A 57,671-nucleotide genomic window follows, 5' to 3' on the forward strand; every position below is an offset into this window, starting at 1 on the left:
ATTAAATAAAAAAGAACATTCTTGGTTTTTATATAACTTTTTATCAATAAAATTATCTGTTTTATCCGTGATCTTTATCATCAACCGACATTAAAAATATGCATTATTTGCATGAAATATTTAATTTTTGCATTGTCGTTTTTTTTCAAAAAAAGTAACACTTGCCACTGCTGATTGTGGCGTCAAAGATTTTGTTTCTTATCGTGCTAAATCAATGAAGCCCATATGGCATGGAATTTATAGGTGAATAACCTAAATGCAAAGTGCAATAGGGAAGGAATAATTATTATGAATCAAAAGAGGCTGCTCAAATATATTCTAGTTGCCATGATCACTGGGATATTAGTCGGGTGGGCATGTCATAGCACTTTAAGCACGGCACAAACTACAGACATTGCTGGTTATTTTAAGATCGCCACAGATGTTTTCCTTAGATTAATTAAAATGATTATTGCACCATTGGTGTTTGCAACAATTGTTTCAGGCTTAATCTCAATGGGTAAATCCTCTTCACTTGGATCAATTACCTTAAAAGCCATGGGCTGGTTCATTGGTGCATCTTTTATCTCACTATTGCTCGGTATGGGTCTCGCGAACTATTTTCAGCCTGGCGCTGGGATGAATTTGAGCGTTCCAAAAGAAGTGGTTGATGTTGGGGTAAGTGCATCTAGTTTAAGTTTACAGACATTTATTACCCATATTTTTCCAAGAAGCTTTGCTGAAGCGATGGCAAATAATGAAATTTTGCAAATCCTAGTATTTTCAATTTTCTTTGGTTCAGCCTTGGCTTATGTTCAACACCAAACTGGCGCGACAGTGATTGGAAAAATTATTGATGAGTTATGTCGCGTCATGTTTCGTATCACTGACTATGTCATGGCGGCCGCACCCATTGCAGTATTTGCAGCGATTGCATCGGCCATCGCAGTGCAGGGTCCTAAATTAATTTTGGATTACAGTATTTTTATTGGGCAGTTCTATATTGGTTTACTGATCCTGTGGGCAATTTTAATGTCTTTTGGCTATATCTTCTTAAGAAAAGACATCTTTCGATTGGTACGAGCAGTACGTGAACCAACCATGTTGGCATTTGCAACAGCCAGTAGTGAGTCGGCATATCCAAAAACGATGGAAGCTTTAAATAAATTTGGTGTGCCAAAACGCGTTACGAGCTTTGTTTTACCTTTGGGCTATTCATTCAATCTTGATGGTTCAATGATGTATATGGCTTTCGCGGTATTGTTTATTGCACAAGCTTATAATATTGATCTCAGTTTTACTCAACAAGTACTGATTCTTTTAACCTTGATGATAACCAGTAAAGGAATCGCTGGCGTTTCACGTGCCTCGATTGTAGTGATTGCTTCAACACTTGCTATGTTTCAGCTTCCAGAAGCGGGTATTCTTCTGATCTTGGCGATTGACCAGTTCTTGGATATGGGGCGTACGGCGACCAATGTGATTGGAAATAGTATTGCGACCGCTGTGATTGCGCGTACAGAAGGGGATAAATATGACGTTGAAGAGACAGAAACAGATCAAGTGGCTGTTGATTCGATTGTTCCTGTAAGTCGATTAGCTGACAATACTTAAATAAAATAATGGCTTCTTTGTTAATCAGTCTATTTAAATAGAGTATTGAAGAAAATGGTTTGTAATTTAGCTTGGTGTTTAATCCAAAATAAATTATAAGCCATTATCTTGTTTTTAATATGATACTGCTAAAATTATAAATTAAATAAATAGTGAGTTGTCTTTTATTGCGACATACGATTTGTTAAGAGATTCCAAATATATTTTATTCGTTCGGAAAGGATCATTTTTCTTCTAATGATATATATATCTTGAGAAGTATGAAAATTAGGTTGGTCAATAACTTTTAATTTATTTTCTGATAGTTCTTTTTCCACAAGTAATTTCGGGAGCCATGCAATACCTAAACCCTGTAAAACCAATTCTTTTAAATCGCTGGCATTATCAGTTTCATATAATGTTCTATAATTTAAATTATTTTCTATAACCTCATCTACGCATTTTCTTAAATAAGCTTGTTTACTATAGGATAATAAAGGAAAAAGCTGATTAAATGAATATTTAGGCTCATCATGATATACAGCCGTCACAGGTAAGATCTCCATTTTCACAATTTTATGGAAAATGAAAAGTGAAGTATCTAATTGTTGTAGGGTTTTTTGATCGCAATAGCAAATCAAAAAGTCACATGATCCATCGGTAAGTAAACGCATACCTTGTTTAAGATTTGCGGCGATAATTTCTAATTTTAAATCTTCAAGGCTTAGCGATAGGTCATGAATAAAACGCGGAAAGAATTGTGTTATAAGAGAATGTGAAACTGCAAACTTAACGTTTAATTCATTGTTTTTAATATTTTTTTCAAGATAGCTTATGGTTGAATTGAGCTGGTGTTGTATGCTTTTTGCAGAAGCCAATAAAACTTGTCCAGCTTCAGTGAAATCAATAGTTTTGCTATCTCTTTTTAGAATTTGGAAGCCTAAAGCGGTCTCAATATTCTGAATTCGACGTGAAAATGCGGATTGGGTGACGTGACGTAGTTCTGCTGCTTGGGAAATCGAATTTTCCTGTTCGAGTGCAATTAAATCTTCAATCCATCGAATTTCCAAGGTCATAACCAATCCTTCATATGTGCGTATACACTATTATAATCTATTATGCAAAAAATGCATGTAGTAATATTTTTTTACATTAGAAAAAAATGAAGCGGTCTTCTAATATAAATTTATTGAGATCTAGAGTCTATTTAAATGAACATTAAGATTAACACACGTACTGAAAAAGATTTATTGGGTTTTAAGGAAATTCAAGATAATTGCTATTATGGTGTACAAACTTTAAGAGCAATCGAGAATTTTAATTTAAGTTCAAATAAGTTAAATCAGTTTCCTCACTTTATTAAAGCACTTGCAATCGTAAAATCAGCTTGTGCACATTCTAACTATAAATTAAATAAAATTGATGAAAATAAAAACAATGCAATTCAATATGCATGCCAACAAATAATGAATAATCAATACCATGATCAGTTTATGGTTGATATGATTCAAGGTGGTGCTGGTACTTCTACAAATATGAATATAAATGAAGTCGTTGCCAATGTCGGTTTAGAATATTTGGGACGAACTAAGGGCGAGTATCAATATTTACATCCTAATAATGATGTGAATATGTCTCAATCAACCAATGATGTCTATCCAACAGCAATCAAAATTGGGTTAATTTCTGCGATTGAACAGTTGAATACACCATTCAATAATCTAATCGAAAGCTTTAAGGCGAAATCTGTCGAATTTGCCGATATTTTAAAAATGGGGCGCACGCAGCTACAAGATGCTGTACCTATGACTTTAGGCCAAGAATTTGGTGCATTTGCTGCAACCCTACAAAGTGATTTGGATAAACTAAACCGTATCATGCCAGATGCTTTGAGCGTGGTAAATTTAGGTGGTACCGCGATTGGTACAGGGATCAATACAGAAGTTCAATATCGTGAGTATGCTATTCAAGCATTATCAGAAATTACGCAGCGTAAGATTAGCAGCGCACCTGATTTGATCGAAGCAACATCAGACATGGGTGATTTTGTTTTACTTTCAAGCTTCTTAAAGCGTACTGCGACGAAACTATCCAAAATCGCCAACGATTTACGTTTGTTATCAAGCGGTCCGCGTGCAGGATTGAGTGAAATCTATTTAGAACCACGTCAGCCTGGCAGCTCGATTATGCCTGGTAAGGTGAATCCAGTTATTCCTGAAGCGATGAATCTAGTTTGTTATCAGGTGATTGCTAATGATTTGGCGGTTACTTTGGCAGCTGAAGCAGGCCAGTTACAGTTAAATGCGATGGAACCTTTGATTGCGTTCAAGCTGTTTGAGTCGATTGAGTTGCTAGGTAAAGCCATGCAAATGTTCCAACAGAAGTGTATTGAAACGATTCGTGCCAATGCTGAGCTTTGTCAATCACAGGTAGAAAACTCAATTGGGATTGTTACCGCACTTAATCCTTATCTAGGTTATGAAACAACAACACGTATTGCAAAACAGGCCAATGAAACAGGGCAAAGTGTATTGGCTTTAATTAGAGCTGAGAACTTAATTTCTGATCAAATTTTGGCAGAAATCCTGGCTGTCAAAAACATGGTACATCCGAAGCAATCAGCATAATTGAGCTGATTCGGTTTCAGCAGAACTCCATAGAACAATGGCGTTAAAGATTAAGTTCTTTAACGCCATTTTAAATTTTTATGGTTGGAGGAGAAAACTAAAAAGGTTTGCGCAATGTGCGGCTGATTAAGAAATAGTGTTATTGAGTTGACCCTCTGAGGTAAGCAATTCAGCCATTTCTTGGGTTTTCCTTAAACCTGGCATACGATATTCAGTATGTCCATAGTCTTTGATTGATTTCCAACGTCCACCCCATGTTAAGCCAACAGATTCAGCAACTTGACCGTACAGCTCATAGCCACGCATCGCCCACGGATCTCGCTCACTGATCACCACTTTACCATTGCGTTTGAATGCAACATCCGCAGCTAGACCAAATTGGTGATAACTCTGATAACCTTTAGCGCGTGTGGTGTTTGGATTTCCTGCAAGCATATTTTGTCGGGCAGGGCTACGATAACCTTCGAGTAAGACAAGCTCATATCCGTGTTGTTCTTTCATAATCTTAAAGACCATGAGTAAACGTTGTTTATAACGTGGATTCATCTTGTCCCATTTACGATCAACCAGACTACTGTCGAGCGCACCATGTGCATGCGCAACTGGGCTCTCGATTTGTGAGGCATCAACTGAACCACTATGTTGAGCGTGATATTCCTGCTCGATTCGGGTTGCTTCAATTAATGCATCTTGAATAAGCGTTTCATCAACTTCTGGAGGAGGGCTGAGGATTTCACCATTCAACAAAGCATAAACTTGTGGATCTGTTTGTTTCAAATACTCTGCTTCGATACGGGTCGAATTAATAGGGCGCGTAAAAGCAAAAATTAAAATGCTGGAAAATAAAAAGAATCCTGCAATTAAAATCCACCATTGCTGTATATGCCAATGCGATTGCAGCTTTTCAGGTGCAGCCGCTTGATGCATGTTTTCAGCAAACTGCATGGCATGGGCAATTTTCTTTTTGCTCTGTGGCAGTACTGAACGTAATAAATGAATGCATTTAGAACGTAATTCATAAGACATCATTAACGTCAGTACAATGATGACAAGCAAAAAGCTAATCGAAATAAACCAAATCATTCGCTATTTGAGTTCATTGACAGTAAATGGTCGTTGCGTCACATTAATTTGTACAGAGGCTTGAGGAGCTTCTGTTTCTGATTCAGCCGCTTTGGGTATAGTTGTCTTTGATGGCTCAGTTTCTACTACTTTTTTAGTTTTCTCAGGCGCAGTTGTTGCTGCATTTTTTTGTTGAATTGGTTTTGGTGTTGCTGGTGGTACAGGTTTATTTCCATTTAGCTCATTTGCAAAAGGAGAACTACGATGTGCAGGGTCTGGGGTAGCTGTAGTTGAGTGTTGGAAAAATTTATTTAAATCGGTGCCTTGAGGTTGAGCGAAATTACTATCTTCTTCGGATTCAGTATTTTCGTGTTGAACCTGTTCTATCACACTACTGACGCTTTCTACGGTGTTTTGTGAACTTGCACTTGGTGTTGAATATTGTTCTGTTTGTTCAGTGGCTTGTACAGAATCATTAGATTGAGCTTGGAATAACACGAAAAAAACAATTAAGCTGAAAATAATGCCTAAAATGAATCCCACAAATACATAAATTACAGGAGATAAACTCTTTTTTTTATTCGTCTGTAATATGCGCAAAGAAGTTGGTCTTTCCTGAGTCATGTGTTATCAACTACGGTAAATGAATTGTGATATGTGCTTCTTCGGCGGGTGCTGAAATCACATTTTGATAAGGAGAAAGTGCACTTTGATTTTGTTGCGAAAGCATAAATTTCAATCCAGCAAAGCTCAATGCAGCAAACAATAACAAGAAAATTAAAATCCAAAAGAACGGCAATTCGTGATGGATAATATGTTTAATTTGATCAGGAATAGCTGCAAAGGGTGAAAATGCAGCTTTTTTACCTTTGAGATAGTCAATTTCATCGCCAATACGTGCCACCAAGTGATTAAGACTTTCGATGGACTCGAGTCGATATTTCCCTTGAAAGCCCAGCAACAGACAGTAATGAAAAACTTCCAACGCTGCTAAGCGATCTTTGCCTCGACTACGCAGTTGCTCTAAGATCTCAAAAAAACGATAACCCGCTAATTGCGAGCCAAATAAACTCAACTGTAATGGGCTAATCAACCAAGTATTTTGTAAGTTGAAATAGGCAGGATCTTGTTGTGTCGCGATTGTTTCATCGATCAATGCACAGAAGGCATATTTTGCATCGTGAATGTCATCTGCTGAGAATTGCAAACGTTTTGCTTGTTGCTCAAAACGATTTAATAGTTCCAAAATTTTGTTACGAAAATCACTCGGGTTTGAAGGAATATAGCGATTACGAATCAAAAAGACCAAATAGAATCCATCGTGTAATAGATCGATGAGATTAGTAGTCTGGGATTTATTCTGCGGTAGATTGGTTGCGGGTAAGCCAGAACCAATTTTACCATCATCAAATAAAGAGGGGATGCCTGTTGGATGTTGAGTCATCATTCTTCTCTTAGCTATTCATTACAGCAATAAGTTCGATACTGATATCTTGGAAACCAGCGGGAATGTATACGCAGATAGACTCTGATTCCAGCATTTGTTGATAGAGCTCATGATGTGGCTCAATTTCAAAATAACTTACCCCAGAGCGCACAGGAATTGCGGTTGGAACTTGCATCAAATGATGGATAGGCACAGCGGGTAATGCCGCAACGACACGTTGTTCAACATCAATGGTACTTCCCACTTTAAATCGTAGTGGCACGATTTGAATAAGTTCGTGGGTTTGCATCATACTGCTTGAAACTGCGATATATAAGCGAGTGTCACGCGTGATCTTGTCCGATTCAAGGCTTCCCACCCAATAAGATGGACGGGTTTCTTTTAAGGCGATGCTGAAATAGCGACTTGAAATAATGGTATCTAATAAGTCCCGCAAAATCACATCGAGTTGCTGAAAGCTGTCTTGCAATTGATGATGTTTGTAATGGGGTAAATGATCAACATCATAATTGCTTGAGAAGGTGAGCAGGGATCCAGCTAAACGCAATAATTCTGAAAACAAACGTTCTGGATGGATTTGAGGATATTGGAATAAATGATTTAAACCAGCATAAGCCGTATTTAATGCATTAATTAACCAGAAAGAAACAATATCTCCCGAACGGAACTCAATGAGCTTCTGTTCATTTTCTCGGTTATTACTCTGAATAGTTTTGATTTTTGCCTTAATCACATTCAGTGTGCGCTTGAGATTACTGGTCAAAGCATCTGAAGCCGCAACATGCAAAATGGGAGGAATAAACTTTGGATCTAGCTCAAAATTGCCTGAGCTTTGACGTTTTATTTTAGCAATTGGTAAATACAAGAAACCATCTAAAGTTTGACTTGGCTGTATGTGCTGCTCGAGTAGCTTGAACTCAGCACGACGACGCAACAAGCTCAGATCCGCAGGACTGGCATCGGTAAATAAATCGTGTGTTTCCGAGAGATAATTATGATAACGACTAGAAAGCGAGCCTTTCTCATCCGCAATATTTTTCTTATTTGCCTGGAGAATTGGAAGTGCCAAATAAACAACCATCTCACCTTTTAGGTTGAGATCATCCAATAATAAGGGTTCAGGGAGTAAATCTTGTGCAGGAGCATGGTAAATTTCACCATCTTGCCAAATGATTTCAACCTCTTCTAAAGCTAAGATATGGGTCGAAAGTTGAACCTGATCAAATTTAAGTTTTTGTACACCATAGGCATAAGGAACAAGTGCACGAATAGTGTGATTTAAGCGTTGTTCATGATAGGTATCTTGGATTTGGAAGTGCTGCGGACGTAAAAATAGACCTTCACCCCAAAGAACTTTTTCTGCTTTAAACATATTAATTTACCAGTAATTATTCATATTCATTCTTGGGTTGAACACCGAGCATATCTTGTACCATTTGTAATGGATGTTCATCTTTGATGACTTGACCAAGCCATTCATGTAATGGCATTTGGCTCCATTTAATCGTTTTTTGCAGCATATAGCTGACAGGGCTATGTGGTTCATTTTTTTGAAAATAAGTGGCGATTTCTTGCAATACGCGCATCGCTTGTTCACGGTTTTCAATATGAGACTGAACTTGAGGTTGAAAAGACATAGCATTTTGTACCGTTGTCGTTGGAGACATCACTGGTTTTTCAATTGCAAGAGCTTGAGATTCAACTTCGACGTTATGTTGTTGTGTAGACTGTCCAAAATATTCAGTTTTGTATATCTTTTTAAGCGTTTGGTGAATGCTTTCCAAGCTTGAATCAATAGCTGCAAAACTTGGTGAATCCAAACCTAACAAACCATCTAGCACATTTTTAAGTACAGACCATTGCTGCAAAATATCATTAAAATGTTGATAGTTTTGAAATTGAAAGGATACATCGGTATTCGATAAAGCTTGTTCGAACTTTTCAAGTTCATTGTTACTATTTGAACTGTCGTAATCATCACTTTGTTTACGGCGTACATTTTCATGATAAAGAAAATTGTCGTAATCCAATAAATGATAAAAAGGTGTGGTATTGATTAATGGTACTTTCTTAATCAACAGTGGGAGTTGATTGATCAAACCTTGCAATAAACCAATACGTTGATCTAAGTCATCATCTTCCACTTCAGGATGTATGGCTAACCAATATTGTTCAAGTAAACGATGACTTAATTCAAGACTTTTTGCGACGCCTTCAAAACCATAAAGATTTGCCCAAGCTTCAGAAAGCCATGTCAGCAATCGTATATCTTTGCTTTTATACTGCAGCAATTCAATTGATGTTGAAGCAACATAATCCCAATCTGCTTGTTTCGGCTCAGTGACCCAATCACCTTGGTCGAGTAAGACATCATCTTGAGTTCTCGCTTTTTTGATCGTATGGAACTCATTGGAAAATGAATAATCTTCACCACAAGGTGACTGCTCATCAATTGGGGTCAGTAATGGGAATATGTCCATTTTCATAACAATTTGGGCTCAATCTTGAAAATTTTAAACATCAGCTTTGGTTTTTTTACTTGAACGCTTACGAGTTCCTTTAGCAACTGGGTCTAATTGATAGCTAATTTCATCATCTTTGGTATCAATAACGATTAATTTCGGTAATTTATGATCAGCTAGAGCAACTAAAATTTCGGTTGCAAGAGACGGTAAAACAGTTGAGTTCAAAATATTGTCTACGTTTCGGGCGCCACTATCAACTTCTGTACAGCGATTTAATAACAACTCTACAAGATCATCAGAATACTCAACTTTGGTGGCATATTGTTTCTCGATTCGAGCAACAATTTTCCCTAATTTATGTTTAATAATTCTGACTAAAAGTTCGTCATGCAATGGAAAGTATGGAACAACTCGCATACGGCCTATAAAAGCAGGCTTGAACTGTTTGTAGAGACTAGGTTTTAAATGATCAAGTAATGCTTCTGCAGTTGGCCATTCTTCTACGGGTTGGTTTAAACAAGCCTGCATGATTGCACTAGAGCCTGTATTAGAAGTCAGTAAAATGGTTGTGTTTTTAAAATCAATTACACGACCTTCACCATCTTCAAGCGTGCCTTTATCAAAGACTTGATAGAACAATTCTTGCACATCACTATGCGCTTTCTCGATTTCATCCAGCAAGACAACACTATATGGATTACGACGAACAGCTTCGGTTAAAACCCCACCTTGACCATAGCCTACATAGCCAGGAGGCGCACCTTTCAACGAAGAAACCGTATGTGCTTCTTGGTATTCAGACATATTGATCGTAATTAGATGTTGTTCACCACCATAAAGCTCATTTGCTAATGCCAGAGCAGTCTCGGTTTTTCCAACACCACTTGGTCCAACCAGCATAAATACGCCTTGTGGTTTATTTGGGTCTTCCAATTTTGCTTTGGAGGTTTTAATGCCCTGAACTAACTGATGAAGGGCATAATCTTGCCCCATTACACGTTCCGCAAGCTTATCCTCAAGTGTTAAAATCTGTTTGATCTCATCATTGACCATATTACCAACAGGAATACCAGTCCAGTCAGAAATGATTTCATTCACAATTTGAGGTGTAACACGCTCAAAAACTAAAGGACTTTGTCCTTGTAATTGTGCTAACTCTGCTCTGAGATCAGAAATTTTTTGTTTCAGTTCAGGCTGCTCTTCTTCGCGATTGAGCTGTTGGATTTGCTTAACGAATTCGAGTTCTTGTTTCCAACGGGTTTCCACATCTAGAATTTCAGCCTCTAATGTTGAAAGTTGTTGGTTGAGTGCCTCTAAACGTTCGTGATGTATAGGAAACTGTTGATGCTCTTGGGTTATGATTTGCTGTTCAAGCTTTAAGTTGTGATGTTGAGCTTTGAGCTGGTCTAAAATAACCGGTTGTGCATTTTGAGTGAGTGCTACCCGTGCTGAGGCTGTGTCTAATACACTAACTGCTTTGTCTGGCAGTTGACGACCACTGATGTAACGATGAGAAGCCTGAACCGCAGTGATAATCGCTTGATCATCAATGTTTAAATTAAAATGTTTTTGCATGACGGGAATCATGGCACGTAACATATCAATCGCAACTTCTTCAGTTGGCTCTTCCACCTTAACCACTTGGAAGCGACGACTTAGAGCAGCATCTTTTTCAAAATATTGTTTATATTCAGCCCATGTGGTTGCTGCAATAGTTCTTAACTCACCACGTGCCAATGCTGGCTTGAGCAGATTGGCTGCATCATTTTGTCCAGCTTGACCGCCCGCACCAATCAATGTATGTGCTTCATCAATAAATAAAATAATAGGATGGGTTGATGCTTGTACTTCTTGGATAACTTGTTTTAAACGATTTTCAAATTCACCTTTGACACTCGCACCCGCTTGTAATAGCCCCATGTCTAGCACATGAATTTGTACATTTTGTAATGCTTCAGGAACCAAACCTTGTGCAATTTTTAAAGCTAAACCTTCTACAACTGCGGTCTTACCTACACCTGGCTCACCCGTCAAAATCGGATTGTTTTGGCGGCGACGCATTAAAATATCGAGCATTAAACGTATTTCAAACTCACGACCGATAACAGGATCTATTTGTCCATTTTGTGCTTTGGTCGTTAGGTTAATGGTGTACTGATCTAATGCAGGTGTTTTTGCTGGTGTTGGTGAAGATGCATCTACTGGTTGAGTATCATCATCAGTTTTATTGTTTTCAATTGCTGTATGTTCACTGCTATTGCCACACATGTCTAAAAACTTGTGCTTCATGGTGTCGATTGGAAATAGCTCAAATAAACTAGACGCTCTAAAAGCAATTTGCTGTAGGTCAGGTTCAGTTAATAAAGCAATGATTAAATGGCTACTGCGAATAACAGGTGTTTGTTCAGCGGATGCTAATAACCAAGCTTGTTCAAATAATTTTACAATTGATTTTGCAAAAATTGGCGTGCGGGTATTTCCTTTGGGTAATGAAGCAATAGTTTCTTTTAAATCATTAGTTAAAGCTTCAGCAGAGATATTATTTTTTTTTAATAAAATTTGTAAATCATTGACAGGTAATTGATTTAATAACTCTACAAATAAATGCTCAATTTCAATCTCATAATTCAATTGGTTAATGCAATAATTTGCAGATTTTTCTAATGCGGAACGAGTAGGAGATGATAGTTTTGTAATTAAAACTTTTAAATTACTCATTTATTACTCACAATAATTTTGAATACCAAGCCCTGCTAAGTAAGTTTTGACCTGATATTGTTGTTATATCTGAAATATATTTTTTGAATAAAATCAAAAACTTATGTGGACACTAGTTGAGTGTACAGATTATTCTACAACAAAAGTTGTTACTTTAAAACAAAAAAATCTGGTCAATTCATAAAAAAATAATTGCATAATATAATCAAAATAACCAATTAATGTTATAAAACGTAATTAGTATTGACTTTCTATGTCGTTTTTTTGTTAAATTCGCGACAATATTCTCTGTAAGTAAAATTGATGAGTGAGAGGGTTTTTTTAACAATAATTGTCGACTCTATCAATTAAATAAGTTAAATAATGATGAGGCACATTTTGAAAAAAGGTATTGTGGTATCAATTCTTTGTATGGCAATCAGTGGGTTTGCTTATGCAGAAGAACAAGAGTCGAAATTGGTTGATCAAGAATCTAAACAAATTGATCAGGAGACTAATCTGACTGATAAAAAAGCAAAACCAGTTAAACCAATTAAATTAAAAAGAAAATGTATTAAACAAAACCCGTTGGTAGAAGGGCAAACTGATCAAGATTTACTTCAAATTTATCAACAAGTCTGTGATAAATCGAATGCAAATAAAGTAAATGATCTATTGGCTCAGGCTGCAATGCGTATGTATGAGTTAAAACAGCCTATGAAAGCATTGACGCTTGCAAATCAATTACATGAGAAAAATATTCAAGGCACATTATTAACTGATGTCACTTTCTTGGCGAGCGTAGATATGGCGAATCACGCATTGCAAAAAATGCGTGCTGAAGAAGTACGTTATCTAAGTCAAGAGCTAACTTATCCACCAGCCAAAGAATTAAGTGAGAATATCCGCACTGCGATGCCTGCAAGTGTGTTGGCTGTAAAGAAAGTGGTGGAAGAAGCACCTAAAAGAGAAGTTCGAAATACCAGTACAGCTAACCGTCGTGCTGTCAGTCAGCCTAAATCACGTGCGACTTCAACACCGCGTAATACCGCAACACAGACTACAGCGCCAGCGAGTCGTCCAACAACCACAACGCCAAGTGCTGTTCGACCAACAGGTACGAATCCATTTGCTTCGTTGAAACAATAATCAAGGGTAAAGAGTTATGGCTAAAAGAGAAAGCGTACAGAAAAAGTTGCAACGCATTCGTCCACCTCGTGTACAGCTAACTTACGATGTTGAAGTTGGAGATGGTAAAGAATCAAAAGAATTACCGTTTGTTGTCGGGGTAATGGGTGATTTTTCTGCTGCATCAGAGCTTGAAAAAACCAAGTTGAAAGATAAAAAATTCATTAATGTAGATTTAGATAATATTGATGAAGTGATGGAGTCTTTGGCTCCAAGAGCTGCCTTTCAGGTGGAAAATACGTTGACTGAAGAAGGTGGACGTATGTCGGTAGATTTGACTTTTAACTCAATGGAAGACTTTAGACCAGAACAGGTGGTTCAACAAGTTGATCCATTACGTAAATTGGTTGAAGCGCGTGAGCGTTTAACAGATCTTCGCAATAAGATTTCAAATAGTGAGCGTTTAGAAGATCTGTTAGATGAAGTACTTAAGAATACAGATCAAGTTCGTCAATTAAGTGCGGAGGCTGAAAATGAGTAATTTACAAGCGGCAACTGCATCAAATCTAGAAGCTGAGTCAACACATTTACTCGACTCAATTGTCGAACAAAGCCGTATTGCACGTAATGATGATGAGCATGTGCGTGCTAAAAGCCTAATTGGTGAGTTGGCGAAAGAGGTGATGGCAGGGACAATTACTGTTTCTGAAAATATGACCTTATCTATTGATAAACGTATTGCCGAGATTGATGCATTAATTTCTAAACAACTTAGTGAAATTATGCACCATGAGCAGTTCCAGAAGATTGAGTCAACGTGGCGTGGTCTCTACTATTTCTGCCAAGAAACACCTTCTAACTCAATGATTAAGATTCGTATGTTGAATACGACTAAAAAAGAGTTGGTTAAAGATTTCCAGGGTGCAACTGATTTCGATCAAAGTACGCTTTTCAAAAAGATTTATGAAGAAGAATACGGCTCATTTGGTGGCGCACCTTATGCAGCATTAATCGGTGACTTTGAGTTTGATCGCACTCCATCAGATATGTATTTGCTAGAGCAGATCTCGCATGTGGCTGCGGCAGCTCATGCACCATTTATATCTGCTGCTAGTCCAAGCATTTTAGGTTTAGAGTCATTTACAGATATTGATCGTCCACGTGATGTTTCAAAAATCTTCGAAACTGCTGAATATGTTCAATGGCGTTCTTTCCGTGATAGTGAAGACTCACGTTATGTGGCATTAACGATGCCGCATGTATTGGGTCGTTTGCCATATCACCCGAAAGAAGGAACTGCGACAGAAGGCTTTAACTTCATCGAAGCAGTAACGGGTGAAGATCACCATGATTATCTTTGGATGAATGCGGCTTATGCTTTTGGTACACGTTTAACCAATGCCTTTGATGCGCATGGTTGGTGTGCTGCTATTCGTGGTGTTGAAGGTGGTGGTTTGGTTGAAGGTTTACCAGTCCACACCTTTAAAACATCTGATGGTGAAGTAGTTTTCAAATGTCCAACTGAAATTGCGATTACTGATCGTCGTGAAAAAGAGTTAAGTGATCTAGGCTTTATTCCTTTAGTTCACTGTAAAAATACTGACTATGCCGCTTTCTTTGGTGCGCAATCGACTCAAAAACCGAAGAAATATGATAGTGATACTGCAAATGCCAATTCAGCACTTTCAAGTCAGATCCAGTACATCATGGCTGTCTCTCGTATCGCACATTACTTAAAAGCAATGATGCGAGACAAAGTGGGAAGCTTTGCATCGGCAGGCAATGTTGAAGCCTTTTTAAATGAATGGCTTTCACAATATGTCTTGCTTGATGATGGTGCATCACAAGAAGCGAAAGCACAATATCCGCTTCGTGAAGCATCAGTAAAAGTTGTAGAAGATCCTGCTCAGCCAGGTCACTACAAATCAGTGGTCTTTTTAAGACCGCATTTCCAGCTGGATGAGTTGTCTGTTTCCTTGCGACTCGTGACTGAACTACCGCAGTCCTCAAATTAAACAATGAGATCAGCTAGATAATAACTTTAAATAAACAGAGGTAATTTTTAAATGAAAGATATATACGTTGAGTTTCGTGGCAAATACAAGGTAGATGGAGAATCTCGCGATTCAGAGCACAAAGGTTGGCTTGAAGTTAACTCTTGGTCTCACAAAATCCGTCAGCCTAAATCTGCGACCTCAAGCAGCGTAGGGGGTCATACAGCTGAGCGTGTTGAGCATGATGATATGATTTTCGTTAAAGATTTGGATGCAACAAGTCCAAAACTTTGGGAAGCTTGTTCAGCAGGTTATACATTTGATGAAGTACAGATCGATTTTTATCGTGCAAACGGTGACAAGCGTATCAAGTACTTACAAATCAAATTGAAGCACGTTCTTGTGTCAAGTGTGACTCCAGTTGTAAATGAAGAAGGTGTTCCAACTGAACAGTTTGGCTTGAAATATGCTGCTGTTGAGTGGACTTATAACCAACAAGATATTAACGGTACTGCGAAAGGTGCTGTTACTAAGAAATGGTCACTTTCTAACAACACAGCTTCTTACGCTGCGTAATCGGAATTGTGATTTTTCTATAGAGGTTAATAATTTATTAACCTCTATTTCTCTTATTTTTCTGTTTTATCATAATGAATTTAGATCATTTATATCCATACGGCTTTAGGTCAACATTATTTGATCGTTTATTGCCTGAGCATGAAGATTATTTAAGAGGGTTGTCAATTCAACAATTGCGAGAATCTGTTGCTCGTGATTTAGAAGATCTCCTCAATAGCCGAATTGCACAGTTTGATGTGGATATGAGTGAGTATCCTCTGGCGAAGAAATCAATTCTGCAATTTGGAATTATTGATTTCGTTGGACTTTCAACTGCCAATCCTTTGGATCGAGACAAGATTTGTCAGTCAATAGAGCAATCGATTGCAGCGCATGAGCCAAGGTTGAGACAGATTAAAGTTGAGATGCTATTGGATGGACATAATATGGGGGCATTATGTTTAAGTATTCAGGCTTATTTAAACATTCATCCTTTATATGAACCCGTTTTCTTTGATGCTTTACTCAAACCGACAACACAACAATATGTTATTTCTGCAAGAGCTTAGTGTGAGAGAACTGTGATAGAACAACTTCTGCCGTATTATGAAAAAGAACTACAAGAATTCGGTCAACAATCTAGAGAGTTCGCACAGAAATATCCCAAGATTGCGCAACGCTTATCACTGAATCAAGAACAAATCGATGATCCTCATATTGAGCGATTAATTCAAGCCTTTTCATTGATCGCCGCACGAATCGATAAAAAACTGGCTGATAGTTACGATGTTTTTACCCACTCCCTGTTTGAGGTCATGTTCCCTCAGTATTTGCGACATTTCCCCGCATGTACAGTCGTTAGCTTTGAAGATACCAATAAAATTAAACAGCTAACCGAGGCGCATCGAATCCCACCAAAAACAGCATTGCGCTCACGCAGTTTTAAAGGCGTGCAATGTGAGTTTAATACCACCAATGAAGTTCGATTATTACCGCTTGCCTTAACAGGTTTGGATTTTCAAACCTCGCCTAGTACGCATATGCATTTGAATCAAAATGCGACTTTAAGCCTGAAGTTTGAAATTTTTAATAATGCACATTGGTTAATTGGTGAAAAGCTACCTATTTATTTGGATGCGATTTCAAATTTTCCATTACAAGTTTTGGATAGTATTTTTAAAAAGGAAACGGGTTTTGCTGTTCGTATTGGGCAGCGTACGATGGAAATTGCCAATCCATTTGCTGTGATGGGGTTTAGTGAACAAGAAAGTTTATTGCCCGTTGATCAGCATACGCATCATGCCTATCGTCTGTTGATGGAATATTTTTGTTTTCCAGAGAAATTCAATTATCTAAATTTGGACTTAAGTGTATTGAAGGGAATGCTGCGTGAACATGAGCAGAGTTTTGAAATCCTCATCCACCTAAAATTAAACTTGAATGATCAAGCGATTGTCCGTAATTATTCTGAGTTAAATATCGCCAATTTTAAATTATTTACCACTCCCGCTATTAATTTATTTGAAAAACAAGCAGAACCACAAAAAATCACCCATACACAATTACAGTATCCATTGATCACGGATGCGCATCATCCTGAGTTATATCAAGTCTATTCTGTGATTGAAATGAATATGGTACGGGAAAAGACCAATCAGGAACAAAGCTATCTTCCTGTTTTGCCTTTTTTTGCCATGAGTCATTATCAGAACGATAAAGTTCAATTTTTCTATTCCTTAAATTATCAATCATCGGCAACTCAGGCGATGCAGATGGGATATTCGATTGTTTCTAAACATCTTAAGCCGTATGAAATAAAATCTGACTTTATTAGTACTAAATTGTTATGTTCAAATGGTGATTTACCGCATGAGGCTTTAGGGCAAAGCAACAATATTTTAAATCTGAATGATAGTAGTTTAGCGCGACGTGCTTTAATTTTAAAACGTCCAACATCACCTTTTGAGTTTGATAAGAATAAAAATGAACAGTGGCGGATTATTTCGCATTTATCTTTAAATACATTGGCTTTAATGAAAGGGGATGCCCTAAGCCATGTGAAAGAATTATTGGCTTTATATAACTTACCGCATTCTAAAGAAAATAATTTATTGATTGATGCACTGAAGACTTTAAGTTTTTCTACAGCCAATAAGTTAGTCAATGCAAAACCATTTCCTATGTTTGTCCGAGGTGTGAAGGTTGAGCTGAGTGTAAATAGCAGTATATTCCGCGGGCATAGCCTGTATATTTTTAGCCAATTATTAAGTCATATTTTTAATCTTAAAGTACAGATCAATAGCTTTGTCGATCTCATTGTCAAAGATAGTAGCAATCAGCAGGAGATATACCAATGCGTTCAGAACGTTGGTGGCAAGATGCTTCTGTAGTTGATCAGCTTTTTAAACAAGCAGGTTCTTTTGAGTTTATCCAATCAGCTCGATTACTGCGTCATGTTCCTCATTCCTCTTTGCCAAAAGATTGGTCAGAGGATTTTAAGTTTGAGACTTCATTCAGTTTAAGCTTCCCAGCAACTGAAATTGAAGCATTGAGTTATCAGGATGAACGTATTTATCTCACCAATTTGGTGGTGGGAATGACGGGTACTCAAGGTGCCTTGCCTTATACTTATACCAATAAATTGAAACAAAGTCCGAGACAACAGCGCCAAGAAGTTAAACAGTTTCTTGGCCTGTTTAATCATGCTTTAACGGCAAAATATGTAGATGCAAGTTTGGTCTACAATTTGCCAATTCGTTATGAAATTGAATCAGAAAACCATTATCTGAATATTCTGCATGCCTTAAATGGGTATATCCGCTCTCAACATGAACAACTGGATTTAGAAGAATACTTTGCGGAATTTTCGGGATTGATGCAGGGACAAAACAATACTGCTCATGCATTAAAAACCGTTTTGACCTGTGTGTTTAATGAACAGGTACATATTCAGGAATTTGTGAAAGAAAAATTTAGACTGGGCGACGAACAAAAAACCAGTTTGGGGGGAAGTACGCCAAGTTTATTAGGTTTAAATACCTTCTGTGGCGATACCGTGCAACAGATTGATGGGAAAATTGAAATCCAAATTGGTCCATTAAAGCGAGCGCAATATCTGGCCTTTTTACCAGAGCAACCTTTAAATAAAAAACTCAAACATTTGATTCAGACTTGGTGCAGCCCAACTTTATTTATTGATGTGCGTTTAATTTTAGATAAAACCGAGATTGGACCGATGAGTTTAAATTCGTCTCATGAAAATGGTCTTGGGCAGGGAGCATTTCTCATGCCATCTGAACAATTACAACATAACACTGAAACTCGTTATGCATTATTAGGGGCCGCATAATGATTAAGAAATTTTTACTGCTCTTTCTAAGTTGTTTTTTTATCGTCAGCTTTGTCGTAATTTATTTCTGGCGCGACACACAATTTCAACCTGACGCTAACGATCTGCTTCGGTATTTTGTCTTTTTACCTTTGTTAATTAGCACCGTACTCATTTCACCATGGTTGATTTATCAGCTATATCAGAAGCACAAAGAAAAAAAGCAACAAGCGTTGGCTGCCGAACAAAGTGAAGAGAGTGAGTTGATTGAATCAACACATCAATCTGAAAGTACGTGGTTGACCCTGAATCTTTATGCGGCTGGGGCTTATAGTGCACTTGGTGAAAATGATGCCATTCTTGATGGGGTTAAATCCCTTGTGAGTCCACAGTTGGACAGTAAATTATCGAGTGCGATGGGTTTGCCTATTTTATCATATCGAATCGATGACTTAGACCAATTTGTGGGTGAAGATGTATCGGAGGAGATGCAATTTACCACGACTCAGCAGCAGAGAATTATGGCTCTGATTCAACATCAGCTTCAAATTCACCAATCATTTTTGTCTTCTGTTGCAGATCATTTAAAACAGTCCAGCTTGTTTTATGAAAGTCAGAATTTACATGAGTATCGTATGCATCCTGCATGGATCGATCCTACGCATTCAGAGCATGATCAGACAGAAACGAAACCCGTTGAACAGGTTTATCGTTTAGATAAGTTAAATTTGCATATTTTACTGTCTGAGGACGTGATTCATACGTGGAATGATTTAAGTAGTAATGAAATCATTCAGGCATTTTTTTATGATCTGGGTATTATTCCCCAGAAATTCCATATCGAATATCACTTTGTCAGTGGGACATCCGTTGTACAGCAAACGGTTGAGTTATTTGAACGTATTCAGAAACAACCAAACGAACTGAGCTTAATTATCACAGCGGATTCCGAAATCGACCAAGACATTTTGGATGAGCGACTATTAAGTAAAAAATCTTATACACCTGCTGAGTTTGTGAGTAGTTGTTGTGTTGCACATCCCGCCGTACACATCGAGCATTTGCAACCTTTAAAAACATTAAAGCTTGTATTAAATCAAAATAATTTAAATCAAATTTTTGAAGAGCTGAATATCCATGATTTACCGCAATACGACAATGAAGAGCCTTTTGTTCTGCTCCTCGAAGATGGAGAAAACGTTAAAGTGGTCAAAAAGCTTGAACAATTTTTTGCTCAAAGTCCAATAGAGCCGCATCACTATCTTTATTGCAAACCGATGTTTGGACAAACTCAAAACCTTTCAAAAATCTTTGGATTGATGTTGGGTGCTCAGTTTCCAGATCCTCAGGTTGCCTTTATTTATGGTCAAGATTTAAAAGCATTTATTCAAACTTTTCCTGAGCTTCCGTTGGAACAGGAAAGTGTAGCACTTGCTGATTGATTAACTTTTTTAAGAATTCGAGAACTCAATGTACATTATTTTAGGTTATCTGTGGCAGTACATCACCAATCCTAAAGCAATCATTGCCTTGTCCTTGCTTGTTGCTCTGATTTCGTCATATTCAGTTATTCCTCGACACATTTTTTTCGCCTTGGTTGCAGCTTATGTGCTTGGTTTAATTATCTATGGCATTTATTGGTTAATCCAGAGAAGACGCCATGCTGCACAGGGTGAAGAACTAGCCAATGCCATTGAGCAAAATACGGGTGCTGAGCAAGCTCAACAAAAAGATAAAGCTGAGCTGCAATTAATTCAGCAGCAAATGAAAGAATCAATTCAATTGATTCGCAAATCAAAGCTTGGTGATAAAAAGGGCAATGCTGCGCTGTATGAATTGCCATGGTATATGGTTATTGGTAATCCAGCAGCGGGGAAAAGTTCTGCGATTTATAATTCTGGCTTGAAGTTCCCTTTTGAAGAAACGCATCAGAAAATGGTGTCTGCGGGCTTAAGCGGTACACGTAACTGTGATTGGTTCTTCTCAACTGAAGGGATTTTGTTAGATACGGCTGGACGTTATTCGGTTTATTCAGAAGATCATTCTGAATGGTTGGGTTTTCTTAATATTTTAAAGAAAAATCGTTCCAAAGCCCCGATTAATGGCTTGATTGTTATTGTCAGTATTGCCGAGTTGGTCAGCCAAAGCCCAGAAAATTCATTAAAATTAGCCAAAAATCTACGTGCACGTATTCAAGATTTAACGGAAAAACTTGAGGTTGTGGTACCCGTTTATTTGGTCTTCTCCAAAATGGACTTGATCGCAGGTTTTACTGAGTTTTTCGATTGCTATGAGTCACAAGAATATAATCAAGCTTGGGGAGCAACGTTACCTTATGATCAAAGTTCATCACATAACGCCGTAGAATTATTTGAAAAACATTACAGCATTTTGTATGACGGTCTAAAAAGTGTCAGTACAACCCATTTAAGTCGTCGTCACTCTCAAAATATTTCACCAAGTGTCATGACTTTCCCGTTAGAGTTTAAGACATTAAAGCCTGCATTGAAGAGTTTCATCAGCACTTTATTTGAAGAAAATCCTTACCAGTTTCAACCGGTATTCCGTGGTTTCTATTTTACCAGTGCTTTACAAGAAGGCGTAATTGAAAGCCCGATGACGGAAAATATTGCCCAAGAGTTTCAATTGGAGCAAATTCCAAATAGCAACCAAGAAGGGGCATCACATTCCGTTGCACCAAATCATGGTTATTTCCTGCAAGGGCTTTTTTCTAATGTCATTCTGCGTGACAAAGATCTAGTCAAGCAACATATCAATCCTGCAAAAAAGCGCCAGCGTTATATTGCGTTTATTGGGGCTTTGGTCGGGGTTTCTTTAGTACTAGGTGTTTGGGTTTGGTCATATCGAAATAACCAGCAATTAATTGCAGATGTTCAAGCCGATTTAGATAAAGTTGTACATTTAGAAAAAACATCGGGGCAACAATTATCGACCCAGCTAGAAGCATTGTTGATTTTACAAGAACGTTTACAGCAGTTGGATGAATTTGATGATAATCGTCCACTCAAATTTAGTTTTGGTCTGTATCAAGGCAATCAGCTTCGTGAAAGCTTAAAAACTGAATATTTAAAGGGTATTAAGCAGATTGTATTGACGCCAACACAACAGAATATTGCTCAATATTTGCAACGCGTGAAAAGTAATGAAGCAACTTTAAAAGAAAATCACGTCAATGTTGAAATTAAACAAGTCGCAAGAACTCAACAATACTTAGAGCCATCGGATAGTAATCCGCAAGATGCTTATAACGCCCTGAAAGCGTATTTGATGATGAGTAATCCAGAGTATATGGATAGTAGTCATCTAAGTGATCAGGTTTCACGTTTCTGGAGATCTTGGTTAGATGCCAATCGTGGACAGATGCCACGTGGTGAGATGATTCAAGAAGCGGAAAAAATTCTTTCCTATGCGATGACTTTAGCGAATCAAAGTGGTTTCCCGGTATTGGAAACGGATGCTCAAGTTGTTGATCAGACACGTCAAGTTCTATTGTCTGTGATTCGTGGTATGCCAGCACGTGATCGTGTTTACAATGAAATCAAAATGCGCGCAGCGGTTCGTTATCCTGCTGTTACTGTTGGGCAAATTGTTGGTGAGCAAAATCGAAATATCGTTTTAGGCAGTTATGCATTACCGGGTGTATTCACGCAAAAAGCTTGGGATGAGTATGTTGAGCATGCGATTGATGATGCAGCAAATAAACCAACGGATAGTAAAGATTGGGTGTTAAATAGTCGCCAATCGGATGACTTAACTTTTTCTGGTAGCCCAGAGCAAATCCGTAAACAATTGGTTGCCTTGTATAAGCAAGAATATGTCACGGAATGGAAAAAATTCCTGAATGGGATTTACTACGCCAAAGCTGATAAATTTGACCAACAAGTGAAACATATTGATGTACTGGGTGAGCCACAAAATTCGCCGATTCGTGTTTTATTACAACGTATTGCGGTCGAAACCAACTGGGATAATCCAATTGTGCAAGCGGAACTTGCCATTCCAGAAAAAGGTTTCATTGCTTGGTTTAAGCGCAAAGTTTTGAAGAGTTCAGACGATCAACGCACGATTCAAGCCATGAATAATGCACAAGGTGCAATCTCTCAAGAGTACCAAATGTTCTATCAATTGGTACGCAAGCGCGATGATCTACAAAACAAATCGTTGTTTGATGAGTATATGAACAATCTTGCACAGGTGCGTAGTAAGTTTAACGACCTAAAAACAGCTGGGGAAATTGGCCCAAGTGCTATGGCATTGGTAAAACAAACCATTTCTGATCAAACATCTGTATTTAATATTACGCAGAAATATGTTGATGAGAAAATGATGGTTGGCATGAAAGAAGCCGATCAACAAGTGGCGCAGAAATTATTGTTGAGTCCGTTGACGCAGGCCTTCTCGAGTCTGATTTTGCCAACGCAAGATGAGTTAAATAAATTATGGGGAATCCAAGCTTATCAGCCATTCCAAGCGAATCTTAGCCAGAAGTATCCATTCAATAGCAGTGTGACCTTACAAGCCACCAGTAATGAAATTGGTCAGATTTTTGGTGAAACAGGAAGTATTTCTCGCTTTGTCAAAGAGGCTTTAGATCCATTTGTGATTCGTCGTGGTTATGTTTTGACGTCTAAGACTTGGAAAGATTTAGGCATTAGTTTAAATCCACAGTTTGTGATGGCATTTCAACAGTACGTTGCCCCGATTAATGGGATGGCAACAGGCAGCTTAGATCAGCCTGCGGCTGCGCCAGCATCAAATCAATCTAACTTCCAGTTTTATCCATTACAAAACCCTCAGTTCTTGTCATATACCATTGATATTGATGGACAACGTATGGTCTATGAAAACGGAATCCAGCAGTGGGTGAACTTTGTGTGGCCGAATAAAGGGGCGATACCGGGTGCACGAATTACGGCGGTTGATTTAGAAGGACAAACGCACACTATTTTTGATGAGCCTGGTGAATATGGTATTAACCGTTTAATCGATGCTGCACAGCGTAAAGAACAAAATGGTAGCTTCGAAATGGTTTGGAAGAGCAAAGCTGATCCATCATTGTCCTTAAAAGTGAACTTTAGATTAATTAGCGGCAATAGCTCAGGCAATATTGGTTCAAGTCGAGGCTACGCGGGTCTACAACTGGTCGATAAGGTTGTGACTGAAAAAGCGGTTCGCGTTGTTTCAGCTCAAGCCACACCGACCAATACACAACCAACAGCAACTCCGCCATCTCAAGGAGTCGCACGTTGATGATTAGGAAGATCTTGCAAGACCTGAGGGAGGGCGTATGCAACATGTAAGAACAACACCGTTGTATTATGGAAAAACGCCAGCCCGAGGGGATTTTATTAAATCTAAAGGGCAATATGCTTTAATCCAAGTGCTGGATCAGTGGATTACCGAGGCCTTAGAACATGCCATGTTATCGCCTGACTTTAAGCAACGTTATGAAGCTCTTCCTGCACTCGATTTCTTTATTGGCAATCCTTCAGAATCGATGTTTTTGGCTGCAAATTTGATTGCGAGTCAAGATAGCTCTGGTCGTCCATTTCCCATGGTGTTGAGCCAACTTTTAGAAGTTGAGCAGCCTTATCAAAATTTATTGCTTGCGCCGTATTACTATAAGTCAGTATTGGTCGATTTATTTCAACGTAATCGTGTCTTACGTAGTATCCGTGATACCACGATTATGTTGGATAAACTGAATAATTTGCCTAATACCGTACAGTTATTTACTGCATCTGAATGTAACGCCTTTTATGAAAATCATACGCTGCATTCTTTTGCGCAGTTGATGAAAATTAGCGTTTATAAGCTCGCACAAAGTATGATTGGCTTAGGGCTTTTATTACAGCCAATTTTAAAAAATGGTACCAGTCGATTAAATAAAGTACTTATTTTGCCGATCAATAATCATATGTATTGTTATGAAATTGCTGCATTTTGGGTAGGTATGATTGGCCGATTCTTGCAGAAAAGTAATACAGAACTTTTGATTGGTATTTTGCATCGTGAAGAGCCGATCTTATTTATAGGCTTTCAAGGTGCAGATATCATGGCTTTAAGTGATCTGTTCACCCAAAACATGCAGAGTGAACATTGGGTTTCTCTTATTCAAGCAGAATGGATCGATGCCTATCTTGAGCAAAATGCGGGTCTTGCAACTTTGGAGCAATCTCTTTGTCAACGTCAGCTCAGTCTGAACCAAGGTTTAAAACTTTTCCGACAAACTTTTTTAGATGAATAAATATGAGAAATAACCGTAAAGTTCTATTAAGTACGTTCATCATGGCTTGTTGTGGTTTGGTGCAGAGCCATACGGTACTGGCTGCGCCGATTGTTGTTGAAGGTGTAGTTCCCAACGAATCCAGTAAACAAGCGATATTAGTCAAAATGCAGTCTGTATATGGTGCAGATCAAGTTGTAGACAAGATACAGGTTCGTCCTGTTTCTGCTCCGAATGGTTGGAGTGATTCTGTGACCCGTGTTATTACACCTGATCTTAAGAAAGTGAAGCAGGGACAATTGAGGGTTCGAGGCACGCAGATTGAACTTACAGGGAAAATGAGTAATCCAAATGAAATTCAGCCAACTGCTTCGAATTTTCAGTCTTTGGTTCAGCAACCATATCGTTTCAATGCTCAGCTTTCGGTCAATCTAGCTGAGCAGAAGGTGATTGATGATGCGTTAAAAGATCGCATCATCGAATTTGAGTCTGGTAGTGCGATTTTGACTGAGACGGGTAAACGTATTTTGGATGAAATGGCAGTTGCTTTAAATAAAGTGGGTGGAAAACAAGTCAAAATCATTGGACATACAGATAGTTCAGGCGATGCCAGTCGAAATGTGATTTTGAGTAAAGAGCGTGCTGTCGCAGTGCAAGATTATTTAGTGTCTAAGAATATTGCAACGGAACGATTGAGTACAGAAGGTAAAGGTTCGAGTGAACCGATCGCTGACAATACGACTGCGGATGGTCGTCGTAAAAATCGTCGTATCGAGTTTGAAGTTCTTTAATTTGTTTAAGAATATAAGAGGGATGTGATTATGGGAACACCCTATATCGTGCTAGGTTGCCCAACCACGGGTGGCGGGAAAGTGATCACGGGTAATAGTAGTTTCTTGATCGAAGGTATTGCGATTGCATGTGTTGGAGATAAGGCCACTTGTCCAAAGCATCAGACTGTTGCAACGATTATAAGTGGCGACCCTTGTATGTTGGTAATGGGTAAAGCCGCGGCAAGAGTGAATGATAGTTTGTCGTGTGGATGTAAACTGTTGCCAAAACAAAATTTAGCTGTAAAGGGTTAGTATTATTTTGAGAGCTCCTTTATGGAGATTCAAATACAGAAAACTAGCTAATTTTTGCTTTTGGTGTATCTTTACTAGGCGATATGTTTTAAAAATATATCGAAACTAAGGAAGATAAGAATGCGGGTGAAGATCAAAGCAATATGCATAGCTGTAGTGTTGGCAAGTGGTGGGGTGTTTACTCCACAAGTTTTTGCCAAGAGTACCGTGACTGTATACGCTGCTGCCAGTTTGACTGATGTGATCAATGAATTAACCCAAGATTATCAAAAAAATAATAATGTCAGAATCAAGAGCTCCTATGCAGGCTCTTCAACTTTAGCTAAACAGATCGAGGCAGGGGCGCCAGCTGATATTTTTATATCAGCAGATCAAGAGTGGATGAATTATTTACAAAATAAAAAGTGGGTCAAAATACAGGATCGTGTGAATTTACTTGAAAACCGTTTAGTGGTGATTCGCCCTAAAAATCAGTCCCTCACATTAAAAATGGAAAAAAACTTTGATCCAACGCTAAATCACAAAGGTCGGTGGTGTACTGGAAATACTCAAAGTGTGCCCGTTGGTCGATATGCAAAACAGGCTTTAACATCACTCAATTGGTGGAACAAAGTTGAACCTCATCTCGTGGAAACCGAAGACGTACGTGCTGCTCTTAATTTTGTTGCGCGTGGAGAGTGTCGAGCAGGTATTGTTTATGCAACAGATGCGGCGACGAGTCGAAATGTGATGATTGCAGGCGTATTTCCAAAAAATAGCCATACTCCTATTATTTATCCAGTAGGCTTACTGAAAAATAATCCAGAGTCCCTGAAATTCTATCAATTTCTACGAAGTGATCATGCTGCTTTGATCTTCAGAAAATATGGTTTTAGTGTTCTTGTACCATGATGATGCTTAGTCCCGAAGAAATCGAGATTTTAAAGTTATCCTGTAAGGTGGCGGCAACTTGTCTCATCTTTAGCTTAGTCCCTGCAACCGTTATGGCGTGGGTGCTTGCCCGTAAAGAATTCTGGGGTAAGTCTTTATTAGAGACTTTGGTCTTTTTACCTTTGGTATTACCGCCTGTTGTACCAGGCTATTTGCTTTTACAGTTGTTTGGCAATCGTGGTTTTTTGGGACAATATCTGGCACCGTTTGGAATTGAATTTGCGTTTAATTGGAAAGGGGCGGTACTTGCATCTGCGGTGATGGGTTTTCCACTATTGGTTCAGTCGATTCGACTAGCAATTGAATTGGTTGATCAGCGTTTAGAAATGGCTGCCAAAACCTTAGGTGCTTCTTCTTTTGGTGCTTTCATGCAGGTGACTTTGCCATTGGCAAGTAGTGGAATTTTGGTGGGGAGTATTTTGTGTTTTTGTCGAAGTCTAGGTGAATTTGGGGCAACCATTACCTTTGTGGGGAATATTGCGGGTGAAACTCGGACTTTGCCACTCGCCATGTATAGTTTGATGCAACAACCTGACACTGAAGCTGCGCTGTGGCGACTCATTATTTTGTCATTATCGGTGGCATTTTTTGCTTTATGGTTTGCGCAATGGTTCAATCGGTATCAGAAAAATAAGCGTGGTTATTCGATATGATCGACTGTCAGTTACATGTTCAACAGGGACAATTTGTTTTAAACCAAACTTTCCAAACTGATCAGCCTGTAATTGGTTTATTTGGTGCTTCAGGATCGGGAAAAACGACTATTTTGCACAGTATTGCGGGATTGATTACTCCGCAAACAGGTTGGATTAAAATTCAAGATCAACTGTGGTTTGATCAATCTCAGCGAATTAACTGGAGTACCCAACAACGCCGTGTCGGTTTGGTTTTTCAGGATGCCCAGCTTTTCCCGCATAAAACGGTGATGCAGAATTTAGTGTTTGGATTTAAGCATATTCAGCCACAACAACGCCGATTCGAAGTGGAGTATATCGTAGAATTATTGAAGCTTGATCATTTACTGCATCGAATGCCGATTAAACTTTCTGGGGGGGAAAAGCAGCGCGTGGCTTTAGGCCGTGCATTGCTTTACTCGCCAAAATTGTTGTTATTGGATGAGCCTTTATCTGCCTTGGATGCAGCCCACAAAGCTGAAATTATTCCTTTTTTTCAGCAGGTGATACAAGAGATTAAAATACCGATACTCTATGTGAGCCATGATAAATCTGAAATTGAACAACTGACTCATGAGATTTGGTACCTATAAATAACGTTGCAATAACGTTAAGAATTTTTGTACTTCTTCATCATTCACCTGTTCTGGATCTTTGAATACATGTTGCTTTAAGTGCTGTTCAATCAGTTGATTCATTAAACCATTGACGGCACCTTTAATCGCAGCAACTTGTTGTAATACCTCTATACAAGATTGTTCGGGAAGGGTTAATGACTTTTCAACCGCATTGAGCTGACCTTGAAGTCGTTTTACCCGATTCAAAATTTTTTTGTCGTGATGCAGATGCGCCATTCCTTTTCTCCAGAAAAATAATATACTGCTAGGGAGTATATTTTAAAGTCTATCAATATGCAGCATAGTAACCTGAAACGTCGGCATTCTCACCAATTTGATCAAGGGAATCCTCTAGCACAAAAAAGAATTTTAATTGCCACATTATTGACTGCGATCATGATGGTATTAGAAATACTCGGCGGTTGGGTTTTTAATTCAATGGCCTTATTGGCAGATGGCTGGCATATGAGCTCACATATGTTGGCGCTAGGATTAGCTTATTTTGCTTATCGTATGGCACGCCATTATGCCCATGATCCGCGTTTTAGTTTTGGGACTTGGAAAATCGAAGTACTCGCAGGCTATAGCAGTGCGATTTTGTTGATGGTTGTAGCTGTATTGATGGCCGTTCATTCGGTTGAACGATTATTGAATCCTGTGACGATCCATTTTAATGAAGCGATTCCGATTGCAATGGTTGGCTTAGTCGTTAACCTGATTTGTGCGTGGTTATTACACGATGATGGTCATCACCGTCATGGACATGATCACCACCATAACCATCATCACGGCCACCACCATGACCATCATCACGGCCACCACCATCATGATCTTAATCAGAAAGCGGCATTCTTACATGTGGTTGCTGATGCTGTTACTTCTGTATTGGCTATTATTGCTTTGTTTGCTGCAAAGTATTTTGGCTGGAATTTTCTGGATGCTGTACTGGGAATTGTTGGTGCATTATTGGTTGCTCGATGGTCTTGGGGCTTGATGTGCGAAACAGGAAAAACATTGCTTGATGCAGAGATGGCACATCCTGTGGTTGAAGAAATACGAGAAGTTGTCGCACAATTTCCAAAAGTTGAAATTACCGATTTGCATGTATGGAAAGTTGGGAAGGGTAAATTTTCTTGTATTGTGGGATTAGAAACGAATCGTGCAGATTTAACCCCTGATTGTGTTAAGGCCGGTCTCTCAATCCATGAAGAAATTGTACATGCTTCGGTGGAAATCCACTATATTTAATTCAGATTGAGTCGCGTTGTCATTCTTACAACAACGCGACAATCAAAGCTTAAATAAGATATAAAACTAGCCCACATAACGCTGAAGCAAAAATCAGATAAATCACATTGATTTGGAATTTAAACAACGCAATTAATGCTGCTATCGTCATAAGTGCTGCTTCAAAATTAAAAGCTTGATCAAATCCATTTGGCCATAAAACGTGATAACCAAAGAATAACGCGAGATTTAAGATCACACCAACGACAGCAGCCGTAATAGCCGTTAATGGTGCGGTAAATTTGAGTTGATTATGAGTGGATTCGATCACAGGCGCGCCTGCAAGGATAAAAACAAAAGAGAAAAGGAAGGTAAACCAAGTGACAATGATGGCACCGAATGCGCCAGCGAGAAATAAATGTTCACCGCCCAACAAGGAGGCATTAAATGCGCCGAGGAAACCGACAAAAGCGACGACCATAATCAGTGGACCAGGGGTACTTTCGCCTAAAGCAAGTCCATCGATCATCTGTGTGGGGCTGAGCCATCCATAGTTCTCGATCGCGCCCTGATAAACATAAGGCAAAACAGCATATGCACCACCGAAAGTAAGCAGTGCTGCTTTTGTAAAGAACCATGCCATTTGGGTATAGTCGTGCTGCCAGCCGAAATACATAACCAAAGCCATTAAGGGTACAGACCAAAGTAATCCCGCAATCAGTAATATCTTGATCAGATTCGTCCAGCGGAAAACAGCATGTGCTGGAGGTGGTGTATGATCATCAATCACTGCTGCAAAGTGGGTTTTTTGGCTACTTTGATGCGTATTTTGTGAGGAAAAGAAAACTGGATATTTTCGACTCATCAAATAGCCCATCGCTGCCGCTGTTAAGATAATCAATGGGAATGGGACATTGAAGAAAAATATAGCCACAAAAGCGGCTGCTGCAATTCCCCATAAAAAAGGATTTTTGAGGGAACGGCTACCAATGCGGTAGGTGGCATGGAAGACAATTGCCGTAACCGCAGGTTTAATACCATAGAATAAACCTGCAATCACAGGCACATCACCGAATTGCAGGTAAATCCAAGACAATGCAATAAGCAAAAATAATGAGGGAAGGACGAATAAGATACCAGCAACCAAACCACCCCATGTCCGATGCATCAGCCAACCGATATAAGTTGCAAGTTGTTGCGCTTCTGGTCCGGGCAGCAGCATGCAGTAGTTTAAAGCATGCAAAAATCTTTTTTCAGAGATCCAACGTTTTTGTTCAACCAATTCTTGATGCATTAATGCGATTTGACCTGCAGGGCCACCAAAACTGATAAAGCCTAATTTGAGCCAAAATAGAAACGCTTGCCAGAAGGGGATAGATTCGATTGATTGATCAGTTTTACTGATCGGTTGCTGTTCCATAATTATTCTCTTAAGAAATTGGCGTATAGCCCATCAAAAATATAGTTGGATAATTCAAGTAGTTGGTCATCATCAGTAATTTTGTTTCTTAAACCTTGAATGACTTTTTCAATGCCAGCGGCTTCTGGTGGTTCTACCCCACCAACATCAAGAAAATGGACAATTGCTGCAATTTTATTTAATGCTTTCTGTTCATATAATGAAAAGCTATGCAATAGCACTTCAAAAGTCACTAAATGTTCAATATGGCTAAATTTAGCTCCATCAAAGTCAAAACCTAAAGCCGATTTAGGGCAATCACTGGGTGTTTCTAACCATAAAAAATTAGCATTTGGATCAATAAAATTTTGAATCAACCATGCGGAGGCCAAACGGTCAATCCACGGGCGTTTTCTTGTTGCCCAAATTTGGTTTTGAAAATTGTCTATATGGAAGGTTTGAAGATGGCCTTGTAGATTGTTGGGTTCGTCTATTTCCCCAAAACGTAGAATTGCTTGTTCAACTGTATTCAGTTCTCGAAGTGTTTGTTGTTTAGCTTCAGTCGGAAAATAATCAATATCTATTAATGCATCGAGCTGCTTGCGTAATTTACGAATCTGTTTAAGAAGTTCTTTTTTATTGCTCTGATTCAACTCTTGCCGCAGTTGGCTGATTTGTTGATAGAGCGCATCGTATTCTTCTTTTCGGTTGAAAATTTTAGCGATATCAAGATTTTCTACAGCAACGGTTTGGAATATATAGGCGTTGCCATTTTCTGAGATTAAATCATCAGCAATTGCATCAAATTTGTTTGAATGTTCAGCAGGCAATATATAAACGCCATCCCGAAGTGTTACAGCTCCACTTGCTTTGAGTGCTCTCCACACACGCATTCGCGCTGTTGTGTTTTGGGTGGGGAGTGATGAAATGAGTAAGGATATATTCATGTAATATACTCAACATAGCTGTTATATATGCTACATAAATAAATTGTAGTTTGGAAAGTTAAAATTTTTTATATGCTTATAGGTTTTATACATAATGATTTTTAAGAAAATATGAAAAAGATTGGGGCAGTTTCCATATCTTATAAAAGAATAAACAACGCATTTTTTCTTATTTTTAATCATAAAGGCTCAGACATACCATAAGTGGATATTATTGAAAGATCATCTAATTATGGGCATCAAGAACACCAAGCCACTCATTGTTACAGCGATCGTCCTTGTGGCGATTGTTGCTTTTATTGTCTATCAAAATCAAAAAGATGTGGCATCTGTGCTGTCTAAAAACAATAAAGCAGTCGTGATTGCTTATCAAACAGGTATTGATCCAACCAAGGTTGCGCAGGCCAATGGTGATTATGAACGTGACAGTGGACAGGCAATTCAATGGCATAAATTTGATGCAGGTTCAGATGTGGTCAATGCATTGGCTTCGGGTGATGTGGTGATCGGTAATATCGGTTCCAGCCCTCTAGCTGCTGCAGCAAGTCGTGATTTACCGATAGAAGTATTCCTAGTGACAGCAAAATTAGGTGGTTCAGAAGCCTTGGTGGTGAGTAACAAATCCGGCATTAAAAATCCGCAAGACTTGATTGGTAAAACCATTGCCGTGCCATTCGTTTCAACGACACATTACAGTTTATTGTCGGCTTTACAACATTGGGATATTGCGGATAACCAAGTCAAGATTATTAACTTGCGTCCGCCTGAAATCACAGCAGCTTGGGAACGTGGGGATATTGATGCCACTTATGTCTGGGAACCCGCATTAAGCAAAGTCAAAGCCAGTGGTCATGTCTTAACAGACTCGAAACAGGTCGGCGAGTGGGGCGCACCAACTTATGATTTATGGGTGGTACGTAAAGATTTTGCTGAGAAAAATCCTGAATTCTTAAAAGCCTTTGTCCAAACCAGCTTGAAACAAGTTGAAGCGTATCAGCAAGACCCGAAAGCATTTGAACAAAATGCAGACAATATTCAGAAGATTGCCCAACTGACGGGTTCTGATGTGAAAGATATTCCTTTACTGTTATCTGGCAATATTTATCTGAATGGCCAGCAACAGCACGCGACTTTAGCAGGTGAGTTTGCCAAAAATATTTTCGATACCGCAACATTCCTAAAAAGCCAAGGCAAGGTGGATCAAGTCAAACCTGATTATCAAGCGAATGTCACCACCCAATTCTTACAGCCATAGGAGATCGAAATGAGCGTATTCGCTGCCGAGCATCTTCATTTAACCTTTCCCAAACAGACCTTGCCTGTATTGCAAGATATCAATCTTAAGATTGAGGAAGGTACCTTGACTGTGATTTTGGGCGAGTCTGGCTGTGGTAAAACAACATTGCTGAATATCTTGGCGGGCTTTCAACAGCCAAGTTCGGGCCAGATTACACTGGATCATGAAGTGGTGACTGCACCCGATGCACGTCGTGCGGTGGTGTTTCAGGATCATGCGCTGTTACCTTGGTTAAATGTCTCTGAAAATATCGGTTTTGCTTTACAGCTCAAAGGCTTGAAAGCGCAAGAAATTCAACAGCAAGTCGATGCAATCCTGAAAATTGTGGGTTTAAGTCATGTGGCTCAAGCCAATATCTGGGAACTGTCAGGTGGCATGAAACAACGTGTCGGTATTGCACGTGCCCTGATCAGTCATGCGGCATTCATTTTGCTGGATGAACCTTTTGCTGCGCTTGATGCATTTACCCGTGAAACTATGCAGCAGTTGGTGTTGGATTTATGGATTCAACAAAATAAATCTTTTTTCCTCATTACCCATGACATTGAAGAAGCGTTATTGCTCAGCAATCAACTGGTATTGATGACAGCTCGTCCAGGAAAGATTGTTGAAACTTTAAAACTAGATTTTGCCGATCGTTATCAGCAGGGTGAATCAATCCGTGCGATTAAATCCGATCCAAAATTTATTCAATTACGTGAGCAACTGTTCGAACGGTTACGCGTACAGAAGCAGGCAGGACATGAGGTGGCTGTATGACGGGTCAAGCAAAAAACACCGCTTATGAGCTGAGCAAGGCAGAACAACTGCAAGCGACCAACACTGCACAGTCTGATTCAGTCTTGAGTTCAATTGGGGCTTTTGTTGCTCGTCATCGTAGTTTGGTGCTTAGTTTATCGAGCGTTATCAGTGTGCTAGTGATCTGGTATTTGATCACGACATTAAAAATTGTCCCAAGCCTGTTTTTACCCAGCCCACAAGCGGTATGGCAGAAGTTTCTTGAAGTCAGCCAGCAAGGTTTTATGAAAGCCACCTTATGGCAGCATCTGGCCGCGAGTATTTCTCGTGTCTTATTAGCCTTGGTTGCTGCAATTGCAATTGGTGTGCCTTTAGGTTTATGGATGGGCTTGAACAAATGGGTGCGCGCGGTACTTGATCCTTTGGTTGAGCTGTTACGTCCGATACCACCTTTAGCCTATTTGCCTTTGTTGGTGATCTGGTTCGGGATTGGTGAAACCACCAAAGTACTTTTGATTTTCTTTTCAATCCTTGCACCTGTGATTATCAGCAGTACGCATGGTGTACTCAGCCATCAGCTCAATCGTGAGCGTGCAGCCTTATCTTTGGGAGCGAGCCAGTCGCAGGTGTTTTGGCATGTGATTCTACCGACGGCATTACCGCATATTTTAACGGGTATCCGTATTGGTTTGGGTGTAGGCTGGTCAACCTTGGTGGCTTCGGAATTAGTTGCAGCAGATCGTGGCATTGGTTTTATGGTGCAGTCTGCAGCACAGTTCCTGATTACCGATACCGTGGTTCTCGGCATTATTGTTATTGCGATCGTTGCAGTAAGTTTTGAATTGTTTTTGCGTTGGTTACAGAAGCAATTATCTCCTTGGTATGGCCAACAGTTATAAGTGTGAGTAGTAGAAAATGACGTTAAATATTGAAGTTATTAAATCAAGCATTGGTGCCATTATTCACGATGTTGATTTAAATACGGTTGATGAAAATACCACTCAACAAATTCAACAGGCTTTGCTGAATCATCATGTAATTTTCTTCCGCAATCAGCAGCTTGCACCTCAGGCACATGCGGAGTTAGCGAGTAGTTTTGGTTCTTTACATATTCATCCGATCTATCCATCGGTAGACAATGTACCTGAAATTATTGTGCTCGATAGCTGGAAACAGGACTTGCGTGACAATGAACTTTGGCATACTGATGTGACTTTTAGTCGAAATCCGCCATTAGGGTGTGTCTTGCAAGCCATCAAGATTCCACCTGTCGGTGGTGATACCCTGTGGTCGAGTGGTGCGGCGGCATTTACTGCCTTGGATCAAGACTTGCAGCAAAAGTTAAAAGGTTTAACCGCAACACATGACATTCGTCAGTCTTTCCCGATTGAACGGTTTGCGCATAATGATGTTGAGCGTAAAAAACTGGAAGAAACCTTTAAGCGCAATCCACCTGTCGTGCATCCTGTAGTCAGAACGCATCCTGTAACTGGTCAGCCGATTTTGTTTGTGAGTGAAGGGTTTACTACCCGTATCAATGAGCTGGATGAAATTGAAAGCGCTGAGTTATTGCAATATCTATTCGCCCACGCGACTCATGAGCAATTTCATTTGCGTTGGCAGTGGCAAGAAGGCGATGTGGCGATCTGGGATAATCGTTGTACGCAGCATAAGGCTTTATTTGATTATGGTGATGCGCATCGAATTATGCATCGTGCCACGATTAACGGTGATGTACCGTTTTATCAAGCGGCAAGTTAAAATTTAGTTTTAATTTTTTGCTTCGGTGGAATCTTACAGAGATCTCATCTTATTTTTGGATAAGCCTTCAGCTGGAGTTACTTTTGTTTCGGCAAAAGTAACCAAAACCATTGTCATCCACAAAACCTGTTTACTTCCATCATCTCTTTAAATTAATCGCAGAAATGGCATTTGATTAATCTCACGCAGGTTGTGGATGACCTGTAGCACCAGTGATTCCTGAGAAAAGTTCTATATAAAATGGTAGATAGCACCAATTAATCCAAAATTTTCAAAGTGTTATTTAATTAAAAATGAGCCTCTTGTTTATAGATCGAAGGCGCTTGTCCGGTCCAGCGTTTAAAGGCACGTCGGAATTCACGTAATTCGCTAAAACCCAGTTGCAGACTAATTTCACTCATCGACAGGTTCTGTTCAATAAGTTGCTTGGCCTTGCGTTCCAGTACATTTTGCCGGATTTGTTGAAAACTCAGACCTTCTAATAATAATTGCCGTCTTAAATGCCGTTCGCTGATCCTTAAATGTTCAGCAGCCTGTTGCATCTCAAAACGTTCAGGTAAATGCTGTTCAATCAAATGATCAAGTAAATGCACATAGCCAACTTGATTGAGCTGGTCGATTTCTTTTAGGGCTTGTTCGCAGATCTGGATGGCAGTTGCATAGTTAGCGGGGCTGTAATTTTTTAAGCTGCGTTGCAATAGGCGGTGACTAAAACGCATGATATTTTTATCACGGTTAAACTGGATGGGGCAGCCAAAGAGATCGTGATATTGTTGCTGATCGTCGCTTGGGAAATAGCTGAGCTCAAGACTGATGACGTCATTATGATCACCTAGCATTGCATTTAAACAGGTAATGATGCTGCTAAATAATTCATCATAGAAAAAGGCTTTGAGTTCATTGCAGGGATAAGGTTCAGTGACTTCCAGCTCACACAGATCAGCATGGATGGAAAAGTTGATATTCAAGACGCTACCAGAAATCCGATGGTAGCGCAGCGCAATGTCCAAAGCATCTGCCACGGTTTTACAGGACTGCATGGCAAAGCCCAGAATCCCCATCGAAATCAGACCTTCACTGCTGCCAAGTTTTAAACCGAGGTCGGGTTGCTGATAGGCTGCAATGGCTTGACGAACCACATCACAGAGTTGGCTAAAACGAACCACACCTTGGGTTTGCTGTATTTGTGCAATGTCTAAATCTGAATCTTGAAACCATGCGGCATAATCCCACTGCTGTTGCTCTGCATAATGGATCAGGCTCGCCAGAATGGTGGGTGGAATAAATTGCTGCTGTTTATTTTTATCGCTGCTGCGTATAGGCATAAGTCCGTTTAGCCCCCCAAAGAAAAGTGTCTTTAACCCTGTTGGGTATCGCATAATTTTGATTAACTTTCAACATGCTTCAAGACAGTTAAAAAAGAATTGAAAAGGAAGTCGTGATGTATCAGGTGGGTTGGGATAAACAACAAATCAAAATTGTACCGAAAGGCTATGCTATGTTCGGTTATGGGCAATGGTCACATCGGGCCTATGAGCAGCGCACAGCTTTATTTGCACGTAGCGTGAGCATCGTCGATCAGCAACATAACCGACTGTTGATCTGCTGTCTGGACGTAGGCTGTATTACCCATGCCATACGTAGCCAAACTGTAGCGCAACTTACACAAATTCTAGATTCGCAATTTGATGAAAATCAACTGGTTCTCATGGCCACCCATACCCACTCAGGACCTGGCGGTTGTGGCTATGAAGCCTTGTATAATATGCCGACCCCTGGTTTTGTACCTGAACATTTAACTGCCATTGTTGAGGCAATTGTACAGAGTATTCAAAATGCGATTGTGTCTGAACAAGACACCGAGATTTTTTTAGCGACTCAGCATTTTCCTGAACAGACACCTGTGGCATGGAATCGTTCAATCAAAGCCTATAATCGTAATCCAGAAGTTCAGTCACGTACCGAAGCTGAAACGCATTTAGCCTTGAATCGTGAAATGCAGCTGATGGGTTTCTATCGGGAAAAAAAATTACAGTCCTTTATTTCCTTATTCGGAGTACATGCAACCTGTTTGGGGAACTCCTTAAAAGCCTATGATGGCGATAATAAAGGTTATGCAGCCGCATTTTCCGAGCAGGCTTTAACTGAGCAAGGGATTCAAAATCCAGTGACGATTTTTGCTCATGCAACCGCAGGGGATGTATCGCCGCATTTCCATGGCAAAGACCAGCTCAAGATTCGCAAGAAGATTAAAGGCGAGCAGGAATATCAGTACGCGCAACAAAATGGTCGTTATCAAAGTGAACTGGCTCTGAATGGCTTACAGCAGAATATCCCTAAAAATTTGCAGAAAGTCGAAGGCAAGATCGATGCTGTCTTGTCCTATGTCGATCTGAGCAATATTGGAATTCCAAATGAGTTCGCAGAAGGTCAAAAGCATGCCAAGACCAGTCAGCCGTGTCACGGTACCGCATTTTTTGCAGGCACACCTGTCGATGGTTTAGGCGCACCCAAACCCTTAATTATGGGGATGCAATTTTTAGCCAATCAATTTCGCAAACAGAAAACCAGACATTCGAATGCAGCTGATTTTGTAGCGTATCAGCAACTGTATGCCTCTCAAGGGCCAAAACAGATTGTACTGGAAGCAGGTGCCAAAAAGATTTTAGGCCAACCGATTGGTTTTCCACCCGGTATTCTTGATCCGTTGATAGCAGAAATGAATCGACAAGTGAAAGCTGGAGCGATTCAGCAGAGTCCTTTAGTTCCAAGTGTGGTTCCCTTACAGATTGTGCGATTAGGTCAATTGGCTTTGATTTGTTGTCCAGGAGAATTTACCACCATCGCAGGACAGCGTGTCATTGATACGGTTAAACAGACACTTGCCGTACAGGCTTCAATTGAAAGGGTTTGGTTAGTATCCTACTGCAATGATTATATGGGTTATGTCACCACCTATGAAGAATATCAAGCACAAGCCTATGAAGGTGGACATACTTTATTCGGGCAATGGACGTTAGCAGCCTGTCAGAGCAAATTTAAAGAATTAGCAGAACAATTATTATTAGAAAAAACCAAACGTCATTACGATGCAATGACACGACCACAGCCGATTCCAGAAAATGAACTCGCAAAACGCACCAATCATGGCAATGTAACAACGGCCGTTAGCCAAAGAGAGGCAATATGAGTGATTTAACACAAGGTATTTGGTCAAACTGGTCTGGCTTTCAAAAAGCCAAACCACAACAGATTTTACACCCTGCCAATATTCAAGAACTACAGGCTATGGTTAAAGCGCAGCAAAAAATACGGGTGGTGGGTGCAGGGCATTCCTTTACGCCGTTGGTGTGTACTGATGCAACCTTATTGTCTTTGGATCATATTGCAGGTATTGCATCGACGGATCATGAGCGATGCCAGAGCAATATTTATGCAGGCACACGCTTATATGATCTAGACCAACATTTACAGCAGCAATCGATTAATCAGGCCTTGATAAATCAGGGCGATATTGATCAGCAAAGTCTAGCAGGGGCTGTCTCTACAGGCACACATGGGACAGGAGCAGATTTACATTGTATTTCAGCCTATGTTGACGCTTTTGAGTTGTTGACAGCATCAGGTGAGATTCTAAAATGCAGTCGCACAGAGAATCCTGAAATCTTTGCTGCAGGACGAGTTTCTTTGGGTAGCTTGGGTATCTTGACCCAGATCACCATGCAGAATCGTCCTCGCTATAAACTCAAAGAGCATATTCAACTGTGTCCGGTAGAAGACATGATGCAGCATATTCAGCAATGGAAGCAGCAGCACCGACATATTGAGTGTTTTGTGTTTTCCCATGAAAAGCAGTTGATGCTGAAAACCTTGGATGAGACCGATGAAGCGGTTTTGCCGCGAAAGGAAAATTTCCCGTCCGATGATACGCTGTTGACCCTTTGTTCCGAGTTGACCAGAAGCTTTCCTGCACTGAATCCTTATTTACAGAAGCTATTAGGTATTTTCGTTAAACCGACCATCTACGTGGATTGGTCGAGCAAGATATTTCCAACGCCGCGTAATACCAAGTTCAATGAAATGGAGTATCAGATTCCTGTTGATCGTGGAATTGAGTGTTTGGATGAAGTATTGCATGCCTTAAGGGCCAATAAGGTTGCGACCTTTTTTCCGCTCGAATTTCGCTTTGTGAAGGGGGATGATATTTGGCTCAGTCCTTTTTATCAGCAGGATTCGATTTCGATCTCGGTGCATCAATATCACAAACAAGACCCGAAGTTGATTTTTGAGGTGGTTGAGCCGATCTTGCAGAAATATCTGGGACGTCCGCATTGGGGGAAAATGCATACCCTGACAGCGGCTCAATTACGGACTTTATATCCAAAGTGGGATGATTTTATGGCTTTGCGTCAGCAGCTTGACCCAGAAGCCAAGTTTTTAAATCCCTATCTGGAAAAGCTGTTTTTAGGTTAGTTCTAACTTGGGTTGGACTTAAATGTTTATTTAATCTATTGAAAAATAATTAACTTTACGGAGTCTTACCGAGTTTTTATCTATTTTAGGATAAGCCTGCGGCTCGCCTTACTTTGGTTTCGCCCAAAGTAAGCAAAGGCATTGTCATCTACAAAACCTGTTTTCTACTTGCATCTATTTGGTTTTATCGCAGATACATTATCTTTTTTATACCATGCAGGTTGTAGATGACTTTTTCGCGTATCAAATTACATGTAAATTTTCTTTGATTGAAAAAGGTATAGCTATGTTGGATCATTATTTTAAACAACTCAATCTGGACCTGAAAAAACTGGAGATTGCGACTCCGCAACTGATTGTCGATGAAGCCGCGTTAAAACAAAATATCCAGCATGTTCAGATTCGCCTTGCTCACGCCAAACATTTAAAAGCACGATTGGTAGTGAAATCCTTAGCTAGTCTGGATTTACTCAAATTATTATCTGAACAGATCAACACCCAGCGCTTTATGGTATTTCATCAACCGCATATTATTTCAATATTAGAAAATTTTGCCGAAGCCGATATTTTGTTGGGCAAACCGATGCCAGCTCAAGCAGTACGCCATTTTTTTGAACGACATGCAGCATGGTCGGATGCCAATATTCAGTGGCTGGTTGATACCCAGCAACGTGTGCAGCAATATCTTGAGATTGCCCAGACCTATTCGCGCTGTCTAAAGCTGAATATCGAGATTGATGTCGGTTTACATCGTGGCGGGGTACAGTCGACACAACAGCTGATCGAAATATTAAAGCTGATTGAGCGAAATCCACAGTATTTAAAACTTTCTGGCTTGATGGGCTATGATGCGCATGTCACCAAAATCCCTGCCATTATTAAAAAACCTGAACTGGCGTATCACAGCTCCCAACAGACTTATGCCCATTATCAACAGCTGATTCAAAAACAGTTCCCAACCTTGTGGAATGAGGCATTGTGTTTTAATGGCGGGGGCAGTCCAACCTTTAGCTTTCATACCACTGAAAGTGTCTGCAATGACCTGTCTTTTGGTTCAATGCTATTAAAACCGAGTGATTTTGATAGTGAATTTTTACAGGCCTTACAACCTGCATTATGGATCGCTGCACCTGTGCTCAAAGTATTACCATTTACCCAGCTTCCTTCGATGTCTTTACTGGATAAATTACCGCATAAATGTAAGGCACTGTTTATTTATGGTGGCTACTGGCTGGCTGATTATGTTTATCCTAGCCAAGCGCATACTCATGTCTTGTATGGACGCAGCAGTAATCAAGAATTGGTCAATGTACCGAAGAATTGTGATATTCAGGTGGATGATTTTGTATTTTTAAGACCTACACAAAGTGAAGCGATTATTCCTCAATTTTCCGAGTTAAAACTGTATCGCACACATACTTTTGAGACATGGCAAACTTTTAGTGAGTAACCGGGCTTTGCTCATCAATATCCGCGCTAAAAGCTTGCCGTGTATTTTGGACTTTAAAACAAATCGCTTAAATGACAGCTTTTTGCTTCGGTCTGGTTTTCAATAGAATCGACCAATAGAATATTGATATCTTTTTCACTTTTATACGCCGCAATCACTTCTGCATAAATCGGCTGTTTTAATTTGGTGGCATTGGCGAGAAAACCTGCTACTGCCTTTTCCTGAGACCAGTCTGCATCTTTCAATACATATTCATTCTGCGCAATATCGCATCGCGTTAAAATGGCCTTGTTATCCTGAATAGTTAAGGTACCAATAAAAATATCCATGCTTTCTTCAGGATCAGGCGAATTGGCAAAAGTTGTGAAAGGCAAAACTAAGCCAGATATAAATATTGAAAAGACAAGAGACAGTTTTTTCATTGGATTTTTCCTGAAGATGACATTCATTATTAAAATAATACTTTGAGATTTTAATCTCATCCGTTGATTGAATGCTATTAAATAACTAAGTAGGATCAGGACTTAAACTGGAGCTGCTCCTACTTGGCCTGATAATAATAAGTGACTAAAAGCGATAACCAATTTTTAAACCGTAGCCGATGGCACTGTTATCTTTAAAATCGGCCTGTTCAGCAACCGGTTTAATCCCTGCTACAGGAAGGTAATAGGTGCCATCTTCGGCAACTACATCGCCTAACCAGAAGTATTTAACGCCTGCGGCAATAAAGTAGTTTGGGGCTGGATTGAATTGAACACCTACACCCAAGCCCCAAGAGCCTTTGGTTGGGTTCAATGTGGATGCAGGGTTGCCTGTGCCAGAGTCCCAACTGACTTCTGTGGAGGCACTCCATTTTTCAGTAAATTGATGTCCAAGTCCGACATTGACCGTCCATTGATCTTTTTGGTAACTATCCAGATCAAAGCCACCGCTATAGGTGCCTTCGCTGATCAAGTCAGTCAGATATTCGGTTACTGCACCAAACTGGGTCGGGCGGATATGAAAATCTTTCCAGTTGACCCAACGTATATTGGTATAGAGCAGTGTGTCTTTATGCACTCCCGTCTGAAAATCAATATTCACGGATTGTGGCGTGCTAATTTTAGTCTTGCCCTGTGTGGTGACTTCTAAGGGCTCACCAAACATGGTCTCAGTCGCCTGCATATCATGGTCGATTTTAGAACGATAGGTTACTGCTGCTTTTAAAGCAATATTTGGAATCTGATAACTCAGCCCTGCCAGCCATCCAACGGCATGATCCTGTTTAAATTTTGCATCATAACCATTAAAGGCCTTGCTATAAGAATTACCTCGAAGTGCCACATCGCCTTTGACTGATTGATAAACAGCACCGCCATAGAGTTGAAAATTACGAAAAGGACTGACACCTAAAATCATGCTAATGCTTTCGCTATCGACATTGACCGATGTACCTTGCTGAGTAAATTCATTATCTGAAAAGGTATTATTGGATTGCATCGGATAAGTAATATCTGCACCAAAAGGTTGGTCATAGAGCAAGCCAAAGCTAATTCGGTCGGTCAGTTGCAACTTAAGCGCGGCACTATAATATTGAAAGCTATCGCCCATATTGCCTGAGTTCAGGTTTTGTGGATCGTTGACCAGTTCAGAGCGATTACGGATTTTTCCTGAAATATCAGGATCGACCGCTGTGGCGCCAACCTCGGCATAATTGCCATTTTCCAGAAAGGGTAAAATGGATTGGCCGGACTGATCCAGTGCGGCGGCATGATTGAGGGTACTGGCAAATAGGGCATAGATGCCAGTTAAAATTGGATTGCGTTTCATAATGATCATCCTTGGAAAACCGTGTCTTATTTTTAGCGCTGATATTTTTATTAACGGTCATTTTTTTCTATTCAGAGCAAATTGATTTCACTCAATATTTTCGATAGAAAAGCCATGTCCATGCCTGTAGTGAAGCATCTTTTCAAGGGATGGAATAGGGTTGTAAATGTTCAGGATGGGGGGATAAACGGTCAAAAAGATTTTTATTTTGATAAGAAAAAACCTTGTGATGGGGCACAAGGTTTTTAAGGGAATTGAGGGGTTATTGCTTGACGATGAGCACAGGAATATGTGACTCAGTAAGCACGGTACGCGCTACGCTACCGAGTAGTAAGCGTTTCACGCCGGTACGCCCATGTGAACCCATAATAATCAAATCTGCGCCCACTTCATCCGCGACAAAAATAATGCCTTCACTGGCAGAGCCATGATAAATTTTAGTTGTCACTTCGATCCCACCTCGTGAAAATGATTGAGCTATATCTTGAAGCTGAGTTTTTGCATGTGCTTCAGCCTGCATAAAATAATCCGTCACGGCTGGGGCAACCTGATAAAAATCTACACCCACAAAAGGATCAACTGCGATCACGCTGAGAATCGTAACTTTTGCCCCTGACAATTTTGCTAAAGAAAGTGCATGCTCAACTGCTGCATAAGAGATCGGAGAGTCATCGACTGGTACTAAAATATTCTGATAAGACATGTTTGCTCCTTATAGTTTATCGTTGTAAAAAATAAAAGTTATAATAAATTGATAGCATATTGAGGACATTGTAGCAAATTAGACCTTAATCAAAAGCAACTGATAAAACTGAAATAAATATGGAACTCTAAGAAATTCCTTAGCAAAATAGGAGCATAAGAAAATCACAGTATTTTTGTAATTGAGTTAAAAGTTTACTGTAGCTGGAATTATGAAATTTAACCCATTTTTTACACATGGAGTTTCTATGCTACTCAGTTTAGATGCCTATAAACAGCAAAAATTTAATCAAATTGCTACCAAAATAATGGCAGATCCAGAAACATATTTGGTTTTCGATTCCGTTTCAGACTTTTATAAAGCGATATGGCTAAAGGAGTTTCCGCAGGGCACGACTTGGTCTGCTACGGGTTTAGATGATGGTGCCGAGCAGTTTTATGCTGTGATTGAATATGGAGATCATTATTTATCTATCAGTTGTGCTAAAGATATATCAGTCAAATTAGGCATGCGAAAAAATCACAATAAAAATGACTAATCCGAGCAGTCACCCTTTTTTGCCACGTTAGTCTTTGAGATTTAAAGGAGAATGATATACTTCGCAAAGTGATGAGATCCTATAAAAACGAAACGGAAATTTAAAGATGGCACATCAATTTACGGTTAATGAAACAATTCACGGTGTTTCGATCGAAGACTTTTCAAGATTAGTCGCGGATACAGCATTGCATGAAGCAGTATGTAAACGTATTCCCGGTGAAAACTTAGAAATTATTGAATCTGCAATTAATGGCGATATTTACACGCTACGTCGTGAATATAACCTTGATGTAAATATTCCTGATGTTGCTAAAAAATTACTAAAAAATGCGTTTCGCCTAAAGCGTGCTGATATCACCCATTTGAAAAACTTAACTTCAACTGTTGAGTTGGGCGCTAATCTCCCTTTAGAAGCGAAAGGCGAGCGCAGCGTGACAGGCGATAGCGAAAAAGTGAATATTTCGTTAACTTGGAATGTAAAAGTTAAAGTGCCTTTGATTGGCGGAATGCTTGAAAAGCATGCTGAAGGTGAAATTCGTAAATTTAGCCAGCTTGAAATCGCAATCGTTGAAGATGAATTGAAGAAACAACTTTAATTTAACTTTTTTTAAAACTCTCCTTTATGGGGAGTTTTTTATTTTTGCGTGAAAATGATAGAAGCAATAGAAAATATCCAATACTATGTTAAGCACGATTTGATCAAAATAAGGTCATGGGTATGAGTGTGGTTTTGCCTGTAGCGCAACGTGGTGAAGAAATATTAGAACTTAAAGCAGCATTTGTTGCAGATGGGGAATTTAATAGTGAATGGCTATTGGAGTTGGCTTCAGCTATGCATGCGACTATGCTTGAACGGAATGGCGTGGGGATCGCAGCACCTCAAGTTTATATTTCTAAACGTGTGATTATTGTTGCATCTCGTCCAAATCCTCGTTATCCCGATGCACCTGAAATGGATGCGGTGGTGATGGTTAATCCTGAAATTTTAGAGTTTTCTCAACAGACTTGTTTGGGTGAGGAAGGCTGCTTGAGTGTTCCTGATCAGCGTGGAGTCGTAGAGCGCGCACAAACCATCAAAGTGCGTTATTACACCTTACAAGGTGAGGTGATTGAAACAACGTTTGAGGGTTTTCCTGCCCGCATTGTTCAACATGAAGTTGATCATTTAGATGGTGTGTTGTTTGTGGAAAGAGTTGCTTAATTATTGTTTCGTTGAAAAAAATTTAATTTATCGATTTAAATTGTTGAGGTGTTTTTCCTAAATGCCGTTTAAACATTGTACTAAAAGCACTAGGTTGGTTATAACCTAGTGATTCGGAAATTTGAGCAATAGATTCACCATTGGCAATTTTACTTAAGGCAAGTGCGATATGCATTTGCTGGATCCAAGCTCGATAAGACAGTCCAGTTTCTTTTTGGAACATACGCATTAATGTTCTTGAGCTGGTTCCGATTTCATCAGCCCAAGTGCTTAAATCTTTTAAATGATCGGGAGAGTGTAATAACGCTTGGCAAATACTTAATAGTCGTTTGTCTTTTGGCCAAGGAATCTGGATGGGAAGCAAATTGGCTTGATGAATTTCTTCAAAAATCAAAATTTGTAAGGCACGAGAAAGTTCAGGGGCGCTGGTAATATTTGGAAAACCTAAGCGCTCAATTTCATTTAAACGGATTAATAATTCATGCAGTAAATTACTGACCCGAATAATAAAGCACTGCTCACCCATGATCTGAGCAGCTTTCGCCTCAACCAGCGCAGTATTTAATTTAACGTAACTCAGCGAAATCACACTGTGCTCGACATTTGCCGGAATCCATAACGCACACATGGGCGGTACAATCCACACATGGTTGGGCGTAAAAACTTGAATGTTTCCTGTCGAAGCATACAAAAACTGAGCGCGTGTATGCGTATGAGTGGGGGTTATTTCTCGATAGGCATGCTCGGAAGAAAGCCCAATCACGAGTTCAGACCAATCAGACTGAATAAGAGAATCGGACATAATCTATCCTGAAAAATGTCACTTATACGATGATTATTGGAAGATAACTTTATAAACGACAATTTACAATAAGGATCTCATTTAAAAATATTGGAGTTTTTCAGGTATGACGTCTTCAATACAATTGAAAGATAGTATCGCCGATACTGTTACAAATGATCAGCCGCAAGGAATGATGATTAAAATTGTAGGCGCCGTAGCAGTTGCACATTTACTAAATGATTTAATTCAAGCTGTGTTACCCGCCATCTATCCAATGCTTAAAGCAAACTTTTCACTGAGTTTTGCCCAAGTCGGGTTAATCTCGTTTGTGTATCAGATTACTGGTTCGCTGCTTCAGCCTTGGATTGGACTTTATACCGATAAATATCCAAAACCTTATCTTTTACCATTGGGAATGGTGGTCACACTTGGTGGTATTTTACTATTGGCATTCTCACCAAGTTTTGCTGTATTACTTATTGCTTCTGCATTGATTGGAGTCGGTTCCTCAACCTTTCATCCTGAGGCTTCGCGTGTAGCTCGAATGGCATCGGGTGGCCGCTTTGGTACGGCTCAATCGACTTTCCAAGTGGGCGGAAATACGGGTACCGCTATTGGTCCATTATTAGCAGCTTTACTAATAGTTCCATTTGGGCAACATGCGGTTGCTTGGTTAATTATATTTGCGCTTTTAGCCATTTGGGTTTTATTTAGGGTCAGCCGCTGGACGATTGGGCATGCTAAAAATCCATTTGCTGTAAAATCTAATCAAGTACAGACTAAGTTGCATGGTCGACAGTTAATTATTGCATTGACCACCATCAGTGTATTGATGTTTGCTAAATTTACCTACATTGCGAGCATTAGTAATTACTTTACTTTTTATCTCATTCAGAAATTTCATATTAGTATCCAAACCGCACAATTGCATTTATTTGCCTTCTTGGCAGCCGTTGCTTTAGGTACTTTTGCGGGTGGTCCAATTGGTGACAAAATTGGCCGTAAAGCCGTTATCTGGGTTTCGTTTGTCGGCATGGCACCGTTTGCGTTAATGATGCCCTATGCAAATTTGTTTTGGACCACGATATTATCAATCATTACTGGTTTTGTTCTTTCATCCGCTTTTGCTGCAATGGTTGTGTATGCCCAAGAAGCAGTACCGGGTCGTGTGGGTATGATTTCAGGGGTTATGTTCGGTCTCATGTTTGGAGTAAGTGGAATTGCTGCGGCAGGATTAGGGCATTTAGCTGATATTAACGGTATCGAATGGGTATTTGGTCTATGTTCATTGTTACCATTACTTGGTTTTGCAACAGCATTATTACCAAACACAAAAGCTAAATAGTTCGTTTATTTCTAAATCTCTCAGTTCTAAGCATTGAGAGATTTTTTTATTTGAGATATTTTGAATGAGCTCAACTAAAAGTGAATTAGACTTTGTAAATTAAAATAATTTTCGACAAATTAATAATTTTAAAAAATGGTAAATTGATGCAACCCTATAACAAAAATTTAAAACAGCCATCTCGTGATTTACGGAACAATATGACAGATGCTGAGCAACTGCTATGGAACAGAATAAGACGTAAACAGATTTTAGGATTGCAGTTCTATAGACAGAAGCCAATTCTAAATTTTATTGTAGATTTTTATTGTCCCAAAGCAAATTTAGTTATTGAATGTGATGGTGGGCAGCACTATACAGAAAAGGGTTTGGAAGCAGATCTAAATAGAGATTATGCTTTGAATGAGCTTGGACTTCTGACACTGAGATTTAGTAATCATCAAATTTTGACAGAAATTGATGCTGTGGTAGAACAGATTTATTGTGTAGTTCGGCGAAGGTTAGAATCCCCCTAAATCCCCCTTTTTCAAAGGGGGACTTTACTGCGAATTGAATGTAGGTTTTAGATTCACGTACACCCTCCTTTTTTAAAGGAGGGCTGGGGAGGATTAATAAATATCAGATGAAATAGTTCTTGCTACAATATAGGAATTTATTTATGTTTTGTTGTTTTAATATGGGGGATATATGAGCATATCTTTGATTGCTAGTTTTATATTTAATGATTTTGCCTTTGGGGATGTTGTAGAGGCTATTATTGCTGCAATAATTATTGCAATACTATTTTTCTTAGTTAGAGAGAAAATTTTTGGTATACCTGATTTTTCAGGGAAGTGGTATTTAAAATCAAAAACAGAGACAACAGCTTATAATCCATATGAACAGATGGAATTACAACATAATTTATTTCTAAGATTAGAAGGTAATAACATTAGAGGTGCTTCTGAAAAAATTTATGAGAATTCAAGTTATGGAAAGAGAGCAACTCATAGTCGTCATATTATAAAATATAGTGGAAAACATCGAGCAAGAGCACAGATTGACGGCTCTATTCAAAAAAGAATATTTGGCTCAGATATTCTTACATTACATGCAACGGAGTATGGTGAAAGAAGACAGTCAACAATATATTGTCGATTTGAGCTGAAGAAAAAATTCCTAATTTTTAGTGATCATAAAGCAACTTTGTTTTGTGGTGAGTTTCACTCTATGGTTGCAGATCAAAAGGGAAGTGTTGAGCTAAGTAAAGAGCCATTTATGCAATCTATTCCTGAAATTAAGGGTAAATTACAGTGAGAATTATATATTTTTTTTGTACGATCCCTTTTTATTTGTGTGCTAAGTTTTTTTCAGTTATTTAATATTTTAAAGATCGAAGATGATTTTAAGAAATGTTTAAGTGATTTAGACAATAGTAATAAAAACTTGGACTATACAATTTTGGAGATACTGAGTTTAGCAGAAGACCATCGTGTTAAATTTCATTATGGGATAGATCATTATGCTATGGTAAGAGCTATATATTATACTCATATCAAAAATGAATTCCAAGGAGCAAGTACTATTGCCCAACAATATGTAAGAGTAATTTCAAATAGATATGAAAGGACATTAATAAGGAAGTTTAGAGAACAATTATTAGCTGTTCTTATAACAAGATGCTTTCATTGGGAGGAAATTGCCGCCGCATACATTAATACTGCTTTTTTAGGGTCTGGTATGTATGGGTATGATAGTTTTTTAAAACGAAAAAAAATACTTGAAGCAGATTTAAGTATGATAGATAAAGTTAGATTAGTCGCTAGATTGAAATATCCAGAACCGCTCCAAGATAAAATAAGATGGTCGTCTAAAATGAGAGTTAGAGTGGCAAATATTCAGTCTAAGATTGTAAAAATGTAAATTCCAACTTCATTTTCAAAGAAAAGAGCTGTCACGTAATTTATTAGGTACGCGCAAGTCCCCCTTTGCCAAAGGGGGATTTAGGGGGATTAAATCAACCAATCGAATCATCTAAATTCGGTGCTAACCAACGCTTCGCTTCATCCAGTGTCCAGCCTTTACGCTTTGCATAATCCTCAAGCTGATCTTGAGAAATCTTGCCCACGTTAAAGTATTCGCTTTCAGGATGCGAATAATAGAAACCACTGACAGAAGAAGGCGGCATCATCGCAAAGTGTTCAGTCAATTTCGTACCGATCTTTTCTTCCGAACCTAACCAGTCAAATAACACCGCTTTTTCAGAATGTTCAGGGCAAGCAGGGTAACCTGGTGCAGGACGAATCCCGACATACTTCTCTTTGATCAATTCTTCATTGCCCAAAGTTTCATCGGCTTTATAGCCCCAGAACTCTTTACGGATACGCTCATGCAAATGCTCGGCAAAGGCTTCGGCAAAACGGTCAGCCAACGACTGAACTAAGATTGCTGAATAATCATCACCTTTGGCTTTATATTCATTCGCCAATTCTTCAGCACCAAAGATCGACACTGTGAAACCACCGAGATAATCTTCAGGTTGTTCAGAAGGCTTAATATAATCCGCCAAAGACAAGTTTGGTTTACCAGTCACTTTGTCTGATTGCTGACGTACGTGCTCAAACGTGTGAGTGCGATTTTGACCTGATTCATCAAATACGCTGACGGTATCTGCACCAGTACGCTGAGCAGGGTATAAGCCAAACACAGCACGGGCATCGAAACGTTTATTTTCAATGATGTCTTTCAGCATCGCTTGCGCTTGATTATAAAGATCAGTCGCTGCTTCACCGACCACTTCATCTTCTAAAATTTTCGGGAATTTACCCGCTAAACTCCAAGAGATAAAGAATGGTGTCCAGTCAAAATATTCAACTAAGGTTTCAAGCGGATAGTTTTTAATAACTTGCGTACCCAAAGCATTTGGCTTTGGTGGGACGTAGTTATTATCAATTTTGAAACCATTTTCGACTGATTCTGCATAACTCAATTTTGCAGCTTTCGGTTGCTTATTCGCTAAGCGTTCACGAATCTTGGCATATTCAGCACGATGCTCTGCAATGAAGTTACCGCGCATTTCAGGAGAAAGAAGGGTGGTTGCCACACCCACTGCACGAGAAGCATCAGCGACATAAATTACAGCATCATTTGAATATTGAGGATCAATTTTAACTGCGGTGTGTGCTTTCGATGTGGTTGCACCGCCGATCAATAATGGAATGTTAAAACCTTTACGTTGCATTTCTTTGGCAACGAAGACCATTTCATCTAAAGATGGAGTGATCAAGCCTGACAAACCAATAATGTCACATTTCTCATCTATGGCCGTTTGCAGAATTTTTTCTGCAGGCACCATCACACCGAGGTCAACGATGTCATAGCCATTACAACCTAAGACAACACCCACAATATTTTTACCAATATCGTGTACGTCACCTTTTACCGTTGCCATCAGGACTTTACCTTTAGACTGTCCTTCTGACTTTTCAGCTTCAATGTATGGGTTTAACCATGCTACAGCTTGTTTCATGACGCGTGCAGATTTAACGACTTGAGGAAGGAACATTTTTCCTGAACCAAATAAGTCACCCACCACGTTCATGCCGTCCATCAGTGGACCTTCGATCACATCAAGCGGACGTTGTGATTTTAAGCGTGCTTCTTCAGTATCTTGATCGATATACGTGGTAATACCTTTAACTAAAGCGTATTCAAGACGTTTTTCGACAGACTCATTACGCCATTCAAGATTTTCAGCTTCTTTGGTAGCACCCGCTTGACCACGATATTTTTCAGCAACTTCTAGAAGCTTTTCAGTTGCAGCTTGACCTGTCTCGCCTTGGTTTTGGTTAAGTACAACATCTTCAACAGCATCTTTCAGCTCTTTATTGATATCGTCATAAATCGCCATCTGACCAGCGTTTACGATACCCATGGTCATGCCTTGTTTGATCGCATGATAAAGGAATACAGAGTGGATTGCTTCGCGTACAGGTTCGTTACCACGGAATGAGAAGGAAACGTTAGAAACACCACCTGAGATCATGGCATGTGGTAAGTTTTGTTTGATCCAACCTGTGGCTTCAATAAAGTCGACGGCATAGTTATTGTGTTCTTCGATCCCTGTGGCCACTGCAAACACGTTTGGATCGAAAATAATATCTTCCGCTGGATAGCCAACTTCATTGACTAAAATGTCATAAGAGCGTTTACAAATTTCACGCTTACGCTCTGAGGTATCTGCCTGACCAACTTCGTCAAAAGCCATGACAATAACTGCTGCACCGTACTGACGGCAGAGGCGAGCTTTTTCGACAAACTCGTCATAACCTTCTTTAAGCGAAATCGAGTTTACAACGGGTTTACCTTGAACACATTTTAGACCTGCTTCAATGATTTCCCATTTTGATGAGTCAATCATGATCGGCACACGAGAGATATCAGGTTCTGAAGCGACAAGGTTCAGGAAATGCACCATCGCACCTTGCGAATCGAGCATCCCTTCATCCATGTTGATATCAATGATCTGCGCACCAGCCTCAACCTGTTGCTGAGCGACTTCTAGAGCTTCCGCAAAATTTTCTTCACGGATTAGGCGAAGGAATTTTTTTGATCCTGTAACGTTAGTACGTTCACCTACGTTTACGAATAGTGAATCTTCATGGATATTAAATGGTTCCAAACCACTCAAGCGGCAAGCATGAACTGTCTCAGGAACTTGACGTGGTGGAATATCTTTAACAGCTTGGTAGATCGCACGGATATGATCTGGAGTTGTACCACAGCAACCACCAGTAATATTGATCAAACCACTCTCAGCAAATTCTTTAATAAAGGCTGCAGTTTGTTCTGGGGTTTCATCATATTCACCAAATGCATTCGGTAAACCAGCATTTGGATGCGCTGAAACAAAGGTGTCTGCAACGTCTGCAATGGTTTTAACGTGAGGACGCATTGCATCAGCGCCCAAGGCACAGTTAAAACCAATCGAAAGCAAATCGCCATGACGCACTGAGTTCCAGAACGCTTCAGCCGTTTGACCTGTTAATGTACGACCTGATGCATCTGTAATCGTACCTGAGATCATCAATGGAAGTTCATAACCAATTTGTTTGAAGACTTCTTTGACTGCAAAGATTGCCGCTTTACAGTTCAAGGTATCGAATACGGTTTCGATCAGCAGGATGTCTGCTCCACCTTCGATCAGGGCATGAGCAGCTTCAATATAGTTTTCTTTTAGTTCATCGAAAGTAATGTTACGGAATGCTGGGTCATTGACGTTTGGTGAGATCGAACATGTACGTGATGTAGGGCCGAGTACACCTGCCACGAATCGAGGTTTGTCAGGGGTTGAGTATTTATCGCATGCCGCTCTCGCAAGACGTGCTGCCTCACGGTTGATCTCTGGTACAAGATCTTCCATGTGGTAATCCGACATCGAAACACGTGTACCATTGAAGCTATTGGTTTCAATAATGTCTGCACCAGCATCCAAGTAAGCTTCATGAATGCCTTGGATAACCTGTGGCTGAGTCAGTACTAAAAGATCGTTATTACCTTTTAGATCAGAAGCCCAATCTGCGAAACGTTCACCACGATAATCTTCTTCTTCTAATTTATGGCGTTGAATCATGGTTCCCATTGCACCATCAATAATCAGGATGCGTTGGGCGAGAAGAGATTTTAGGGTGGCAAGCGTGGACATAAGGAACCCCAGTATATGGCAAATATAAAAAGCTGAGGCATTGTAACAGAAGCTTAGCCAAAGCGCGTATTTTCAGCAGTCAGCAGTGTTAATTCATTGGTTCATTTCTAAAATGTCATAAAACTTTCATTAAAGTGCAATAATTCCAAGTAATAATGCCTAAAAATAAAGCAAAATATGGGCAATATGACAAATTTAAGTCATATTTTTTGCGTTTGCTGCAAAATCATGCAATGCTTTTTGTTGCACATTATTGTGTTTTATTTTGTTGAAATATATAGGTTAATTTTTTTATTCGCACTGTTTTGATACAAAAATTTGGTGTAAAAGTGATGAAATGATGAAAATTTGAGTTCATGTGACAAAGCTTTGTCATATAATTGTCATAATTTAATTAAACAATATGGGGGATTTTTTTATCCTCCAGCCGTCTACATGAATTCAAATCTACCTCCTGCTTCGGATTCACCAGTTGCGACAGAATCGCAAGCTCAATCGACGAATGTACATGTACCAACACCGAAATTCTTTATGCCGGTGTTCTTAACAGTCATTGTTGCTACACTGATTTATATTGGTTTTCAGGTGAGTGCTGATTTAGCACATGTCCCGCCGTTAAGTTTGTATTCAGTTATTTTATTATCTACGGCATTGTTCATTGCCTTGGCGTTCGAATTTGTAAATGGTTTCCATGACACAGCCAATGCTGTGGCAACGGTTATTTATACCAACGCACTTCCTGCACCCGTTGCGGTTATGTGGGCAGGCTTCTGTAACTTTTTAGGAGTTATGGTGGCAAGTGGTGCGGTTGCTTACGGCATTATTGCATTATTGCCGGTCGAAATGATCATGAATGTCGGCAGTGGGGCAGGTTTCGCCATGGTTTTCGCGCTATTGATTGCAGCGATTTTATGGAACCTGGGTACTTGGTTTCTTGGCATTCCTGCATCGAGTTCGCATACCTTAATTGGTTCAATTTTAGGTGTGGGGATCATGAACCATTTGTTGAATGCATCAACTGGAGCAACCAGTGGCATTGACATGGATCAAGTGCTAAAAGTCGGTAAGGCGTTATTATTTTCTCCAATGATTGGTTTTGCTTTTGCAGCCGTTTTGTTCTTATTGGTGAAAAAAATCTTCAAACGTCAAATGGAGTTGTTCCAACCACCTGTTGGAAACAAGCCACCACCACCCCTTATTCGTGGCATCCTGATCTTTACTTGTACTGGTGTAAGTTTTGCACACGGTTCAAATGATGGTCAAAAGGGAATGGGGCTCATCATGTTAATCTTAATTGGTTTAGTTCCATTGGCTTATTCATTGAACAAAAGCTTAGATCAACAACACTTGCAATCTTTTGGGCAATTATCAGCACAAACTGTTCAAGTATTGAATGTTGGCCAGCAAGAATTTTCTGATGAAAAAGCCCGAGATGTCCTCACAAAATACATTCAAACTAAAGAGCAAACACCTGAAGTTTTACCTGCTTTGGCGAGCATGACGGGGCATTTAGGTGAAAAAGTTGCAGCTTATGGTGATCTCAAAGATATCCCAGAAGCTGGGGTTGCTGAGTTGCGTAATGATATGTACTTAAGCACCACGACATTTAAGCGTTTAGATAAAGAAGATGCTCTACCTGAGATGACCACAGAACAGCAAAAAGTGGTGAAAGACTATCGTAATAATATGGATTCATTCTTACAGTACATTCCAAACTGGGTAAAAGTTGCCGTGGCATTAGCACTTGGTCTTGGAACAATGGTGGGTTGGAAACGTATCGTAATTACGGTAGGTGAGCGTATTGGTAAAAACCACATGACTTATGGTCAAGGGATGTCTGCTGAACTGGTTGCGATGAGTACGATTGCTGCTGCTGATGGTTTTGGTATGCCAGTTTCGACAACACACGTTTTAAACAGTGCAGTTGCGGGTACGATGGTTGCTAATAAATCAGGTTTAAACTTTGCTACAGTTAGAACAATTCTTTCGGCATGGGTATTTACTTTACCTGCAACGATTGCATTGTCTGGCGGTTTGTATTGGTTGTTCTTGCAATTCGTTTCTTGATTCTAGCTGAACGAAAGATGATAAAAGCTTTGCTACGGCAAGGCTTTTTTATTGTTTCAAATAGAGGAATTTAGATATTTTAAGTGGTTTGATTCATACCTCACCTAGTTCGATTAAGCTTTAGGAAAAGTTATTAATGCAATAACTTATCCAATGCCATTTATTTTAACTGTAATACAGCAAATCAAACAGAAGGATAAATGACGATAATTGCTTGACCTTTTGCTGAGCGAGATAAAATAGAGTTGACGTGTGGTGAAGAGAACACCCACAAATAAAAAAGAGCTGTCGAAACAGCTCTTTTTTTATGTCTTGGTTACTGCGTTTTAAGCCTGTTGAATACCTGCAACAACCCAATCCTGCTGTGAACCAGCATCTTTAACAAAATGCCAAATCTCCGTAAATGGCTGCGGTAAACTGTTTAAATCTTCACTTACAGTACCTGTAAAGCGAACACTCACAATATATTGACCATTTTCGGTTGTTGTTTCTGCAATCATCGCATTGAGATTACTAAACTCAGCCACGTCTTGGTCTTGGTTCGCCATAATGTCTTGATACATTGAAGCATATAGGTCAGGAGTTAAATAACGGCGAATTTCCTGAATATTGCTTGCGGTGTTCATGGACTGAATATGGTTGAAGCGCTGACGTGCAACACGTAAAAAAGCTGCTGGTTCCGTACCATCTGGCAATTGATTACCACTACTCATGGTCGCACTACCAAATGGTGCTTGAGTCGGTGCGTTACCAAATGGAGATTGTGTTGCAGCTCCACCGCCAACTGCTTGACCAAAAATGTTGGTGTTGTCACCTGTTTGGCGAGCAGTTGGTTGCGAACTTTGGCGGCTAAACTGATTTGGGTTTGGACCACCATTGTTTGGAGCGTACGGGTTATTTGCTGCTAATTTTTTTTTTGCGCCTAATCTGCGGAACACAAAGAAGGCGACGGCTGCTGCAAGTAAGACCCATATCCAGCTAGGAAGCCCTTGTTTCTCTTCCTCCGCTGCGACCGCTTGCTGCTCGGTTTGTGCTGGGTCTTTATCATCTGCCATTGCATTTGCTGCTACTGCACCAAGTGCTGCACCAGCGACACCAGCAGCCACCACACCACCTACGCCAGGACCTGACTTTTGTGGCGCTGTAGCAGGCTGTTGTGCTGGTGTTGCTTGACGTGATTGCTGATAAGACTGATTATTTACTGGCTGAGATTGACTTGAACTAGAACGGCTCATGCCATGGCTTTTACCGCCACCTGCACGCTTTGCTTCCGCAAGGGGTGCAGCAACTAAAGTTGCCATTAATAAAGCTGCCATCAAGCCACGCTGGTGTACTTGCATCGAAAATTCCTATTCAATTCCAATTTGTAAGTGTATATATGCAGGTATTTGGGCAGAATTTCAATCAAAAAAGTATATTTTTTTATGTCAATTCATCACTCAATTGCATTGCTTCTGTTAGAGCCTCATGTAAACGTGCAACCGCAATCACTTGAATCCCGTCTATAGCTTTTTGAGGCGCATTGCCACGTGGTAAAATGGCATATTTAAAACCATGTTTTGCGGCTTCTCGGAGGCGTTCCTGACCATTTGGGACAGGGCGGATCTCACCTGATAAACCGACCTCACCAAATACAGCCAGCTGTTGAGGCAACGCTTTACCCCGTAGACTTGAAGCACAGGCCAGTAGAACAGCCAAATCTGAACCTGTTTCAGTAATTTTTAAACCGCCTACCACATTAACATATACATCTTGTCCTGCAGTTTGTACGCCGCCATGTCTATGCATCACTGCAAGTAACATATTTAGGCGGTTT

52 protein-coding genes (1 of these 52 running past the window's edge) are annotated in these 57,671 nt (G+C 39.6%); 34 read left to right on the forward strand and 18 right to left on the reverse strand.

What is annotated here, in order from left to right:
- The first annotated feature begins 288 nt into the window (after positions 1 to 288).
- A complete protein-coding gene (locus DK207_RS09080; protein WP_109440889.1) occupies positions 289 to 1,593 on the forward strand; it encodes a dicarboxylate/amino acid:cation symporter in 1,305 nt (434 codons plus the stop codon).
- A gap of 164 nt (positions 1,594 to 1,757) precedes the next feature.
- Here DK207_RS09080 and DK207_RS09085 read toward each other — a convergent pair whose 3' ends face one another.
- Complete coding sequence (locus DK207_RS09085) at positions 1,758 to 2,648, reverse strand: LysR family transcriptional regulator (protein WP_109440890.1); 891 nt, start codon at positions 2,646 to 2,648, stop codon at positions 1,758 to 1,760.
- Between the two features lie 135 nt (positions 2,649 to 2,783).
- On the opposite strand from DK207_RS09085, the gene DK207_RS09090 reads away from it, so the two are divergent.
- Positions 2,784 to 4,199, forward strand: a complete 1,416-nt coding sequence (locus tag DK207_RS09090) for an aspartate ammonia-lyase (RefSeq protein ID WP_109440891.1) — start codon at positions 2,784 to 2,786, stop codon at positions 4,197 to 4,199.
- A gap of 126 nt (positions 4,200 to 4,325) precedes the next feature.
- On the opposite strand, the gene DK207_RS09095 is transcribed toward DK207_RS09090, so the two are convergent.
- The 6 genes from DK207_RS09095 to tssH are packed head-to-tail and all read right to left on the reverse strand — an operon-like array spanning position 4,326 to position 11,891.
- Positions 4,326 to 5,282, reverse strand: a complete 957-nt coding sequence (locus DK207_RS09095; protein WP_109440892.1) for a M15 family metallopeptidase — start codon at positions 5,280 to 5,282, stop codon at positions 4,326 to 4,328.
- A gap of 3 nt (positions 5,283 to 5,285) precedes the next feature.
- Positions 5,286 to 5,885: a hypothetical protein gene (locus DK207_RS09100; RefSeq protein ID WP_109440893.1), complete on the reverse strand. Its 600-nt coding sequence runs from the start codon at positions 5,883 to 5,885 to the stop codon at positions 5,286 to 5,288.
- Positions 5,886 to 5,895: 10 nt separating this feature from the next.
- The gene (gene icmH, locus DK207_RS09105; RefSeq protein ID WP_109440894.1) at positions 5,896 to 6,705 is read right to left on the reverse strand and encodes a type IVB secretion system protein IcmH/DotU; all 810 of its coding nucleotides are present in this window, start codon (positions 6,703 to 6,705) and stop codon (positions 5,896 to 5,898) included.
- Between the two features lie 10 nt (positions 6,706 to 6,715).
- Positions 6,716 to 8,080 (reverse strand): type VI secretion system baseplate subunit TssK, encoded by a 1,365-nt coding sequence (gene tssK, locus DK207_RS09110; RefSeq protein ID WP_109440895.1) that lies wholly within the window; start codon positions 8,078 to 8,080, stop codon positions 6,716 to 6,718.
- Positions 8,081 to 8,096: 16 nt separating this feature from the next.
- Entirely contained in the window at positions 8,097 to 9,194 is a 1,098-nt protein-coding gene (tssA, locus tag DK207_RS09115) for a type VI secretion system protein TssA (RefSeq protein WP_109440896.1), read from the reverse strand.
- A 27-nt stretch (positions 9,195 to 9,221) separates the two neighbouring features.
- Positions 9,222 to 11,891: a type VI secretion system ATPase TssH gene (gene tssH / locus DK207_RS09120; protein ID WP_109440897.1), complete on the reverse strand. Its 2,670-nt coding sequence runs from the start codon at positions 11,889 to 11,891 to the stop codon at positions 9,222 to 9,224.
- Between the two features lie 378 nt (positions 11,892 to 12,269).
- Between tssH and DK207_RS09125 the strand changes: the two genes are divergently transcribed.
- The 15 genes from DK207_RS09125 (at position 12,270) to DK207_RS09195 (ending at position 28,407) form a co-directional block, all read left to right on the forward strand.
- On the forward strand, positions 12,270 to 13,019 hold the full coding sequence (locus tag DK207_RS09125; protein WP_416224667.1) for a hypothetical protein: 750 nt from the start codon (positions 12,270 to 12,272) through the stop codon (positions 13,017 to 13,019).
- A 16-nt stretch (positions 13,020 to 13,035) separates the two neighbouring features.
- Complete coding sequence (gene tssB / locus DK207_RS09130; RefSeq protein WP_109440899.1) at positions 13,036 to 13,539, forward strand: type VI secretion system contractile sheath small subunit; 504 nt, start codon at positions 13,036 to 13,038, stop codon at positions 13,537 to 13,539.
- Entirely contained in the window at positions 13,532 to 15,013 is a 1,482-nt protein-coding gene (tssC, locus tag DK207_RS09135) for a type VI secretion system contractile sheath large subunit (RefSeq protein ID WP_109440900.1), read from the forward strand. Before tssB ends, tssC begins: the two co-directional genes overlap by 8 nt.
- 51 nt (positions 15,014 to 15,064) lie before the next feature.
- Positions 15,065 to 15,568 carry an Hcp family type VI secretion system effector gene (locus DK207_RS09140; protein WP_109440901.1) on the forward strand — a complete coding sequence of 168 codons (504 nt, stop codon included), beginning with the start codon at positions 15,065 to 15,067 and terminating at the stop codon, positions 15,566 to 15,568.
- A 74-nt stretch (positions 15,569 to 15,642) separates the two neighbouring features.
- Complete coding sequence (tssE, locus tag DK207_RS09145; protein ID WP_109440902.1) at positions 15,643 to 16,119, forward strand: type VI secretion system baseplate subunit TssE; 477 nt, start codon at positions 15,643 to 15,645, stop codon at positions 16,117 to 16,119.
- Positions 16,120 to 16,131: 12 nt separating this feature from the next.
- On the forward strand, positions 16,132 to 17,940 hold the full coding sequence (tssF, locus tag DK207_RS09150; protein ID WP_109440903.1) for a type VI secretion system baseplate subunit TssF: 1,809 nt from the start codon (positions 16,132 to 16,134) through the stop codon (positions 17,938 to 17,940).
- A complete protein-coding gene (gene tssG, locus DK207_RS09155; RefSeq protein WP_109440904.1) occupies positions 17,904 to 18,899 on the forward strand; it encodes a type VI secretion system baseplate subunit TssG in 996 nt (331 codons plus the stop codon). Before tssF ends, tssG begins: the two co-directional genes overlap by 37 nt.
- The gene (locus DK207_RS09160) at positions 18,899 to 20,320 is read left to right on the forward strand and encodes a hypothetical protein (protein WP_109440905.1); all 1,422 of its coding nucleotides are present in this window, start codon (positions 18,899 to 18,901) and stop codon (positions 20,318 to 20,320) included. The genes tssG and DK207_RS09160 overlap by 1 nt, the downstream gene beginning before the upstream one ends.
- 28 nt (positions 20,321 to 20,348) lie before the next feature.
- Complete coding sequence (gene tssM / locus DK207_RS09165; RefSeq protein ID WP_109440906.1) at positions 20,349 to 24,149, forward strand: type VI secretion system membrane subunit TssM; 3,801 nt, start codon at positions 20,349 to 20,351, stop codon at positions 24,147 to 24,149.
- Between the two features lie 37 nt (positions 24,150 to 24,186).
- Positions 24,187 to 25,146, forward strand: a complete 960-nt coding sequence (tagF, locus tag DK207_RS09170) for a type VI secretion system-associated protein TagF (RefSeq protein WP_109440907.1) — start codon at positions 24,187 to 24,189, stop codon at positions 25,144 to 25,146.
- A 41-nt stretch (positions 25,147 to 25,187) separates the two neighbouring features.
- Positions 25,188 to 25,916 carry an OmpA family protein gene (locus tag DK207_RS09175; RefSeq protein WP_416224668.1) on the forward strand — a complete coding sequence of 243 codons (729 nt, stop codon included), beginning with the start codon at positions 25,188 to 25,190 and terminating at the stop codon, positions 25,914 to 25,916.
- 30 nt (positions 25,917 to 25,946) lie between these two features.
- Positions 25,947 to 26,210 carry a PAAR domain-containing protein gene (locus tag DK207_RS09180; RefSeq protein WP_109440909.1) on the forward strand — a complete coding sequence of 88 codons (264 nt, stop codon included), beginning with the start codon at positions 25,947 to 25,949 and terminating at the stop codon, positions 26,208 to 26,210.
- Positions 26,211 to 26,330: 120 nt separating this feature from the next.
- The gene (gene modA, locus DK207_RS09185) at positions 26,331 to 27,101 is read left to right on the forward strand and encodes a molybdate ABC transporter substrate-binding protein (RefSeq protein WP_109440910.1); all 771 of its coding nucleotides are present in this window, start codon (positions 26,331 to 26,333) and stop codon (positions 27,099 to 27,101) included.
- A complete protein-coding gene (gene modB / locus DK207_RS09190) occupies positions 27,098 to 27,793 on the forward strand; it encodes a molybdate ABC transporter permease subunit (protein WP_109440911.1) in 696 nt (231 codons plus the stop codon). The genes modA and modB overlap by 4 nt, the downstream gene beginning before the upstream one ends.
- The gene (locus tag DK207_RS09195) at positions 27,790 to 28,407 is read left to right on the forward strand and encodes an ATP-binding cassette domain-containing protein (protein WP_109440912.1); all 618 of its coding nucleotides are present in this window, start codon (positions 27,790 to 27,792) and stop codon (positions 28,405 to 28,407) included. Before modB ends, DK207_RS09195 begins: the two co-directional genes overlap by 4 nt.
- Here DK207_RS09195 and DK207_RS09200 read toward each other — a convergent pair.
- The gene (locus tag DK207_RS09200; RefSeq protein WP_109440913.1) at positions 28,402 to 28,668 is read right to left on the reverse strand and encodes a metal/formaldehyde-sensitive transcriptional repressor; all 267 of its coding nucleotides are present in this window, start codon (positions 28,666 to 28,668) and stop codon (positions 28,402 to 28,404) included. The two genes, DK207_RS09195 and DK207_RS09200, sit on opposite strands and share 6 nt — an antisense overlap.
- Positions 28,669 to 28,725: 57 nt before the next feature.
- Here DK207_RS09200 and dmeF point away from each other — a divergent pair, with 57 nt between their 5' ends.
- The gene (dmeF, locus tag DK207_RS09205) at positions 28,726 to 29,679 is read left to right on the forward strand and encodes a CDF family Co(II)/Ni(II) efflux transporter DmeF (RefSeq protein ID WP_109440914.1); all 954 of its coding nucleotides are present in this window, start codon (positions 28,726 to 28,728) and stop codon (positions 29,677 to 29,679) included.
- A 49-nt stretch (positions 29,680 to 29,728) separates the two neighbouring features.
- On the opposite strand, the gene chrA is transcribed toward dmeF, so the two are convergent.
- Both chrA and DK207_RS09215 read right to left on the reverse strand, forming a co-directional pair.
- A complete protein-coding gene (chrA, locus tag DK207_RS09210; RefSeq protein ID WP_109440915.1) occupies positions 29,729 to 31,078 on the reverse strand; it encodes a chromate efflux transporter in 1,350 nt (449 codons plus the stop codon).
- 2 nt (positions 31,079 to 31,080) lie between these two features.
- The gene (locus DK207_RS09215; RefSeq protein ID WP_109440916.1) at positions 31,081 to 32,004 is read right to left on the reverse strand and encodes a chromate resistance protein ChrB domain-containing protein; all 924 of its coding nucleotides are present in this window, start codon (positions 32,002 to 32,004) and stop codon (positions 31,081 to 31,083) included.
- A 214-nt stretch (positions 32,005 to 32,218) separates the two neighbouring features.
- Here DK207_RS09215 and tauA point away from each other — a divergent pair, with 214 nt between their 5' ends.
- From tauA to tauD, 4 genes are read left to right on the forward strand one after another with little or no spacing between them, the layout of a single operon-like run.
- Complete coding sequence (gene tauA / locus DK207_RS09220) at positions 32,219 to 33,259, forward strand: taurine ABC transporter substrate-binding protein (RefSeq protein ID WP_171293660.1); 1,041 nt, start codon at positions 32,219 to 32,221, stop codon at positions 33,257 to 33,259.
- 9 nt (positions 33,260 to 33,268) lie between these two features.
- Positions 33,269 to 34,060 (forward strand): taurine ABC transporter ATP-binding protein, encoded by a 792-nt coding sequence (locus DK207_RS09225; protein ID WP_109440918.1) that lies wholly within the window; start codon positions 33,269 to 33,271, stop codon positions 34,058 to 34,060.
- Entirely contained in the window at positions 34,057 to 34,938 is an 882-nt protein-coding gene (gene tauC / locus DK207_RS09230; RefSeq protein WP_109440919.1) for a taurine ABC transporter permease TauC, read from the forward strand. The genes DK207_RS09225 and tauC overlap by 4 nt, the downstream gene beginning before the upstream one ends.
- Positions 34,939 to 34,954: 16 nt before the next feature.
- On the forward strand, positions 34,955 to 35,800 hold the full coding sequence (gene tauD / locus DK207_RS09235) for a taurine dioxygenase (protein ID WP_109440920.1): 846 nt from the start codon (positions 34,955 to 34,957) through the stop codon (positions 35,798 to 35,800).
- Positions 35,801 to 36,087: 287 nt separating this feature from the next.
- Here tauD and DK207_RS09240 read toward each other — a convergent pair whose 3' ends face one another.
- On the reverse strand, positions 36,088 to 37,179 hold the full coding sequence (locus tag DK207_RS09240) for an AraC family transcriptional regulator (RefSeq protein WP_109440921.1): 1,092 nt from the start codon (positions 37,177 to 37,179) through the stop codon (positions 36,088 to 36,090).
- A gap of 62 nt (positions 37,180 to 37,241) precedes the next feature.
- Here DK207_RS09240 and DK207_RS09245 point away from each other — a divergent pair, with 62 nt between their 5' ends.
- The 3 genes from DK207_RS09245 (at position 37,242) to DK207_RS09255 (ending at position 41,723) form a co-directional block, all read left to right on the forward strand.
- A complete protein-coding gene (locus DK207_RS09245; protein WP_109440922.1) occupies positions 37,242 to 38,990 on the forward strand; it encodes a neutral/alkaline non-lysosomal ceramidase N-terminal domain-containing protein in 1,749 nt (582 codons plus the stop codon).
- Positions 38,987 to 40,273: a D-arabinono-1,4-lactone oxidase gene (locus DK207_RS09250; RefSeq protein ID WP_109440923.1), complete on the forward strand. Its 1,287-nt coding sequence runs from the start codon at positions 38,987 to 38,989 to the stop codon at positions 40,271 to 40,273. Before DK207_RS09245 ends, DK207_RS09250 begins: the two co-directional genes overlap by 4 nt.
- Positions 40,274 to 40,559: 286 nt before the next feature.
- The gene (locus DK207_RS09255; RefSeq protein ID WP_109440986.1) at positions 40,560 to 41,723 is read left to right on the forward strand and encodes an alanine racemase; all 1,164 of its coding nucleotides are present in this window, start codon (positions 40,560 to 40,562) and stop codon (positions 41,721 to 41,723) included.
- A gap of 53 nt (positions 41,724 to 41,776) precedes the next feature.
- Here DK207_RS09255 and DK207_RS09260 read toward each other — a convergent pair whose 3' ends face one another.
- A complete protein-coding gene (locus DK207_RS09260) occupies positions 41,777 to 42,145 on the reverse strand; it encodes a hypothetical protein (protein ID WP_109440924.1) in 369 nt (122 codons plus the stop codon).
- A 145-nt stretch (positions 42,146 to 42,290) separates the two neighbouring features.
- A complete protein-coding gene (locus DK207_RS09265; RefSeq protein ID WP_109440925.1) occupies positions 42,291 to 43,532 on the reverse strand; it encodes an OmpP1/FadL family transporter in 1,242 nt (413 codons plus the stop codon).
- 114 nt (positions 43,533 to 43,646) lie between these two features.
- Between DK207_RS09265 and DK207_RS16015 the strand changes: the two genes are divergently transcribed.
- The gene (locus DK207_RS16015) at positions 43,647 to 43,781 is read left to right on the forward strand and encodes a hypothetical protein (RefSeq protein ID WP_265735795.1); all 135 of its coding nucleotides are present in this window, start codon (positions 43,647 to 43,649) and stop codon (positions 43,779 to 43,781) included.
- Positions 43,782 to 43,794: 13 nt separating this feature from the next.
- Here DK207_RS16015 and DK207_RS09270 read toward each other — a convergent pair whose 3' ends face one another.
- A complete protein-coding gene (locus DK207_RS09270) occupies positions 43,795 to 44,235 on the reverse strand; it encodes a universal stress protein (RefSeq protein ID WP_109440926.1) in 441 nt (146 codons plus the stop codon).
- Positions 44,236 to 44,482: 247 nt separating this feature from the next.
- On the opposite strand from DK207_RS09270, the gene DK207_RS09275 reads away from it, so the two are divergent.
- The 3 genes from DK207_RS09275 to def all read left to right on the forward strand — a co-directional run bounded on the left by DK207_RS09275 (position 44,483) and on the right by def (position 45,976).
- Complete coding sequence (locus DK207_RS09275) at positions 44,483 to 44,773, forward strand: hypothetical protein (protein WP_109440927.1); 291 nt, start codon at positions 44,483 to 44,485, stop codon at positions 44,771 to 44,773.
- Between the two features lie 106 nt (positions 44,774 to 44,879).
- Positions 44,880 to 45,371, forward strand: a complete 492-nt coding sequence (locus DK207_RS09280) for a DUF2505 family protein (protein WP_109440928.1) — start codon at positions 44,880 to 44,882, stop codon at positions 45,369 to 45,371.
- A 122-nt stretch (positions 45,372 to 45,493) separates the two neighbouring features.
- Positions 45,494 to 45,976: a peptide deformylase gene (gene def / locus DK207_RS09285; protein WP_109440987.1), complete on the forward strand. Its 483-nt coding sequence runs from the start codon at positions 45,494 to 45,496 to the stop codon at positions 45,974 to 45,976.
- A 22-nt stretch (positions 45,977 to 45,998) separates the two neighbouring features.
- Here def and DK207_RS09290 read toward each other — a convergent pair whose 3' ends face one another.
- Positions 45,999 to 46,778 (reverse strand): AraC family transcriptional regulator, encoded by a 780-nt coding sequence (locus DK207_RS09290; RefSeq protein ID WP_109440929.1) that lies wholly within the window; start codon positions 46,776 to 46,778, stop codon positions 45,999 to 46,001.
- Positions 46,779 to 46,884: 106 nt separating this feature from the next.
- Between DK207_RS09290 and DK207_RS09295 the strand changes: the two genes are divergently transcribed.
- The 4 genes from DK207_RS09295 (at position 46,885) to DK207_RS09310 (ending at position 50,007) form a co-directional block, all read left to right on the forward strand.
- Positions 46,885 to 48,105 (forward strand): MFS transporter, encoded by a 1,221-nt coding sequence (locus DK207_RS09295; protein WP_109440930.1) that lies wholly within the window; start codon positions 46,885 to 46,887, stop codon positions 48,103 to 48,105.
- Between the two features lie 146 nt (positions 48,106 to 48,251).
- Positions 48,252 to 48,620 carry an endonuclease domain-containing protein gene (locus DK207_RS09300; RefSeq protein ID WP_109440931.1) on the forward strand — a complete coding sequence of 123 codons (369 nt, stop codon included), beginning with the start codon at positions 48,252 to 48,254 and terminating at the stop codon, positions 48,618 to 48,620.
- A gap of 172 nt (positions 48,621 to 48,792) precedes the next feature.
- Entirely contained in the window at positions 48,793 to 49,401 is a 609-nt protein-coding gene (locus DK207_RS09305) for a hypothetical protein (RefSeq protein WP_109440932.1), read from the forward strand.
- A 129-nt stretch (positions 49,402 to 49,530) separates the two neighbouring features.
- Complete coding sequence (locus DK207_RS09310; protein ID WP_162540216.1) at positions 49,531 to 50,007, forward strand: transglycosylase domain-containing protein; 477 nt, start codon at positions 49,531 to 49,533, stop codon at positions 50,005 to 50,007.
- Between the two features lie 94 nt (positions 50,008 to 50,101).
- Here the strand turns inward: DK207_RS09310 and metH are convergent, their stop codons facing one another.
- On the reverse strand, positions 50,102 to 53,788 hold the full coding sequence (gene metH / locus DK207_RS09315) for a methionine synthase (RefSeq protein ID WP_109440934.1): 3,687 nt from the start codon (positions 53,786 to 53,788) through the stop codon (positions 50,102 to 50,104).
- Between the two features lie 435 nt (positions 53,789 to 54,223).
- Here metH and DK207_RS09325 point away from each other — a divergent pair, with 435 nt between their 5' ends.
- Positions 54,224 to 55,855, forward strand: a complete 1,632-nt coding sequence (locus tag DK207_RS09325; RefSeq protein WP_109440935.1) for an inorganic phosphate transporter — start codon at positions 54,224 to 54,226, stop codon at positions 55,853 to 55,855.
- A gap of 326 nt (positions 55,856 to 56,181) precedes the next feature.
- On the opposite strand, the gene DK207_RS09330 is transcribed toward DK207_RS09325, so the two are convergent.
- On the reverse strand, positions 56,182 to 57,195 hold the full coding sequence (locus DK207_RS09330) for a Tim44 domain-containing protein (protein WP_109440936.1): 1,014 nt from the start codon (positions 57,193 to 57,195) through the stop codon (positions 56,182 to 56,184).
- 82 nt (positions 57,196 to 57,277) lie between these two features.
- Positions 57,278 to 57,671, reverse strand: partial view of a DNA repair protein RadA gene (radA, locus tag DK207_RS09335; RefSeq protein ID WP_109440937.1) — the end only. It continues 995 nt past the right edge of the window; the window shows 394 of its 1,389 coding nt (coding positions 996-1,389); its start codon lies off the right edge, out of view; the stop codon is at positions 57,278 to 57,280.

This window comes from Acinetobacter haemolyticus (assembly GCF_900406815.1).
GTDB classification, from domain to species: Bacteria; Pseudomonadota; Gammaproteobacteria; order Pseudomonadales; family Moraxellaceae; genus Acinetobacter; species Acinetobacter haemolyticus_A.

Excerpts from the sequence above, each read along its gene's own strand:
- DK207_RS09175 (WP_416224668.1), top strand. The coding sequence starts at position 25,188 with ATGGCTTGTTGTGGTTTGGTGCAGAGCCATACGGTACTGGCTGCGCCG.
- DK207_RS09280 (WP_109440928.1), top strand. The coding sequence starts at position 44,880 with ATGGCACATCAATTTACGGTTAATGAAACAATTCACGGTGTTTCGATC.
- DK207_RS09290 (WP_109440929.1), bottom strand. The coding sequence starts at position 46,778 with ATGTCCGATTCTCTTATTCAGTCTGATTGGTCTGAACTCGTGATTGGG.
- DK207_RS09325 (WP_109440935.1), top strand. The coding sequence starts at position 54,224 with ATGAATTCAAATCTACCTCCTGCTTCGGATTCACCAGTTGCGACAGAA.
- DK207_RS09090 (WP_109440891.1), top strand. The coding sequence starts at position 2,784 with ATGAACATTAAGATTAACACACGTACTGAAAAAGATTTATTGGGTTTT.
- icmH (WP_109440894.1), bottom strand. The coding sequence starts at position 6,705 with ATGACTCAACATCCAACAGGCATCCCCTCTTTATTTGATGATGGTAAA.
- DK207_RS09295 (WP_109440930.1), top strand. The coding sequence starts at position 46,885 with ATGACGTCTTCAATACAATTGAAAGATAGTATCGCCGATACTGTTACA.
- DK207_RS09240 (WP_109440921.1), bottom strand. The coding sequence starts at position 37,179 with ATGCGATACCCAACAGGGTTAAAGACACTTTTCTTTGGGGGGCTAAAC.
- tauC (WP_109440919.1), top strand. The coding sequence starts at position 34,057 with ATGACGGGTCAAGCAAAAAACACCGCTTATGAGCTGAGCAAGGCAGAA.
- DK207_RS09330 (WP_109440936.1), bottom strand. The coding sequence starts at position 57,195 with ATGCAAGTACACCAGCGTGGCTTGATGGCAGCTTTATTAATGGCAACT.
- DK207_RS16015 (WP_265735795.1), top strand. The coding sequence starts at position 43,647 with ATGTCCATGCCTGTAGTGAAGCATCTTTTCAAGGGATGGAATAGGGTT.
- dmeF (WP_109440914.1), top strand. The coding sequence starts at position 28,726 with ATGCAGCATAGTAACCTGAAACGTCGGCATTCTCACCAATTTGATCAA.
- tssK (WP_109440895.1), bottom strand. The coding sequence starts at position 8,080 with ATGTTTAAAGCAGAAAAAGTTCTTTGGGGTGAAGGTCTATTTTTACGT.
- DK207_RS09195 (WP_109440912.1), top strand. The coding sequence starts at position 27,790 with ATGATCGACTGTCAGTTACATGTTCAACAGGGACAATTTGTTTTAAAC.
- tssH (WP_109440897.1), bottom strand. The coding sequence starts at position 11,891 with ATGAGTAATTTAAAAGTTTTAATTACAAAACTATCATCTCCTACTCGT.
- tagF (WP_109440907.1), top strand. The coding sequence starts at position 24,187 with ATGCAACATGTAAGAACAACACCGTTGTATTATGGAAAAACGCCAGCC.
- DK207_RS09255 (WP_109440986.1), top strand. The coding sequence starts at position 40,560 with ATGTTGGATCATTATTTTAAACAACTCAATCTGGACCTGAAAAAACTG.
- DK207_RS09225 (WP_109440918.1), top strand. The coding sequence starts at position 33,269 with ATGAGCGTATTCGCTGCCGAGCATCTTCATTTAACCTTTCCCAAACAG.
- DK207_RS09180 (WP_109440909.1), top strand. The coding sequence starts at position 25,947 with ATGGGAACACCCTATATCGTGCTAGGTTGCCCAACCACGGGTGGCGGG.
- DK207_RS09100 (WP_109440893.1), bottom strand. The coding sequence starts at position 5,885 with ATGACTCAGGAAAGACCAACTTCTTTGCGCATATTACAGACGAATAAA.
- DK207_RS09245 (WP_109440922.1), top strand. The coding sequence starts at position 37,242 with ATGTATCAGGTGGGTTGGGATAAACAACAAATCAAAATTGTACCGAAA.
- DK207_RS09260 (WP_109440924.1), bottom strand. The coding sequence starts at position 42,145 with ATGAAAAAACTGTCTCTTGTCTTTTCAATATTTATATCTGGCTTAGTT.
- DK207_RS09200 (WP_109440913.1), bottom strand. The coding sequence starts at position 28,668 with ATGGCGCATCTGCATCACGACAAAAAAATTTTGAATCGGGTAAAACGA.
- tssM (WP_109440906.1), top strand. The coding sequence starts at position 20,349 with ATGTACATTATTTTAGGTTATCTGTGGCAGTACATCACCAATCCTAAA.
- tssA (WP_109440896.1), bottom strand. The coding sequence starts at position 9,194 with ATGAAAATGGACATATTCCCATTACTGACCCCAATTGATGAGCAGTCA.
- tauD (WP_109440920.1), top strand. The coding sequence starts at position 34,955 with ATGACGTTAAATATTGAAGTTATTAAATCAAGCATTGGTGCCATTATT.
- DK207_RS09275 (WP_109440927.1), top strand. The coding sequence starts at position 44,483 with ATGCTACTCAGTTTAGATGCCTATAAACAGCAAAAATTTAATCAAATT.
- chrA (WP_109440915.1), bottom strand. The coding sequence starts at position 31,078 with ATGGAACAGCAACCGATCAGTAAAACTGATCAATCAATCGAATCTATC.
- metH (WP_109440934.1), bottom strand. The coding sequence starts at position 53,788 with ATGTCCACGCTTGCCACCCTAAAATCTCTTCTCGCCCAACGCATCCTG.
- modA (WP_109440910.1), top strand. The coding sequence starts at position 26,331 with ATGCGGGTGAAGATCAAAGCAATATGCATAGCTGTAGTGTTGGCAAGT.
- tssE (WP_109440902.1), top strand. The coding sequence starts at position 15,643 with ATGAATTTAGATCATTTATATCCATACGGCTTTAGGTCAACATTATTT.
- modB (WP_109440911.1), top strand. The coding sequence starts at position 27,098 with ATGATGATGCTTAGTCCCGAAGAAATCGAGATTTTAAAGTTATCCTGT.
- DK207_RS09215 (WP_109440916.1), bottom strand. The coding sequence starts at position 32,004 with ATGAATATATCCTTACTCATTTCATCACTCCCCACCCAAAACACAACA.
- DK207_RS09085 (WP_109440890.1), bottom strand. The coding sequence starts at position 2,648 with ATGACCTTGGAAATTCGATGGATTGAAGATTTAATTGCACTCGAACAG.
- DK207_RS09140 (WP_109440901.1), top strand. The coding sequence starts at position 15,065 with ATGAAAGATATATACGTTGAGTTTCGTGGCAAATACAAGGTAGATGGA.
- DK207_RS09305 (WP_109440932.1), top strand. The coding sequence starts at position 48,793 with ATGAGCATATCTTTGATTGCTAGTTTTATATTTAATGATTTTGCCTTT.
- DK207_RS09160 (WP_109440905.1), top strand. The coding sequence starts at position 18,899 with ATGATTAAGAAATTTTTACTGCTCTTTCTAAGTTGTTTTTTTATCGTC.
- def (WP_109440987.1), top strand. The coding sequence starts at position 45,494 with ATGAGTGTGGTTTTGCCTGTAGCGCAACGTGGTGAAGAAATATTAGAA.
- tssC (WP_109440900.1), top strand. The coding sequence starts at position 13,532 with ATGAGTAATTTACAAGCGGCAACTGCATCAAATCTAGAAGCTGAGTCA.
- DK207_RS09270 (WP_109440926.1), bottom strand. The coding sequence starts at position 44,235 with ATGTCTTATCAGAATATTTTAGTACCAGTCGATGACTCTCCGATCTCT.
- DK207_RS09095 (WP_109440892.1), bottom strand. The coding sequence starts at position 5,282 with ATGATTTGGTTTATTTCGATTAGCTTTTTGCTTGTCATCATTGTACTG.
- tssG (WP_109440904.1), top strand. The coding sequence starts at position 17,904 with ATGCGTTCAGAACGTTGGTGGCAAGATGCTTCTGTAGTTGATCAGCTT.
- DK207_RS09300 (WP_109440931.1), top strand. The coding sequence starts at position 48,252 with ATGCAACCCTATAACAAAAATTTAAAACAGCCATCTCGTGATTTACGG.
- DK207_RS09250 (WP_109440923.1), top strand. The coding sequence starts at position 38,987 with ATGAGTGATTTAACACAAGGTATTTGGTCAAACTGGTCTGGCTTTCAA.
- DK207_RS09080 (WP_109440889.1), top strand. The coding sequence starts at position 289 with ATGAATCAAAAGAGGCTGCTCAAATATATTCTAGTTGCCATGATCACT.
- tssB (WP_109440899.1), top strand. The coding sequence starts at position 13,036 with ATGGCTAAAAGAGAAAGCGTACAGAAAAAGTTGCAACGCATTCGTCCA.
- DK207_RS09265 (WP_109440925.1), bottom strand. The coding sequence starts at position 43,532 with ATGAAACGCAATCCAATTTTAACTGGCATCTATGCCCTATTTGCCAGT.